Raw genomic sequence first — 57671 nt, 5'->3', positions numbered from 1 at the left:
CGACTCGGTGCGCCGGACCGCCGAGTTCATCGCCGACCGGCGCCAACGCCCGCACGCCCCCGCCCCCATCGCCGGGGACCGCTTCCTCACCGCCGAGCAGTCCCTCCTCCTCGGTCACCCCCTCCAGCCGGACCCGAAGAGCCGCGAAGGACTCTCCGAAGCCGAAGTCCGCAGCTATTCACCCGAACTCCACGGCTCCTTCCCCCTCCATTGGATCGCCGTCGCCGACACCGCCCTCGCCACCGACTCCGCCTGGACCGAACGCGGCCGCCTCGTCCCCGCCGCCCAGCTCCTCTCCCGCCTCGCCCCCGGACTCCAGCCGCCCGCCGGCACCACCGCCCTGCCCCTCCACCCCTGGCAGGCCCGCGACCTCCTCCAGCGCCCCGCCGTCGCCGCCCTCCGCGACGCCGGACTCCTGACCGACCTGGGCCCCCACGGAACCCCCTGGTACCCCACCTCCTCCGTCCGCACCGTCCACCGCCCCGGCGCACCCGCGATGCTCAAGCTCTCCCTCGGCGTGCGCATCACCAACTCCCGCCGCGAGAACCTCCGCAAGGAACTCCACCGGGGCGTCGAAGTGCACCGACTGCTCCGCACCGGCCTCGCCGAACGATGGCGGGCGGCCCACCCCGGCTTCGACATCGTCCGCGACCCCGCCTGGGTCGCCGTCGACGCCCCGGACGGCACCCCCGTCCCCGGACTCGACGCCCTGCTGCGCCACAACCCCTTCCGCTCCGGCGACGACGCCGTCTGCGTCGCCTCACTCACCTCGCCGCGCCCCTGGCCCGGCCGGACCACGATGAGCTCCCGCCTCGCCGAGGCCGTCGCAGGCCTCGCCGCCACCACCGGCCGCCCCGTCTCCGCGGTGGCCGCCGAGTGGTTCCTGCGCTACCTCGACCACGTCGTCCTGCCGGTCCTGGCCTTCGACGCCCTCGCCGGCATCGCCCTCGAAGCGCACCAGCAGAACACCCTGGTCCTCCTCGACGAGGCCGGATGGCCCGTCGGCGGCCGCTTCCGCGACAACCAGGGCTACTACTTCCGCGAGTCCCGGCGCACCGAACTGGAACAGCGCCTCCCCGGCATCGGCAGCGCCAGCGACACCTTCGTCTCCGACGCCGTCACCGACGAACGCTTCGCCTACTACCTCGGCATCAACAACGTCCTCGGCCTCATCGGAGCCTTCGGATCCCAGCGCCTCGCGGACGAACGCGTCCTCCTCGCCGCCTTCCGCCGCTTCCTCGGCAAGGCCGCGGGCCTCGGCCCCCTCCCGGCGCAGCTGCTCGACTCACCCACCCTGCGCTGCAAGGCGAACCTCCTCACCCGCCTGGGCGGCCTCGACGAACTCGTGGGACCCGTCGACACCCAGTCCGTCTACGTCACCATCACCAACCCCCTCCACGCCTGACGCGCCCCCGCACCGAGACACGGAGAAAGAGCCCCGATGGCCCCGATGCCCTCCACCGACACGACCGCCGGCCCCATCCGCCTCACCGCCTCCACCACCGGACCCGGCCTCTACCGGCCCACCGAACCCCGCCTCACCGCCGCCCTGCTGCCCCTGCTGGCCGAGGCGGACCTCCTCGACTCACCCGCCGACTGGGGCACCGCCGCCACCCCGGCCGGAGCCTTCCGCCTCGAACCCGTACGGCCGGGCCGGGACCTGGAGCTCCTCACCGGCTGGATGAACGACCCCGAGGTGGCCGCCTACTGGGAACTGGCCGGCCCCGCCGCCGTCACCGCCGCCCACCTGCGGGCCCAGCTCGACGCCGACGGCCGCAGCATCCCCTGCCTCGGCCTCCTCGACGGCACCCCGATGAGCTACTGGGAGATCTACCGGGCCGATCTCGACCCGCTCTCCCACCACTACCCGGCGCGCCCCCACGACACGGGTATCCACCTGCTCATCGGAGACCGCACCGACCGCGGCCGGGGACTGGGCACCACCCTGCTGCGCGCCGTGGCCGACCTCGTCTTCGACCACCGGCCCCGCTGCACACGCGTCATCGCCGAACCGGACATTCGCAACACCCCCTCCGTATCAGCCTTCCTGACCGCCGGTTTTCGCTACGCGGCGGAAATCGACCTCCCCGAGAAGCGCGCCGCCCTGATGATCCGGGAGCGGTCGCTGCGCAATCTCCTCTGATCGCCGCGCCCCGCCTGCCCGTCTCCCGCCCGGTCGTCCAACGCCTCTCCCTTCGAAAACTCTGCGTCACGCAGTACAGTTCCCGATCTCCGAGGAGTCCCGTGCCGAATTTCTCCGCCGCCCCCGACTCCGCCGAGCCCTCCGTGCCCCCCTCACCCCAGCACCCGTGCACGCCCCCCGAACTCAACCGCCCCACCTGGGATTTCGCGGCCCGACGGCTGCTGGCGAAGATGATCGGAGAGTTCGCGTACGAGGAGATCGTCAGCCCCGTCCCCGACCCGGTCCCCGTCCCGGCCGCCGCCGCCGGCGACGCCTGGACCCTGACCCTCGACGACGGCAGCAGCCTCGGCTTCCGGGCCCGCCGCCGCTCGTACGGCAGCTGGCAGGTCGCCCCCGACACCGTCACCCTCACCCCGCCGCCGCCCTCGGCCGCCATACCCACCGCCTTCGGGGACCCGTACGCCTTCCTCGTCGGCGCCCGCACCCTCCTCGGCCTCGACGGCCCGACCCTCGGCCACCTCGTCCACGAGCTCAGCACCACCCTCGCCGCCGACGCCCGCATCGACCACCACGCGCTCACCGCCGACGTCCTCGCCGACCTGGACTACGCCGAGCTCGAAGGGCACCAGACCGGCCACCCCTGGCTCGTCCTCAACAAGGGACGCATCGGATTCTCCGCCGCCGACACCGCCGCCTGGGCGCCCGAGGCCCGGATCCGCCAGCGGCTCCCCTGGCTCGCCGCCCACACCTCGCTCGCCGAATACCGCGGCACCGCCGGCCTGGAGGATCCCGCCCGCCTCTACTCCGCCGAGCTCGACTCCGCCACCCGCACCGTCTTCGACCAGGCACTGCGCGACCGGGGCCTGGACCCGCGGGGCTACTTCTACCTCCCGGTCCACCCGTGGCAGTGGGACGAGATAGTGCTGCCGCTCTTCGCCCCCGCCCTCGCCTCCGGCGCCCTGGTCCCGCTGCCCGCCGACCCGGACGTGCGCCTGCCCCAGCAGTCGGTCCGTACCTTCCTCAACATCACCCACCCCGACCGGCTCACCGTCAAACTGCCGCTCTTCGTCTTCAACACCACCGTCTGGCGCGGCCTCGCCGGTGATCACACCCTCGCCGCCCCCGCCGTCACCGCCTGGATCCACTCCCTGCGCGACGCCGACCCCTTCCTGCGCGACGAATGCCGGGTCGTCCTGCTCGGCGAGGTCGCCTCCCTCACCGTCCGCCACCCCGTGTACGAGCAGCTCCCCGAAGCCCCGTACCAGTACCGGGAGCTCCTCGGGGCGATCTGGCGCGAACCCCTGGCCGGGCACCTCGCCCCCGGTGAACGCGCCCGCACCCTGGCCTCCCTCCTCCACACCGATCCGCGCGGCCGCTCCTTCACCGCCGAACTGGTCGCCCGCTCCGGCCTGACCCCCACCGCCTGGCTCCAGCGGCTCTTCGCGGCCCTGCTGCCCCCGCTGCTGCACTTCCTCTACCGCTACGGCACCGTCTTCTCCCCGCACGGAGAGAACGCGATCGTGATCTTCGACGAGAGCGACGTCCCCGTCAGACTCGCGATCAAGGACTTCGTCAGCGAGGTCCACCTCAGCCGCGAGCCGCTGCCCGAACACGCCGCCGTCCCCGACGGCGTCCGCGCGGTCCTGCCGACCGAGCCGCCCGCCTTCCTGACCCAGTTCATCCATTCCGGGCTCTTCGTCGGTGTCTTCCGTTACCTCTGCGCGCTCTGCGAGGACCGGCTGGGCGTTCCGGAGGCCGAGTTCTGGTCCCTCGTACGGGCGGAGATCATCCGCCACCAGACGCGCTTCCCCGAGCTCAAGGAGCGATATCAGCTCTTCGACCTGCTCACCGAGCGCATCGACCGGCTCTGCCTGAACCGCAACCGGCTCCACCAGGACGGCTACCGTGACCGCCCGGACCGCCCGCGCGCCGTCGTCCTCGGCACCGTGCCCAACCCCCTGCACGAGTCGTGACCATGATCGGATGCGGCCCCAGTCAGTGGCGCCCCGTAGGGTTGGTCCTGCTATGACGAAGCCCTCCCTCCCCGACCTGCTGCATGCCGCCGTCTCCGCCGTCGGCGGCACGGAGCGGCCCGGCCAGGTGGCCATGGCCGAAGCCGTCGCCGAAGCCATCGACGACAACTCCCACCGGCTGATCCAGGCCGGCACCGGCACCGGCAAGTCCCTCGGCTACCTGGTGCCGGCCCTCGCCCACGGCGAGCGCGTGGTCGTGGCCACCGCGACGCTGGCCCTCCAGCGCCAGCTCGTCGAGCGCGACCTGCCGCGTACGGTCGAGGCGCTGCACCCGCAGCTGCGTCGCCGGCCGCAGTTCGCCATGCTCAAGGGCCGCTCGAACTATCTCTGCCTGCACCGCCTGCACGAGGGGGCGCCGCAGGACGAGGAGGAGGGCCTCTTCGACCAGTTCGAGGCGGCCGCTCCCACCAGCAAGCTCGGCAAGGACCTGCTGCGCCTGCGCGACTGGGCCGACGAGACCGAGACGGGCGACCGCGACGACCTCACCCCCGGCGTCTCCGACAAGGCGTGGTCGCAGATCTCCGTCTCCTCCCGGGAATGCCTGGGCGCCTCGAAGTGCGCGTACGGCGCCGAGTGCTTCGCGGAAGCGGCCCGCGAGCGGGCCAAGCTCGCCGATGTGGTCGTCACCAACCACGCCCTGCTCGCCATCGACGCCATCGAGGGCGCCCCGGTCCTGCCGCAGCACGAGGTGCTGATCGTGGACGAGGCGCACGAGCTGGTCTCCCGCGTCACCGGAGTGGCCACCGGCGAGCTCACCCCCGGCCAGGTCAACCGGGCCGTCAAGCGTGCGGCCAAGCTAGTCGACGAGAAGACGGCGGACTCCCTGCAGACCGCCTCGGAGTCCTTCGAGCGGGTGATGGAGCTCGCGCTCCCCGGCCGCCTGGAGCAGATCCCCGAGGACCTCGGCTACGCGCTGATGGCGCTGCGGGACGCCGCCCGCAACGTGATCTCCGCGATGGGCGCCACCCGCGACAAGTCCGTCCAGGACGAGGACGCCGTCCGCAAGCAGGCGCTGGCCGCGGTGGAGAGCGTCCATGGCGTGGCGGAGCGGATCATGCTCGGCTCCGAGTGGGACGTCGTCTGGTACGAGCGCCACGACCGTTTCGGCGCCACCCTCCGGGTCGCCCCGCTCTCGGTGTCCGGTCTGCTGCGCGAGAAGCTGTTCGAGGACCGCTCGGTGGTCCTCACCTCCGCCACGCTGAAGCTGGGCGGCGACTTCAACGGCGTCGCCGCCTCGCTGGGCCTCTCCCCGGAGGGCGTGGAGGGTGACGGGGTGCCGGTCTGGCGGGGACTCGATGTGGGTTCGCCCTTCGACTACCCCAAGCAGGGCATCCTCTACGTCGCCAAGCACCTCGCCACCCCCGGCCGTGAGGGCACCCGCGGCGACATGATGGACGAGCTGGCGGAGCTGATCGAGGCGGCCGGCGGCCGCACCCTCGGCCTCTTCTCCTCCATGCGCGGCGCGAAGGCGGCGGCCGAGGAGCTGCGCGGGCGGCTCGACCAACCCATCCTCCTCCAGGGCGAGGAGACGCTGGGCGAGCTGATCAAGGCCTTCGCGGCCGATCCGAAGACCTGCCTGTTCGGGACGCTGTCGCTCTGGCAGGGAGTGGACGTGCCCGGCCCCAGCTGCCAGCTGGTGATCATGGACCGCATCCCCTTCCCGCGCCCCGACGACCCGCTGATGAGCGCCCGGCAGAAGTCCGTCGAGGAGAGCGGTGGCAACGGCTTCATGGCGGTCGCGGCCACCCACGCCGCGCTGCTGATGGCGCAGGGCGCGGGCCGGCTCGTACGGGCGTCCGGTGACAAGGGCGTGGTCGCGGTCCTGGATCCCCGTCTGGCCACCGCCCGGTACGGCACCTTCCTGCGGGCCACCCTGCCGGACTTCTGGTACACCACGGACCGCAACCAGGTCCGCCGCTCACTGGCCGCGATCGACGCGACCGCCAAGGCCGACGACAAGTAGGAGCCGGCTCCGCACCGGGCCGCAGGGACCGGAAAGGCCCGGCGGGGTCCCGTGGCCCCCGGGCATGGAACAGCTCCGGGACCGGCGCAGTGGGTCCCGGAGCTGGCTGAGGGGCGGCGCGGTCGGACCTGAGGGTCAGACCCGACGCAGGACGGCGACGACCTTGCCGAGGATGGTCGCCTCGTCACCAGGGATCGGCTGGTACGCGGAGTTGTGGGGGAGCAGCCATACGTGACCGTCTTCCCGCCGGAAGCGCTTGACGGTGGCCTCGCCGTCCAGCATCGCGGCGACGATGTCGCCGTTCTCCGCCACCGGCTGGCGGCGGACGGTGACCCAGTCCCCGTCACAGATCGCGGCCTCGATCATCGAGTCGCCGACGACCTTGAGCACGAACAGCTCGCCGTCCCCGACCAGCTGCCGGGGCAGGGGGAAGACGTCCTCCACCGACTCCTCGGCGAGGATCGGGCCGCCGGCCGCGATCCGGCCCACGAGCGGTACGTAGGACGCGGCGGGCTTGCCGGTCGTGTCGGTGGGCTGCGAGCTCGGCTGGTCCGAGCCGCGCACCTCGTAGGCGCGGGGCCGGTGCGGGTCGCGGCGCAGGAAGCCCTTGCGCTCCAGAGCCATCAGCTGGTGCGCGACGGACGAGGTGCTGGAGAGGCCGACGGCCTGACCGATCTCCCGCATCGACGGCGGGTACCCCCGGCGCTGCACCGAATCGCGGATGACCTCGATGACCCTCCGCTGCCGGTCCGTGAGCCCCGAGCTGTCGGCACGGATACCTGGAGGTCGCCCTGGCAGCGAGCGTGCGGGGCGTACGGGCTCCGCCTCCGGGTTGAGACTTGCGTCGTTCATGGCATGCACCGGCTCAAGTCGGCTCTGGGAGCGGTTCTGGGCAGTGATGGTGGCACTGTCTGCGGTGGTGGTCACGTCGGCCCCTCTCGAAATGTTCTCCCTAGCTGGACAACGGTAGTAGCTTTCGAAAGGTTGCGCCAAACACACGTTCGAGTGAAAAAACCGGGATCGCCCACCTGGGCTAGAGCGGCGGGTGTATGGACGGCCGTTGGGGCCGCCGGGCGGAGTCGGGCCGCCGGGGGCGGCCTTCGGGGCGGGTGTGGGGGACGGGTGACGACCCCCGGCGCGAGGCCGACCGCGAGTGTGCCCGCAGGCCGGCGTCCCGAACGGAGGTTCGGCTCCGCGTCCCGTGCTTACGGTACCCTTCCCGGTTGGATCTCCACCTTCCGGGCCTGTGCCCAGTGTGGCGTCGGGACACCCCATAACCGGCCATCGTGCGGCACGACACGCGGAGCGGCGTAAATCCGCGCCAACCCAAGATCTAGTGGTTGGATGAGCGCGGCCGCCCAGAAGTTGTGGTCCCCCGGTCCGCCGAGGCTCCCGACATCGCCTATGCTGGTGGCTGCTTCGCGAGTCCCCGGCAGGGCCTGTTCCTGCCGCTCAGGGACCCTGTGGAGTGATTCAGTCGTGCCGGAAGAAGGGTGAGGGAACCATGCACTGCCCCTTCTGCAGGCACCCCGACAGTCGCGTCGTCGACAGCCGCACCACGGACGACGGCACGTCGATCCGCCGGCGCCGTCAGTGCCCCGACTGCTCCCGTCGCTTCACGACGGTGGAGACGGCCTCGCTGATGGTGATCAAGCGCAGCGGGGTGACCGAACCCTTCAGCCGCACCAAGGTCATCTCTGGCGTCCGCAAGGCGTGCCAGGGACGGCCGGTCACCGAGGACGCCCTCGCCAAGCTCGGCCAGCGGGTCGAGGAAGCGGTGCGCGCCACGGGCAGTGCCGAGCTGACCACCCACGACGTGGGTCTGGCCATACTCGGTCCGTTGCAGGAGCTCGACCTGGTCGCGTACCTGCGGTTCGCATCCGTCTACCGAGCGTTCGACACCCTTGAAGACTTCGAGGCGGCCATCGCGGAACTGCGCGATTCGCAGCCTCGCCCCCCTGAGCGCGAGCCCGGAGGGACCCCAGCGGTCGTCCCGGTGCCCGCCTCCGCCTCCGACTGACCGGACGGGCCGCACCCCGGCGCGGCCCGGCCGGCCCCGGCAGGGCGAAATGACGTCGTTACGTACATACGTCGTTACGTACATACGTCGTCACGTAGATACGTCGATACAAGACACACAGCACACACAGCACCGTGCCGTGCGGAATATCGCTGGCACTTTAGGGCGTTTTTGCCCAGGTATGGGAGGCGGCATGACAGAGACGGCGAGCGGCTCGGCGCGAGGTTCCCGCACCAAGGGGACCAAGGCCGCCAAGGGCGGCCTGCGGATCGAGCGCATCCACACCACCCCGGGCGTGCACCCGTATGACGAGGTGAGCTGGGAGCTCCGTGACGTCGTCATGACCAACTGGCGCGACGGCTCGGTCAACTTCGAGCAGCGAGGCGTCGAGTTCCCCGACTTCTGGTCGGTGAACGCGGTCAACATCGTCACCAGCAAGTACTTCCGCGGCGCGGTCGGCACGCCGCAGCGCGAGACCGGCCTGAAGCAGCTCATCGACCGGATCGTGAAGACGTACACGAAGGCCGGCGACGACTTCGGTTACTTCGCCTCCCCGGCCGACTCCGAGATCTTCGAGCACGAGCTCACGTACGCGCTGCTGCACCAGATCTTCAGCTTCAACTCGCCGGTGTGGTTCAACGTCGGCACGCCCCAGCCGCAGCAGGTCTCCGCCTGCTTCATCCTGTCCGTCGACGACTCCATGGAGTCGATCCTCGACTGGTACAAGGAAGAGGGCATGATCTTCAAGGGCGGTTCCGGCGCCGGCCTGAACCTCTCCCGTATCCGCTCCTCCAAGGAGCTCCTCTCCTCCGGCGGCAACGCCTCCGGCCCGGTCTCCTTCATGCGCGGCGCCGACGCGTCCGCGGGAACGATCAAGTCGGGCGGTGCCACCCGCCGCGCGGCCAAGATGGTCGTCCTGGACGTGGACCACCCGGACGTCGAGGACTTCATCGCCACCAAGGTGAAGGAAGAGGAGAAGATCCGCGCCCTGCGCGACGCGGGCTTCGACATGGACCTGGGCGGCGACGACATCACGTCCGTCCAGTACCAGAACGCCAACAACTCCGTCCGCGTGAACGACGAGTTCATGACGGCCGTCGAGAACGGCACCGAGTTCGGTCTGCGCGCCCGCATGACCGGCGAGGTCATCGAGAAGGTCGACGCCAAGGCGCTCTTCCGCAAGCTCGCCGAGGCCGCGTGGGCCTGCGCCGACCCGGGCATCCAGTACGACGGTGTGATCAACAACTGGCACACCTGCCCGGAGTCCGGCCGCATCACCGCGTCCAACCCGTGCAGCGAGTACATGCACCTGGACAACACGTCCTGCAACCTCGCCTCGCTCAACCTGATGAAGTTCCTCGACGACGACGGCAAGGGCAACCAGTCCTTCGACGCCGAGCGCTTCGCCAAGGTCGTCGAGCTGGTCATCACCGCGATGGACATCTCGATCTGTTTCGCGGACTTCCCGACGCAGAAGATCGGCGAGAACACCCGCGCCTTCCGCCAGCTCGGCATCGGCTACGCCAACCTCGGCGCCCTGCTGATGGCGACCGGCCACGCGTACGACTCGGACGGCGGCCGCACCCTCGCCGCCTCGATCACCTCGCTGATGACCGGCACCGCGTACAAGCGCTCCGCCGAGCTGGCCGCCATCGTCGGCCCGTACGACGGCTACGCCCGCAACGCCGACTCGCACAAGCGCGTGATGAAGCAGCACGCCGACGCCAACGCCGTCGCGCCGCGCACCGACGACCTCGACAACATCATCTGGGCCGCGGCCACCGAGGCCTGGCAGGACGTGCTGCGCCTCGGCGAGGCGAACGGCTTCCGCAACTCCCAGGCCTCCGTCCTCGCGCCGACCGGCACGATCGGTCTCGCGATGTCCTGTGACACCACCGGTGTCGAGCCGGACCTGGCCCTGGTCAAGTTCAAGAAGCTCGTCGGCGGCGGCTCGATGCAGATCGTCAACGGCACCGTTCCGCAGGCCCTGCGCCGCATGGGCTACCAGGAAGAGCAGATCGAGGCGATCGTCGCCCACATCGCCGAGCACGGCGTGGTCGTCGACGCTCCGGGCCTGAAGGCCGAGCACTACTCGGTGTTCGACTGCGCGATGGGCGAGCGTTCCATCTCCGCGATGGGCCACGTGCGCATGATGGCCGCGATCCAGCCCTGGATCTCCGGGGCGATCTCGAAGACGGTCAACATGCCGGAGACGGCGACCGTCGAGGAGATCGAGGAGATCTACTTCGAGGCGTGGAAGATGGGCGTCAAGGCGCTCGCGATCTACCGCGACAACTGCAAGGTCGGCCAGCCCCTCTCCGCCAAGAAGAAGGAGGAGGAGAAGGCCGAGATCACCGAGAAGGCCGAGGAGACCATCCGCACGGCGGTCGAGAAGGTCATCGAGTACCGCCCCGTCCGCAAGCGCCTCCCCAAGGGCCGCCCGGGCATCACCACCTCCTTCACGGTGGGTGGCGCCGAGGGCTACATGACCGCCAACTCCTACCCGGACGACGGTCTGGGCGAGGTCTTCCTGAAGATGTCCAAGCAGGGTTCGACCCTCGCGGGCATGATGGACGCCTTCTCCATCGCCGTCTCGGTCGGCCTGCAGTACGGCGTCCCGCTGGAGACGTACGTCTCGAAGTTCACGAACATGCGCTTCGAGCCGGCCGGTATGACGGACGACCCGGACGTGCGGATGGCGCAGTCGATCGTGGACTACATCTTCCGGCGTGTGGCGCTCGACTTCCTGCCCTTCGAGACCCGCTCGGCCCTCGGCATCCACTCCGCCGAGGAGCGCCAGCGTCACCTCGACACCGGCTCCTACGAGCCGCTGGAGGGCGAGGAGCTCGACACCGAGACGCTGGCCCAGTCGGCTCCGCTGGCGTCGGTCCCGGTCACCTCCGCCCCGAAGCCGGTCGCGGTCGTCCCGGTCCCGGCCCCCAAGACGGCGCACTCCAGCGCCGAACTGGTCGAGATGCAGCTCGGCGTCTCCGCCGACGCCCCGCTCTGCTTCTCCTGCGGTACGAAGATGCAGCGCGCCGGCTCCTGCTACATCTGCGAGGGCTGCGGCTCCACCAGCGGCTGCAGCTGACTGCCACCGCATAGCTGACGGAGCGGGGACCGGCACCACGCCGGTCCCCGCTCCGGCGTTCCGCCCTCCCGGCCGGAGCGGTGACGGCTGTCATGGCGATCATTGTGCGGGCGGGCGCTGAGTCCGTGTACGGACAAGGGGAGACGGGGAACCATGTGGCACGGTGACGAGCTGGACCTGGACGCGTACCTGGCGAGGATCGGACTGGGCGACGGGGCGGGGGAAGGAACCCGGGAACTCCGGCCGGACCTTGACACGTTGTACGCGGTGCACCGGGCCCACACCACCGCCATACCGTTCGAGAGCCTGGACGTCCTGCTCGGCCGCCCCGTCGAGCTGGAGGTCAAAGCCGTCGAGGACAAGCTCGTGCACGGCCGCCGGGGCGGCTACTGCTACGAGCAGAACTCGCTGCTGGCCGCCGCCCTGGAGCGGATCGGCTTCGAGGTCTCCGGGCGCGGCGCCCGCAACCGCACCCGGGGTGTCCGCCTGCCGCCGGTGACGCACGCGGTCCTCGTCGTCACCGTCGACGGGCAACCGTGGCTGTGCGACGCCGGGTTCGGTTACCTGGGCCCGCGCGAGCCCGTTCCGCTGGCGCGCCCGGGCGCCGTGGTGCGACAGGGGGCGTGGACGTACGCCGTCCGTGAGGAGGAGGACGGCATCCTCGCGCTCCGGACCAGGAACGGGGACGTCTGGCGGGACCTGTACGCCTTCTCCCCACAGCGCTACCACCCCGCCGACTACGTCCTGCTCAACCACTACAGCTCCTCGCACCCCCTCTCCTCCTTTGTAGGGCAGATCATCGTGCAGCACCCGGGCGAAGCCGTACGCCTGAGACTGGTGGGACGGGAGCTCACCCGCCTGTACCCCGACGGGCGGACCGAGCGGGAGGAGGTGCGTTCGGACGGGCTGGTCGCTCTGGTCGACCGGGAGTTCGGCATTCGGCTGTCCGGGCGGGATGGGGCGGAACTGGTACGGATCCACCGCTCCGGGGACTGACCCGGGCCGGGCCTGGCCCGTACGATGGCGCGGTGCTGGTCAAGTGGATTCGCTGCACGGTGACGGACCGACGCGGGTTCGAGCGCGGGCAGCGAAAATGGGCGGGTCTGCCGGGCGAACCGGGATTCCGGGGGCAGGGCGGCGGCTGGAGCCGGGGCCGGCAGGGGGTCGCGCACGTCTTCACGTTCTGGGAGAGCCGTTCCTTCTACGACTCCTTCATGGCCCGTTCCCACGACCGGCTCGCGGCGTCGCAGAACGGCACCTTCACCGATGCCCGCGTGACCCTCTTCGACCATCGCTTCGACGTGAAGACCGGCTTCCAACCGCGCTTCACCGACGCCGACGTGGTCCGGGTCGCGCACACCCGCGTCAGGGAGGGCCGGGACGAACACTTCGCCCTGATGCAGGAGAAGGTGTGGAATCCGGCCATGGCCGGGTCCCCCGGAATGATCCGCGGCCTCTTCGGGGAGGCGCCCGGCCGGGAGTTCCTGGTGCTGTCGATGTGGCTCGCCGCGGCCGAGCACGGCAAGTACCGCCAGGAACGCGTCGAGCGCCTCTCGCTGCGGGCCCAGATGGAAGCCGACGTCGAGGCGCTCACCGGCGACGTCGTCGACCTCGAACCCGCCTGGACGGTATGACCGTACGACGACCGGCTGCCCGACCGGCGTGCCCCGCGCGGTGCGCGCCCCCCTGGCCGAATAGGGTCGTGGAATGGTACGACCACGGCGCATCGTCCTTGTCCGGCACGGGGAATCGGAAGGCAACGTAGACGACACCGTCTACGAGCGGGAGCCCGATCACGCCCTGCGGCTGACCCGTACGGGCCGCGAGCAGGCCGCCGAGGTCGGGCACCGGCTGCGCGCGCTCTTCGGCGAGGAGCACATCAGCGCGTACGTCTCCCCGTACCGCCGCACCCTGCAGACCTTCCGCGAGCTGCGGCTCGACCCCTCCCGGGTGCGGATGCGGGAGGAGCCGCGGCTGCGCGAGCAGGACTGGGGGAACTGGCAGGACCGGGACGACGTACGGCTCCAGAAGGCGTACCGGGACGCCTACGGGCACTTCTTCTACCGCTTCGCCCAAGGGGAGTCGGGCGCGGACGTCTACGACCGCGTCGGCTCCTTCCTCGAAAGCCTCTACCGCAGCTTCGAGGCCGCCGACCATCCCGAGAACGTGCTGCTGGTGACGCACGGGCTGACGATGCGGCTCTTCTGCATGCGCTGGTTCCACTGGTCGGTGGCCGAGTTCGAGGCCCTCTCCAACCCGGGGAACGGCGAATTCCGGGTCCTGATGCTGGGCCCGGACGGCCGCTACCGGATGGACCGCCCGTTTGAGCGGTGGACCACACCCGAGCCTTATGACCTGGACGGCTAAAGTGACGCGCGATGACCGCTGACTCCACTCCCGAAGGGCGCTACGCGCGCGCCATCTCCAGCCTCAGGGGGCTGTCCCTGGGGGACGCCCTGGGCTCCCAGTACTTCGTCCCCGTGAACTACCCGCTGCTCAAGCGGCGCGAGCTGCCGGCCGGCGGCGAGCCGTGGCAGTGGACCGACGACACCGAGATGGCCTGCTCGGTGGTGGCCGTTCTTGCCACGCACGGACGCGTCGACCAGGACGCGCTGGCCTCCTCCTTCGCCGACCACCACGACTTCGACCGCGGCTACGGTCCCGCCGTCAACCGGATGCTGCGCCTGGTCCGGGAGGGCGCGGACTGGCGCACGCTCGCCGCCGAGCTGTTCAACGGCCAGGGCTCCTGGGGCAACGGCGCCGCCATGCGGATCGCGCCGCTGGGCGCCTGGTACGCGGACGACCCCGAGCAGGCCACCCACCAGGCGGAGATCTCCGCCTACACCACCCACCAGCACCGCGAGGCGGTGTGCGGGGCGATGGCCGTCGCGGCGGCGGCCGCGCTGGCGGCGTCGCCGGACGGCCCGCCGACCGCCGAGGCCCTGCTGGACGGGGTCATCGCGCTGGTGCCGCGCAGCGCCGTGGGCGCGGGCGTGCGCCGGGCGCGCGACATGCTGGACTACGGCGACGCGACGACCGTCGCCGCGGTACTGGGCTGCGGGCGCCGGACCAGCGCCCACGACACGGTGCCGTTCGCGCTGTGGTCGGCGGCGCGGTCGCTGGACGACTTCGAGCGGGCGTTCTGGACCACCGCGCAGGTGGGCGGCGACGTGGACACCACCTGCGCGATCGTCGGCGGGGTGCTGGGCGGGCGGGGGGACGCGGTACTGCCCGGGGCCTGGGTGGCGCGGACCGAGGCCCTGCCGTCGTGGCTGCCGGATTCGGCGGCCTGAGCGGAGGGATGCGTGCCCGTGCGCGGATCCGCTGGTGCGGATCCGCGCACGGGTTCTCGTACCGGTTCTCGTAGGGGGCCTCGTACGGGCCCCCTCGCGCCGGGCCGCGTACGGTCTGCGTACGGGTTCTGGTGCCGGTCCGCGTGCCGGTTCTTCTGGTCAGGCGGCCGGGCCGGCCTTGGCTGCGGCTCCGTTGAGGGCCTCCAGGTCGCTCTTGCGCACCCGGATGACGACCAGCGCGGTGACCAGGGCCAGGCCCGCCATGGCGACGGCCGCGGTGAAGGCGCTGGAGATGCCCTGGGCGAGGACCAGGTCGCCCCAGGGGTCCGGCAGCCGCCCGGTCTGCTTGAAGGCGGCGAGCTGCTCCGGATCGGCCTGTGCCATGAAGGCCGGGAACTGCTTCTCCGCCTCTTCGCGGCCGGCCGTGCCGAAGACGGTGACCAGGATGGACAGGCCCAGCGAACCGCCCACCTGCTGGCTCGCGTTGAGCAGCCCGGAGGCCGCGCCCGCCTCCCTCGGCGACACCCCGGAGACGGCGGTGAGGGTGAGGGTCACGAAGTTGAGGCCCATGCCGAAGCCGAAGAGCAGCATCGGGCCGAGCACGCCGGAGACGTACGAGCTGTCGGTCCCGATGAAGCTGAGCCAGGCCAGACCGGTGCCGGTCAGCGCGGACCCGGTGACCATGAACGGCTTCGGCCCGAAGCGCGGCAGGAAGCGCTGGGAGATCCCGGCGGCGGTGACGATGGCGGCGGTCACGGGCAGGAAGCCGAGTCCGGACTGGATTGGGGAGAAGCCCAGCACGTTCTGGACGAACTGGACGATGAAGAAGAACATGCCGAACATGGCGGCGGCCAGCCCGAGCATGATCAGGTAGGTGCCCGCGCGGTTGCGGTCCGCGAACATCCGCAGCGGGATGATCGGATCGGCCGCCCGCGACTCCACCAGCACGAAGGCGCCGAGCAGGACGACGGCGGTGACGAACGAGCCGATGGTCAGGGAGTCCCGCCAGCCGTCCTCGGACGCGCGGATGAATCCGTAGACGAGCGCGGTCATACCGCCGGTGGAGGTGAGCGCTCCGGCGACGTCGAAGCGGCCGGGGTGGCGTTCGGACTCGTTGATGAACAGCGGGGCGAGGACGGCGATCAGCACACCGATCGGCACGTTGACGAAGAGCACCCAGCGCCAGTCGAGCCACTCCGTGAGCATGCCGCCGGCCAGCAGGCCGATCGCGCCGCCGCCCGCGGAGACGGCCGCGAACACGCCGAAGGCACGGTTGCGTTCGGGGCCCTCGGCGAAGGTGGTGGTGATCAGGGCGAGCGCCGTCGGCGAGGCGATGGCGCCGCCGACGCCCTGGAGCGCGCGGGCGGCCAGCAACTGCCAGGGCTCCTGGGCGAAGCCGCCGAGCAGGGAGGCCAGGGCGAAGAGCAGGATGCCGGTCATGAACACGCGGCGGCGGCCCAGGATGTCGCCCGCGCGGCCGCCGAGCAGCAGCAGGCCGCCGAAGGCCAGGGTGTAGGCGCTGATCACCCAGGAGAGGTCGGTGGTGGAGAAGGAGAGGGCGGTCTGGATGTGCGGGAGCGCGATGTTCACGATCGTCGCGTCGAGGACGACCATGAGCTGGCAGGCCGCGATGACGGCGAGCGCCACTCCTGGACGCCCGGGCCGGCGGGCGGCCCCCGGTATCCGAGGAGTTTCGAGTCGGGCACTTGTCACTGTGGATCCCCCCGAAGTGAAATAGTGAACGTAATCGTTCACTGCGGGTCACACGGTAGGAGGCCCGCAGTAGGGAACGCAAGCGTTCACTGTGGCTGAAAATTCGTGCGAAGCGCGCGCCGGCCGGTCGGAGGTAGGGAGCATGGAGGATTTGGGCTGGTCGGCGGGGGCGGCTCCGGGGCGCAGACGGGGACCGGAGCTCGAACGGGCCATTCTGGACGCGACGCTGGAGCAGCTGGGCACCGTCGGCTGGGGCGCCGTCACCATGGAAGGCGTCGCGGCCGGCGCGCGCACGGGGAAGGCGGCCCTCTACCGGCGCTGGTCGTCGAAGGCGGACCTGGTCGCCGAGGCGCTGCGGGAGGGGCTGCCCGAGCTGGAAGGGGTCATGGACCACGGATCGGTACGCGAGGACCTCTACCGGCTGTGCGTGCGGATGCGGGACGTCATGCGTTCGCCGGCCGGCGAAGCCCTGCGAGCCGTGCTTCACGAATGCGACCACACCCATGCCGACCGGTTCCGCGAGGTGATCCGGAAGGGGCTGCACGAGCCGGCGCACCGGCTGACGCGGGAACTGGTGGGCCGCGGAATCGCGCGGGGGGACGTCCGGCCGGACGCGGCCGAACCGATGGTCGCCGACGTGATACCGGCGCTGTTCATGTACCGGACCAAGATGTGCGGGAGCGAATGGCCGGACTCGGAGATCACGGAGATGATCGACGGGGTGCTGATGCCCCTGCTCCGGGCCTGACCGAAGACGTTCCCGCCCCAGGCGGAGGGCGTGCGGGGCTTGAAGGGGCGTGCGGACGGGCTCGTGGGAGGGCCGTGCGCGACCGGGCGGACCCCCTTCGGCCCGGCTGGGAGTGGGCCGGGGTGTGCAGGCGGCCCGGGGCGGCGTAACCTTGCTGGCGCCATGCCGTACGAAGCACCCACCCACACCGTCGAGCGCTCCCTCCGTGCCACCACCGGCGCCAAGGTCATCGCCGGGGTCGACGAGGTCGGACGAGGGGCCTGGGCCGGTCCCGTCACCGTGTGCGCGGCGATCACCGGTCTGCGCCGCCCGCCGACGGGGCTCACCGACTCCAAGCTGCTCACCCCCAAGCGACGCGACGTGCTGCTCGACATCCTGGAGGACTGGGTCACGGCGCACGCCCTGGGGCACGCGTCCCCGGAGGAGATCGACGAGCTCGGGATGACCGCCGCCCTGCGGCTCGCGGCGGTCCGCGCGCTGGAGGCCCTCCCGGTGCGGCCCGACGCGGTGATCCTCGACGGCAAGCACGACTACCTCGGTTCGCCCTGGCGCGTCCGTACGGTGATCAAGGGCGATCAGTCCTGTGTCGCCGTCGCCGCGGCCTCGGTGATCGCCAAGGTCCGGCGCGACCGCATGATGGCCGGACTCGGCGAAGAGGGCGACGGAATCGCGGACTTCGCTTTCGCCGCCAACGCCGGCTACCCCTCGCCCGTGCACAAGGCGGCACTCGAAGAGCGGGGGCCCACCGCGTACCACCGGCTCTCGTGGTCGTACCTCGACGGGCTGCCCCGGTGGCGCCACTTGAAGAAGGTGCGCCGCAGCGAGGAATCGATGGAGCTGGAAAACGGAGGCCAACTCGGCTTCGATTTCTGATCGCGTCCACGTGCCACCCACCGGTACGTTTCGTACCGGTGTTTGATAGATATCAACTCATGCCTCTCACCCCCGCCATCGAGGAGCCTCAGATTCACGAGAGTGCCCAGGGTCCCCGCGTCACGCCGGCCGCGAGCCGCACCGCGCAGACCCCCCGCCCCGTACCTGGTCCGCGTCCCGCCGCCGTACCCCGGCCCGGACGCCCCGGTCCCGTCCGGCCGGCCCCGCCCGCGCAGCGCGCGGCGCAGGCCGCCACCGGAGCCGTTCCCGCAGCCCCCACCGCGCCGTCCGTCTCGGCGGCCGTGCCCCAGGTCCAGCTGATCCCGGCGTCCGCCGAGGGTGCGCTGGACGCGGCCGAGGAGGCCGTGGACCTGCTGCTCGACACCGGGCGCGCGCCCGGCGACATCCTGGTGATCACCACCGGCGACCCGCACCCGTGGGCCGCGCACGAACTGTCCTTCGGCGAGGCGTCCTACTGGGCCCAGCACGACGCCCGGGACGACGTCTTCTACGCGGACGCGGCGCACGTGGAGCGCGCCGCCGGCCGTCCCGTCGTGGTCTTCGCGGCCAACGGCGGACCCGAGGGGACCACCGTCACCGCACTGCCCGTCGCGCTCACGCGTGCCGGCGCCCTGCTGATCGTGTGCGGCGACGCACACCAGATCAACTCCGTGCTGGGTGCGGGCGTCTGACGTCCCGTAGCCAGCACGGTGTGAAGGGCGGGGCTTGGTGGCTCCGCCGAGGTCCGGGGCCCGATCAGCCGTACCCCCGTTTCTTTTCGGGAGTACGGCCGTGAGGGCTGCCCGGGCGGCGGGGAGCGTTGTGGGTGCCGGACGGGCTGAGCCGGTGTCGTCGTAGAGGCGTGAGTGGCCGGTCTGACACTGCGTCATGACGCTGTGCGTGTCAGGGTTCTCGTTCACGCTCTCGGGTCTCGGCTCCCGGTACGGGCCTCGCTGTGGGAGTGCCGGTTTTCGAGCCCCTCCCGCCGGTGCCCGACCGCTCAGCGGGCCGCGGTGCGGCGCAGCGGCTCGGCCGCGCCGCCGGCGGTGCTCAGGGTCATTGGCGCGAGCTCGGGGTGCACGGAACCGAGGCCCTCGGACCGGGACCGCGAGCCGGGGCTGCGGCCGCCGCGGCCTTCGCCCAGCACCTGCCAGCCCCCTCGGGTCAGCGTGATGTACGCGCCGCAGCGCAGCCCGTGCAGGGTGCAGGCGTCCCGCAGCCCCCACATCCAGGCCCCGTCCTCCTCGGTCCACCGCTCGTCGCCCTCACGGCAGTACATCAGTACCGCCGTCCGCACCGGGGTCCGCCGCCGCAGGTCGTGCGGGATGACCCTGCGCAGCCGGGAGAGCAGCGCGTTGCGGTACTCCCAGCCGTCCGCCGAACCCGACCGCTGCGTGAACGACGCGCTCGCCACGAGCTGTTCCTCGGGGCCGAGCACGGCGATCACCGCGGTGGACGGGACGGGGTTGTGTCGCGCGTGCAGGCCAACCACCACCTCGCGCGGGTCGCGCAGCAGGGGTATGCCCGCCGCCGTCCAGTCGGCGGGTTCGAGCAGCCGGCCGTGACGGCTGGTGCCGCCCGCGGCCGTGGTCAGGGACGTGGTCGAGGGCGGGGCGAATCCGAAGGTCACGGTCCTCCCTTCGGGTACACGCCCGCGAACGGGCACGGCTGGGATGTGGGCGCGCCACGGCGTGGCCCTGGAGTGCCGAGGAGCCGAGCGGGAGCACTCCGATTCTCGCGTGGCGCGTGACGGTGGGGCAATGAGCAGTTGAAGCCGCAGACCGGAATTCGCCGGTATGCCGTTCATATCCTTGCCCCCTTCGAGCCCCGTCACGCCGGAGATGACTCATTCGCCTACGGCTGGAGCGCGAGCACCAGCGGAAACACCCCCTTCGCGCCCGCCCGGCGCAGCAGCCGGGCCGCCACCGCGAGGGTCCAGCCGCTCTCCGCGCGGTCGTCGACGAGGAACACCGGACCCGGCGCCTCGGACAGGCTGGTCGCCAGGGCTGGCGGAACGGTCAACGCCTGGTGGAGTCCGCGCACCCGCTGGGCGCTGTTCGAGGACGGGAGCCCGAACTCAGGTGCCTGATCGGTGTATTCCAGGGCGCCGAGCAGCGGGATGCGCCCCACCTCCGCGATCCGCGCGGCCAAGGAGCCGACCAACTGGGGGCGGGTGCGCGAGGGCAGCGCGACCACGCCCACGGGCCGGGCCGGGGCGTCGTCGGCGCCGGAGGCCCAGCCGCCCGGCCCGCGCGCCCAGTCGGCGAGGACGGCCACCACGGCCTGCGCGACATCGTCCGGAACGGGCTGGTCGGGGGCCTGCGGGGCGAGCATGGGCCGCAGCCGGTTGCCCCAGCCGATGTCGGACAGCCTGCCGAGGCCCCGGCCCGTGGAGGCCTGTTCCCCGGCCGGGATCCGGCCCTTGAGGTCCACACCGACCGCCGCGAGACCGGTCGGCCACATCTTCCGGGGTTCCAGTTCCACGCCGGGGCGGCCCAGTTCGCCGCGGGCGGTGTCCAGGGCGGCGGTGGAGACGTCCGCGGTGAAGCGGGCCCCGGCGCAGTTGTCGCAGCGGCCGCAGGGCGCGGCCTCCTCGTCGTCGAGCTGGCGGCGCAGGAACTCCATCCGGCAGGCGGTCGACGCCGCGTAGTCCCGCATCGCCTGCTGTTCGGCGGCGCGCTGCCGGGCGACCCACGCGTAGCGCTCGGCGTCGTACGTCCAGGGTTCGCCGGTGGAGGTCCAGCCTCCCTTGACGCGGTGGACGGCCCCGTCCACGTCGAGGACCTTCAGCATCGTCTCCAGGCGGGTGCGGCGCAGGTCGACCAGCGGTTCCAGGGCGGGCAGCGAGAGGGGTCGGCCCGCCTGGGCCAGCACGTCCAGGGTGCGGCGCACCTGCTCCTCCGGCGGGAAGGCGACGGAGGCGAAGTACTGCCAGATCGCCTCGTCCTCGCGGCCGGGGAGCAGGAGGACCTCGGCGTGCTCGACGCCGCGGCCCGCGCGGCCGACCTGCTGGTAGTAGGCGATGGGGGAGGAGGGCGACCCCAGGTGCACCACGAAGCCCAGGTCGGGCTTGTCGAAGCCCATGCCCAGGGCGGAGGTGGCCACCAGGGCCTTGACCCGGTTGGCCTGGAGGTCGTTCTCCGCCTGTTCGCGGTCGGCGTTCTCGGTCTTGCCGGTGTACGAGGACACCGTGTGCCCGCGGTGGCGGAGGTAGGCGGTGACCTCCTCGGCGGCGGCGACCGTCAGGGTGTAGATGATTCCGGAGCCCGGCAGGTCGGTGAGGTGGTCGGCGAGCCAGGCCAGCCGGTGCGCGGCGTCGGGCAGGGTCAGTACGGCCAGGCTCAGGCTCTCGCGGTCCAGCGGGCCGCGCAGCACCAGGGCGTCGGTGCCCGCTCCGGTGCCGAGCTGTTCGGCGACGTCGGCCGTCACGCGGGCGTTGGCGGTGGCGGTCGTCGCCAGGACGGGGACGCCCGGGGGCAGATCGGCGAGCATGGTGCGCAGGCGGCGGTAGTCGGGGCGGAAGTCGTGTCCCCAGTCGGAGATGCAGTGCGCCTCGTCGACCACGAGCAGGCCGGTGGCGGCCGAGAGCTTGGGGAGTACCTGGTCGCGGAAGTCGGGATTGTTGAGCCGCTCCGGACTGACCAGCAGGACGTCGACCTCGCCCGCCGCGACCTCGGCCTGGATGCCCTCCCACTCCTCGGGGTTGGCGGAGTTGATGGTGCGGGCCCGGATGCCCGCCCGGGCGGCGGCCTCGACCTGGTTGCGCATCAGCGCGAGCAGCGGGGAGACGATGACGGTGGGGCCGGCGCCGCTCGCCCGCAGCAGGGACGTGGCCACGAAGTAGACCGCGGACTTGCCCCACCCCGTGCGCTGGACGACGAGGGCGCGCCGCTTGTGCGCGACGAGGGCCTCGATCGCCAGCCACTGGTCCTCGCGCAGCTTTGCGGTGCCCGTGGGGTCGCCCACGAGACGGGCGAGTACGGAATCGGCCGAGGACCTCAGGTCTGCGTTCATGCCCCCATGCAACCCGATGCCTCGGACATCGCGCCAATGGCGCTCTGAACCTGTGGATATTGAAGATTCAAAGAGTTATCCACAGGGGTTTCCGGATCGGACCGGGCACGGGACCTTCGAGGCATGACGACGAACCACGAATCCCGCAGCCCGTCCCGACGACCGTCCGCCGGCCCCTCCGGAGCCGCCGACCCCTCCCAGATCACCCTGCGCAGCCCGGCCGAACTGGCCGACGCCCTGCCCTACATGCTCGGCTTCCACCCCACCGACTCCCTCGTCATGGTCGCCGTGCACGGCGAGGCCGGACGCTTCGGCGGCCGGCTCCGGGTCGGCATCCCTCCCGCACACTCCGAGTGGGAGGACACCGCCCGGCAGGTCGCCGAGTGCCTCGTGCGGGGCAGTGAGCGGCGCGGCGAGAAGCCCGACGGCATCGTGGTGTTCCTCTGCCAGGACCCCCGGGGCGGGGAGAGCGGTCAGCGGGTCATGACCCGGCTGCGGCCGCTCGCCCAGCGGCTGCGGATCGCCTGCGGAGCGCTGGACGTGCCCGTCCTGGAGGCCCTGTGCCTCTCCGGCGGCCGCTACTGGTCCTACACCTGCGCCGATCCCGACTGCTGCCCGGCCGAAGGCAACCCGCTGGCCCCGCCGGGCACCTCGGTGATGGCCGCGGCGGCCACCTTCGCCGGGCTCCAGGTGAGGGGCTCGCTGAAGGAGATCGAGGGCCGGCTGACGCCCCTGCGCGGCTCCTGGGCCGCCGAGCAGGAGGAGGCCCTGGGGCAGGCCGCCGCCGCCCTGGACCCGAAGATCCTCGACGGCGCCACCCGGGAGCAGGTCGGCGCGGAGACCATCGCCCTGGCCAAGACCCTGATGCGCCGGATGACTCTCGCTCCGCCCGCCGAGGGAGGCCCGCGCGCCGACGACTGGGACGACGCCCTCCTCGGGCACGACGAGGCGGCCGCCTTGATCCTCGGGCTCCAGGACCGCGAGATCCGCGACATCGCCGCCGAGTGGATGGAGGCGGACGAGGCAGCCCCCGCCCTGCGGCTGTGGCGGGCCCTGGCCCGGCGCTGCGTCGGCGCCTACGGGGAGCACGCGGCCGCCCCGCTCACCCTCGCCGGCTGGGTCTCGTGGTCCAGCGGGGACGAGCCGACCGCCCGGATCGCGTTCGGGCTCGCGCTGCGGGCCGACGCCGAGTACCGCTTCGCCCAGCTCCTCCACCACGCGTGCAACGAGGGCATCGATCCGGAGGGGCTGCGGCAGTGCCTGCGGGAGGAGCGCGCCCGCCGCGAACCCCGCCGCAAGCGGACACCCGCCACCACCCGGCCACCCGGCCGCCGCGCCCCGCGCACCCGGCGCCCGGCCCGTCGCGCCGAAGGGAGCGGGCAGTGAGCCCGCGCCGGGCCCGCGGCGGGCCGTGCCCCGTCCACGGGCCGCGCGGGCGGAGTGTCGCGCGGGGGCTGCGGAGCGCTGTGGGCGCGGCCTTGCTCCGTCGGCCCGCCGCCCGGTGCGGGCAGCCGCCGGCGGAGCCCGTGACCCGGGCGGGGGTGGCGGCGTTCAGCTGGGGGGTGGTGGGCGCCCGGCCGCGCCGCCGCCCAGCAGAACCGGCCGGAGCGCAGACAAGGCGGCACATGGCTCCCCCCGCACCTGAAACCGACCCGTCCGGTGCCCTCCCGCCTCCCTTCCCGGAGCGCCGGGACGGCCCGGCCTCCGGGGCCGGGCCGGAAGTCGTGGCGTGCGACTCCACTGCCGGCCACTCCGGAGTGGACCGGGGGCCGGCCCCGGGGGACGCGGACCGGATGCCCGGGGGCTCCTCGGACCGGCCGGCAGGGCCCCAGCGGGGGCCGGGCCCGGAGTCCCGCCCGGCCGGTGCGGCACCCGGACGAGCCGTCGGCGCGGTGCCGGGCGCGCCGGTCGGCGGGGTGCCGGGGCAGCCCGCCGCGCCGGGGCGGTCCGTGGGTTCGGGCCCGGGCCCGGGGTCGTCTGTCGGTGCGGTGCCGGGCCGGCCGGGCGGTGCGGTGCCAGGGCAGCCTGAGGGTGCGGGGACGGGGCCGTCCCTCGGCGCGGGGACGGGGCAGCCCGGGGGTGCGGTCGCCGGGCAGCCGTTCGGGGCGGGGCATGCGCGGAGGGCCGAGTTGCCTCCCGTACACGGCGCCGTGATCTGCGTCGCCGCGCCCTGCCTGGTCATCTCGCCCGAACATGGCCAGCTCACCGGCCGGGGCATCGACGGGATCTACCGGGCCGGGCGGCGGCTGCTGTCCCGCTGCGTGCTGCGTGTGGCCGGCCGGGATCCGGTCGCCGTCCAGGCACGCAGCCTCGGCGCCGACCGGGCCTCCTTCAGCGCCACCGTCCGCACCGGCGTCGAGGCCGGCCCGGACCCCGACATCGGCGTCGAGCGGGTGCGCCACGCCGACGGCACCGAGCGGATCACCCTGCGCAGCTTCGCGACCCGTCCGTTACGCCTCCCCGTGGAGGTCTCCCTCGGCACCGACCTGGCCGAACTCGGCGCCGTCGCGGCGGGCCGCGCCGGGCCCGAGCTCGCCGCCGGGGTGCATGCCGGGGGACTGCGCTGGAGTACGGGGGAAGCCCTCGCCGTCACCACCGCCGAACCGGCCCCCGACGACGCCCTCGCCTCGGCCGGACTGCTGCGCTGGCAGCTCGAACTGGGCCCGGGCGAGTCCTTCAGCATCGAGCTGCGGACCACCCGCGACCGCTCCGCGCGGGCCCCCGCCGGGCAGGTCGCGAACCCGCTGGCGAACGCACGCGCCGAGGGGGACGACCCGAGGGCCGAGGCCTGGTTCCGGACCAGCCTCGACGACCTGCGCGCGCTGCTCCTACGGGACCCCGAGGCGCCCGGGGACGCCTTCGCGGCGGCCGGAGTGCCGTGGCGGCTCGGGCTGGCCCCGGCCGAGTCGCTGTGGGCCGCCCGGATGGCGCTGCCGCTCGGCGCCGGGCTGGCCGCCGCCACGCTGCGGACCCTGGCCCGGGGTCAGGCCGGGGGACGCGGCCCCGGGGCGGGCAAGATCCCGGGGCCGCTGCGTGCCGCCGGGCCGCAGCTGCCACCGGGGTGCACCGGGACCGAGGCCACCCTCGGCTTCCCGGCGGTGCTGGCCGAGGCCCGCAGGTGGGGGCTGCCCGAGGAGGAGGTGGCCCGGCTGCTGCCCGTCGCGGAACGCTGCCTGGACTGGCTGCGCGGGGCACTGGGGGAGGACGGCTTCGTGGCCGACCCCGATCCGGGGCCGCGCCGCTGCGAGACCCAGGCCCACGCGCACCGGGCCGCGCTGCTCGGCGCCGACCTGCTGGCCGACTGCGGGCGGCCCGGAGCGGCCGAATGGCGCGAGTGGGCCGGGGCGCTGCGCGAGAGGTTCCGGGCCCGGTTCTGGATCGACGGCCCGGACGGGGGCCGCCCCGCCGCGGCCCTGCATCCCGACGGCAGGCCGCTGCCCCGGCTGACGGGGGCCGCCGCCCACCTGCTCGACGCTGGGCTGCTGGGCGGCGGCCGGCTCGCGCCCGGCCTGCTGGACCCCGTCCGCACCGAGCACCTCGCCCGGCTCCTCGGCGCCCCGGCCATGGATTCCGGTTGGGGGCTGCGCAGCATGGCGGCCCGCGAACCGGGCCACAACCCCTTCGGCCACCGGTCGGGCGCGGTCCGGGCCCACGAGAGCGCCCTCGCCGTGGCGGGCCTCGCCCAGGCCGGCTTCGAGAAGGAGGCCGCCGGGCTGCTGAAGGGGCTGCTCGACGCGGCGGAGACCTTCGGATACCGGCTGCCGGAGATGTACGCGGCCGAGCAGCGCACCGCCGGCAGCGCACCGCTCCCGCATCCGGCGGCGTGCAGGCCCGCCGCAGTCGCCGCCGCGGCCGGAATCCACGCCCTCACCGCACTCGCCGGAATCCGTCCGGACGCCCCGGCCGGGACGGTCGCCGTGACCCCCAGGGCGGGCGCCCCCCTCGGCGCCCTGCGGCTCTCCGGCCTGAGGGTGGCGGGGGAGCCGTTCACCGTCCGGATCAGCCGTCTCGGCGTCGGAATGGTGGAGGAGGCCGCCGATGGACTGCAACTGCGGAGCTGAGCGTGCGCGACCGACCGTGTGGGTCGCGAAGATGCGGTCCGGGTTCCAGATCGCCGTCTCCGAGATCACCAAAGCTCTGTTTATCGTCAGGCAGACGACTATGATCGCGGCATGTCGCCCTACGACCCGTCGGCCTTCCCGCCCTTCGCCGTCACCGTCGACCTGGTCGTGCTCACCGTGCGGCGCCACGCGCTCTGCGCGCTGGTCGTACGACGGGGAGAGCAGCCGTTCCAGGGGAGCTGGGCACTGCCCGGCGGCTTCGTCCGCGGCGACGAGGACCTGGCGGCGGCCGCGGCCCGGGAACTCGCCGAGGAGACGGGCCTGTGCGCGCACGACGCCGCCGTGCCCGGCGCGGACAACGGAGCGCACCTGGAGCAGCTGGCCACGTACGGGGACCCGCAGCGCGATCCCCGGATGCGGGTCGTCAGCGTGGCCCACCTGGTCCTCGCCCCGGACCTGCCCGCGCCCCGGGCCGGCGGTGACGCCAACGGTGCCCGCTGGGCTCCCGTCGACGAGCTCCTGGAGGGTGCCGACCAGCCCTCCGCCGGACTGGCCTTCGACCATGCGCGGATCCTGGCGGACGGGGTCGAGCGGGCCCGGTCGAAGATCGAGTACTCCTCCCTGGCCACCGCCTTCTGCCCGCCGGAGTTCACGGTCGGAGAGCTGCGCCGGGTCTACGAGGCTGTGTGGGGCGTGTCGCTGGACCCCCGCAATTTCCACCGCAAGGTCACCGGCACCCCCGGCTTCCTGGTTCCGGCCGGAGGGACGACGACCCGTCAGGGTGGCAGGCCGGCCCAGCTGTTCCGGGCCGGCGGGGCGACCCTGCTCAACCCGCCGATGCTGCGTCCGGAGGTCTGACCCGCCGCCGGGCCCGCCGGCCGGGCGTTGGGCCGGCCGGGCGGCACTCTCGCGACCGACGCGAGCCGGTTGCGTGGAAAATCGGACATATCGCGTTATCTTGCTAGCGGTACTCACCCTGCCGCAGAGCGGTCTCACCCCCCGCGAGAGAAGCGATGCTCCAGGCCATCGGACTCACCAGCACACCCCGTCGAGAACTCCCGCCCCTCGTGAACGACCTCAGCTTCGAGGCCCGTCCGGGGTGCGTGACCGCCCTGCTCGGCGAGCCCGGCGCGGGCAAGACCACCGCCCTGCGGCTCATGCTCGAACTCGAACCGGGCCGCGGCGTCACCTACTTCCGCGGCCGCCCGCTGCACCGCGTCCCGCATCCCGGCCGCGAAGTCGGGGTCCTCCTCGGCGACGTCCCCGGACATCCGTCCAGGACGGTCCGCAACCAGCTGCGCATGCTCACCGCGGCCGTCGGCGTACCGGCCTCCCGGGCGGACCTGCTGATGGAGGTCGTCGGCATCAGCGGGCTGCGCGACCAGCGGCTCGGTTCGCTCTCGGCCGGCATGGAGCGCCGCGTCGCGCTCGCCGCGGCCCTGCTCGCCGACCCCTGCACGCTGCTCCTCGACGAGCCCGCCTCCGGGCTCGCCGCCCGTGAGCGGACCTGGCTCCACGACCTCCTGCGTGGGCACGCCTCCCTCGGCGGGACCGTGCTGTTCACCACGGACGACGCGAAGGAGGCCGCCCGTCACGCCGACCGGGTGGTGTCCATCGCCGCGGGCCGTCTCGTCGCCGACCAGGACGCCGCGGACTTCGCCCGCACCCGGCTGCGACCGCGGGTCGCCGTACGCACCCCGCACGCCGCCCGGCTCGCCGACGTACTGGGCCGCGAGGCCCGGTCCGCCCGGCGTGTGGTGGAGATCGTCGCGGAGAGCGGCAGCCGGCTGTCGGTGTACGGCAGCACCTGCGCCGAGATCGGCGAAGTGGCCTTCCGGCACGGTGTGCTCGTCCATCAGCTGGCCGACGAGACCGGTGACGCCGGGGCGCCCGTCCCGGCCGCTCCACCCGCTCCACCCGTGCCGCCGAACCCGCCCGTACCGCAGGCCCGTACCCGGGGCGCCACGACGGCGGCCCGGGCGGAGGTCCGGGTCGAAGCCGCGGTCCAGAGCCGCCCCGCCACGGGATCCGGTGCGGGCCTCCCGGCCGGGGCGCAGGCCCAGGATCACCCGGAGCCGCGCCCGGAGTTCCGTACGGCCCTCGTCACCGGGGCGGGACGCATCGGCAGCACGGGCGCGGAGGGGGACCGGGCGGGCGCGGGATGGGGCGCCGCCTCCGAGCCGGCCGGCCTCCCGGAACCCGCCGACGCGCCGGGCGGCTTCTCGCGGAAGGCCGCCGCCGGGCCGGCCCACGCGACTGCCGGGCGTCCCGGTTCCAGGGTGCGCCGCGTCGGCGGTCCGCTGTGGCCGCTGCGCTACGAGACGCGCCGCGTGTTCGGCACCGCCACTGCGCTCCTGACCGCCACCGCCGTCGTCACCGTCTCCGCGCTCATCACCCTGGTGCTCGCCCACGCCGGCCACACCCCCCAGAACCGGCTGCTCGCCGCCTGGCCGGAGCTGTTCCCGCTGCCGCCCGCCGCGCTCGGGGCCGGGCTGCTCGGCTCCCTGGCCTTCGGCGAGGAGTACCGCTACCCCGCCCTCGCCGCGGACCGGGGCACGGTCCCCCGCCGGATGGGGCTGCTCGTCGCCAAACTCGTGGTCTGCGCCGGCCTCGCCCTGGTCCTCGGCGTCCTCGCGGTCGCCGCCGACGTGGCGGCGCTGCGGCTCGTCTTCGGCGCCGGGCCGCTGAGCGCGCCCGCGGAGTGGATCTCCCCCGCCGCGAGCTGGGCGGGGCTGCTCATCGGCTGCGCCTGGGCCGGCGTGCTGGCCTCCGGCGTCTTCCGGGCCGCCTCGGCGGGCGTGGCCGCGGTGCTCGCCGTACCGGTGGTGGTGGTACCGCTGGTGCGCAAGGCGCTGGAGGGGCCGTCCGCGTACCCCGTGACCGGGATCACCGCCCGGCTGCGCGGCCTGATCTGGTCGCCGTGGCCGCCGGAGACGGACCGGATCGTGCTGGCGGCGCTTCGGGTGATGGTCCAACCCGTCGGCACGGCACTGCTGTTGTCCCTGATGGTCCTGTTGTGCGCCTATGCGTTCACAGGACTGCGCGGCCGCGTCCGTTGGTGACCGTTCCGAGGCCGGAGGCGACTCCGGCGGGACCGTAGAAGTCCACATCGGGCCGCATCGCGGGAAGTGGACCGCAACTCCCCGCAAAAAGCCCGGTTCTTTACGATAAGTCGTCAATTGCGTAGGTGGCACCGATCACCCTTTCGTGTGCTTTTCACCAAAGACCTCAAGGGTGAAGGAGGCACGGCCGACAAAGGATTCGTGAGTACCCTTGCGCACACCATGATGACCGCCGCCCGCCATGCCGACTCCGGCCTCGCCGGCCCGGGCGAACTCGACCGCTACCCCTACCCGGAGGCCCCCGGGTCCGACCGCGTCGGACCGCCGCACTGGGACGGCGGCGACGTCGAGCTGGGTCGCGTCGGTCGCCGCGCGTCGGGCAGCCGCGGGCGCGGCCTGCACGGCCAACTCGTCCAGCAGCTCGGCCAGATGATCGTCTCCGGCGACCTCGGAGCGGATCGCCCCCTGGTCCCCGAGGAGATCGGCCAGCGCTTCGAGGTCTCCCGCACGGTGGTCCGCGAATCCCTGCGGGTCCTGGAGGCCAAGGGCCTCGTCAGCGCCCGCCCCAACGTGGGCACCCGGGTCCGCCCGGTCGCCGACTGGAACCTGCTCGACCCCGACATCATCGAGTGGCGGGCGTTCGGCCCCCAGCGCGACGACCAGCGCCGCGAGCTGGGCGAGCTCCGCTGGACCATCGAGCCGCTGGCCGCCCGGCTCGCCGCCGGCCACGGCCGCCCGGAAGTCCAGCAGCGCCTCGCCGACATGGTCGAGATCATGGGCCACGCCCTCGGCCAGGGTGACGCGATCACCTTCGCGCGCGCCGACAACGAGTTCCACGCGCTATTGATCCAGGTCGCGGGCAACCGCATGCTGGAACACCTCTCCGGCATCGTCTCCGCCGCCCTCCAGGTGTCGGGCAGCCCCGTCACCGCCTGCGACCGCCCCAGCGAGACCTGCGTCGCGCACCACGCCCGGATGGTGGAGGCGCTCGCGGCCGGGGACGCCCTGGGAGCCGAGAACGCCATGCGCCAGTTGCTGACGGTGCACCCGGAGGTCGAGCGCGTGGTCCCCGCCCCGCGCGAGCACTGACGCCCCGACGCGCGGGGACGCGGGGGTGCACGACCGGTCGCCGGGCCCGTTTCGGGCCCGGCGACTCCGGTGTGCGGGGGACGTTCGCGTATCTTCCGCAGGGCGTTCGCGCGACTCCGGTGCGCGCACGCGCGGCCACGCGGCGGGGCCGTTCGGGGGCCGATGTGATTCGGGCCACGAAGATTCGGCGTAACGCTCCGCGACGTCGCGCGATGACGTAAGAGGTGATGGCCGACGGAGGGAAGACAGCAGCCCTTGGGGATGCTGTACAGCTCCCCGGCCCCTGCCCGCGCCCCCGGCCCATCCCCAGTCGGTGGTCGTCGGCTCCGGTCCAGCACCAGGCCGGGGTCGGAAGCCGTTCCCATCGTTCCGAGAGGTTGTTCGTGTCGGCCAGCACATCCCGTACGCTCCCGCCGGAGATCGCCGATTCCGAGTCCGTGATGGCGCTCATCGAGCGGGGCAAGGCCGAGGGGCAGATCGCCGGCGATGACGTGCGTCGGGCCTTCGAGGCTGACCAGATTCCTGCGACCCAGTGGAAGAATGTCCTGCGCAGCCTCAACCAGATCCTTGAGGAAGAGGGTGTGACGCTGATGGTCAGTGCCGCGGAGTCGCCCAAGCGCACCCCCCGCAAGAGCGTCGCGGCGAAGAGCCCCGCCAAGCGGACGGCGACCAAGACCGTCGCGGCGAAGACGGCCGCCGCCCCGGCGGTGGCCGACACCGATACGGACGCCGTCGCGGACGCCGGGGCGACGGATCCGGAGCTCGTGGTCGCCCCGGGCGAGGAGCCCGCGGCCGAGCCCGCCGCGAAGAAGACCGCCGCGCGCAAGACGGCGGCGAAGAAGGCCGCGCCGGCGAAGAAGACCGCCGCGAAGAAGACGGCCGCCAAGAAGACCGCAGCCAAGAAGGACGCCGACGAGGGCGACGAGGAGGGGGCGGACGAGACCCCCGACGTCGCGAAGGGCGAGGCCGAAGAGGAAGAAGAGGGCGGGGAGAACAAGGGCTTCGTCATCTCGGACGACGAGGACGACGCCCCGGCCCAGCAGGTCGTCGTGGCCGGCGCCACCGCCGACCCCGTCAAGGACTACCTCAAGCAGATCGGCAAGGTCCCGCTCCTCAACGCCGAGCAGGAGGTCGAGCTCGCCAAGCGCATCGAGGCGGGCCTGTTCGCCGAGGACAAGCTGGCGAACTCCGACAAGCTGGCCCCCAAGCTCAAGCGCGAGCTGGAGATCATCGCCGAGGACGGCCGCCGGGCCAAGAACCACCTCCTGGAGGCCAACCTCCGCCTCGTGGTCTCCCTCGCCAAGCGCTACACCGGCCGCGGCATGCTCTTCCTGGACCTGATCCAGGAGGGCAACCTGGGCCTGATCCGCGCGGTGGAGAAGTTCGACTACACCAAGGGGTACAAGTTCTCCACGTACGCGACGTGGTGGATCCGACAGGCGATCACGCGCGCCATGGCCGACCAGGCCCGCACCATCCGCATCCCGGTGCACATGGTCGAAGTGATCAACAAGCTCGCCCGCGTACAGCGCCAGATGCTCCAGGACCTGGGCCGCGAGCCCACCCCGGAGGAGCTGGCGAAGGAACTCGACATGACCCCCGAGAAGGTCATCGAGGTCCAGAAGTACGGGCGTGAGCCGATCTCCCTGCACACCCCGCTCGGCGAGGACGGCGACAGCGAGTTCGGTGACCTCATCGAGGACTCCGAGGCGGTCGTCCCGGCCGACGCCGTGAGTTTCACGCTGCTGCAGGAGCAGCTGCACTCGGTCCTGGACACCCTCAGCGAGCGCGAGGCGGGCGTGGTCTCGATGCGCTTCGGCCTGACCGACGGCCAGCCGAAGACCCTCGACGAGATCGGCAAGGTCTACGGGGTCACCCGTGAGCGCATCCGCCAGATCGAGTCGAAGACCATGTCGAAGCTGCGTCACCCGTCCCGGTCCCAGGTCCTGCGCGACTACCTGGACTGACGGACGGCTCCGGTCCGCGGCGGCGCGGACCGGAGCGCGGGTGGACGGGCTGTGGACGGACGCACGAGCGGGCCCCCGCCGGAGCGCGACCGGCGGGGCGCGCGGGGACGTACGCCGGGCGCGCGGCGACGTACGACGGGGCCGCGCGGGTGCGCCCGGACGGCGGGCGACCCACTCTGGGTGGAGTCATGCACACTCAGAGTCAGGAGGCCTCATGCGTCGTCCCTTCGCCCGTGCTCTGGCGGGCGCGCTGACCCTGGTGGCGGGAACGGCGGCGCTGCCGCTGGCCCAGGCCCCCGGGGTGGCCGCAGACAGCATCGTCATAGGCGGGAGCCCGGTGAACGTCGCCGACAGTCCGTGGGTCGTGGCCCTCGCCACCCGTGACCGGTTCGGGGGTACCCGGGACGGCCAGTTCTGCGGGGGCGTCGTCGTCGCCCCCACCACGGTGGTGACGGCGGCCCACTGCCTGGGCCGTCAGGTGCTGGGCGGCCCCGTGGAATCGGTCGCCGACTTCCGCGTGATCACCGGGCGTACGGAGCTCCACGCCGAGGAGGGCCGGGAGATCGCGGTGCGCGCGGCCCGGGTGAACCCGGCCTACGACGCCGGGAGCAACGCCGGGGACCTGGCCGTACTGGAGCTGGCCGAGCCGGTCGCGGCGCAGCACGTACTGCCGATGGCCGGGGCGGGTGATCCGGCGTACGAGGCGGGGACCGAGGCGGCCGTGTACGGCTGGGGCGACACGAGCGGCTTCGGCGACTACGCGTACGGGCTGCGGGCGGCGCGCCTCACGGTGCTGGCGGACGACGTCTGCCGGCGGGCCTACCCGGGTGATGCGGACGGGCAGTACCGGTCCGAGTCGATGGTGTGCGCGGGCGACCACGACGGCGGGAAGGACGCCTGCCAGGGGGACAGCGGGGGTCCGCTGGTGGCCCGGGGGCGGCTGATCGGGCTGGTGTCCTGGGGGCGTGGCTGCGGGCGCGCCGACAGCCCGGGGGTGTACACCCGGATCGCCCCGTTGATCGGCTTCGTGAGCGGCGCCCAGAGGGCCGCGCACACCGGCGGAGGGTAGGGACACCGCGCGGGGTGTCCGGAGGGCCTCCAGGCGCCCCGCACGGCCCGTCACGGGGGTGCGGGGCCGGGTGGCGGCGCCTGGAGCGGGAAGTGCCCCGGATATGAGGACGGGCGGCCTCCCTGGGTCTCAGAGATGCCGCCCGTCGACCGGCCTGGCCGGTCCTGGCTCGTCGGATGCGAGGTAAGGCCTTGTGTCAGCGGTCCTCGGTGTCGGCAGCGCTAGCGGCCGGAGCGGACGTAAGCCGCTCGGTCTCATCCTGTATTTCCGCGGCGATCTTCTTGAGTTCCGGCTCGAACTTACGCCCGTGGTGGGCGCAGAAGAGCAGTTCACCACCGCTCAGGAGAACGACGCGCAGATATGCCTGGGCGCCGCAACGGTCGCATCGGTCAGCGGCCGTCAGCGGGGTCGCGGGTGTCAGAACAGTAGTCACGTCGCCTCTTCTCTAGCTCGACGAGCTGTCGTACCAGGGTCAACATCCAACCAGGCCGAAAACGTTCCCGCTCGCGGCTTTTCCTCGAAACTTCCTTCCGAAGCTGGCCGGCTGCTGCCGGTTGGCGGCGAAGGAGCCGTATTGCAGTGCTTTACGGTTTCGCGTTGTCAGTCGTTCGCTTGTAGCAGTTCCCGTCCTCCCCGGCGTGAGTGCCGGTGTGCATGAGGACGTGCCCGAACCCTAAATGGTTCATGCGTCGAAGGGAACGTGATGTTTGCTTCACCCTGACGGGGGATCGAACACCCGTGCGGATCTGCACTAGGCTGAAGAAGCTACGAGGGTGGCGTTGCATCGGCTCTACCAGGCCTCGGTACCCTCGGACCGGCAACCGAGCCACCCCTGCGCCCGACCGGGCCAGAAAAGAAATTCAGCGAGGAGCGAACTGCGTGACCGCCGACACGTCCGTGCCTTCCAGCGCGCTGCTGTCCGGAGCAGACCGGGACGGTTCCAACTACACCGCGCGGCACCTGCTCGTCCTCGAAGGCCTTGAGGCCGTGCGCAAGCGCCCCGGCATGTATATCGGCTCCACCGACAGCCGGGGCCTCATGCACTGCCTCTGGGAGATCATCGACAATTCCGTCGACGAGGCCCTGGGCGGGTACTGCGACCACATCGAGGTGATCCTCCACGAGGACGCCTCCGTCGAGGTCCGGGACAACGGCCGCGGCATCCCCGTCGACGTCGAGCCCAAGACCGGCCTCTCCGGGGTCGAGGTCGTCATGACCAAGCTGCACGCCGGCGGAAAGTTCGGCGGTGGCTCCTACGCCGCCTCCGGCGGTCTGCACGGCGTCGGCGCCTCCGTGGTCAACGCCCTGTCGGCCCGCCTCGACGTCGAGGTCGACCGGGGCAGCTCCACCCACGGCATCAGCTTCCGCCGCGGCGTTCCCGGGATGTTCACCGAGCAGGGGGCCGACAGCCCGTTCGACCCCACGGGCGGCCTGCGCAAGATCAAGCGCATCGCCAAGGGCAAGACCGGCACCCGGATCCGCTACTGGGCCGACCGCCAGATCTTCCTCAAGGACGCCCGGCTCAACCTGGAGACCCTCTACCAGCGCGCCCGCCAGACCGCCTTCCTCGTCCCCGGCCTGACCCTGGTCGTCCGCGACGAGCGGGGCATCGACGGGGCCGGCAAGACCGAGGAGACCTTCCGTTTCGACGGGGGCATCAGCGAGTTCTGCGAGTACCTCGCCCAGGACAAGGCCGTCTGCGACGTGCTGCGCCTGACCGGCACCGGCACCTTCAAGGAGACCGTCCCGGTCCTCGACGACCGCGGCCACATGACCCCCACCGAGGTCACCCGCGAGCTCGGCGTGGACATCGCCCTGCGCTGGGGCACGGGGTACGAGACCAACGTCAAGTCCTTCGTGAACATCATCGCCACCCCCAAGGGCGGCACCCACGTCTCCGGCTTCGAGCGCTCGGTCGCCAAGACCGTGAACGAGGTCCTGCGCTCGGCGAAGCTGCTGCGCGTCGCCGAGGACGACGTGGTCAAGGACGACGCGATGGAGGGCATGACGGCCGTCGTCACCGTCCGTCTCGCCGAGCCGCAGTTCGAAGGCCAGACCAAGGAGGTGCTCGGCACCTCCGCGGCGACGCGCATCGTCGCGGCCGTCGTGGCCAAGGAGCTCAAGGCGTTCCTGACCTCCACCAAGCGCGACGACAAGCAGCAGGCCCGCGCGGTGATGGAGAAGATCGTCGCGGCCGCCCGGACCCGCATCGCGGCCCGCCAGCACAAGGAGGCGCAGCGGCGCAAGACCGCGCTTGAGTCCTCGTCGCTGCCGGCGAAGCTGGCCGACTGCCGCAGTGACGACGTGGACCGCAGCGAGCTCTTCATCGTGGAGGGCGACTCCGCTCTCGGTACGGCCAAGCTCGCGCGGAACTCCGAGTTCCAGGCGCTGCTGCCGATCCGGGGCAAGATCCTCAACGTCCAGAAGGCCTCGGTCTCGGACATGCTCAAGAACGCCGAATGCGGCGCGATCATCCAGGTCATAGGAGCCGGCTCGGGCCGGACCTTCGACATCGACGCCGCCCGCTACGGCAAGATCGTCCTGCTCGTCGACGCCGATGTCGACGGCGCGCACATCCGCATCCTGCTGCTCACGCTCTTCCAGCGGTACATGCGGCCGATGGTCGAGGCCGGCCGGGTCTTCGCGGCCGTGCCGCCGCTGCACCGGATCGAGCTGGTCCAGCCCAAGAAGGGGCAGGACAAGTACGTGTACACGTACTCGGACAACGAGCTGCGCCAGACGCTGCTGGAGTACCAGCGCAAGAACATCCGCTACAAGGACAGCATCCAGCGCTACAAGGGCCTCGGCGAGATGGACGCGGACCAGCTCGCGGAGACCACCATGGATCCCCGCTTCCGCACCCTGCGGCGGATCAACATCGGCGATCTGGACTCCGCCGAGCAGGTCTTCGACCTCCTCATGGGCAACGAGGTGGCTCCGCGCAAGGAGTTCATCACCAGCTCGGCGGCGACCCTGGACCGCTCGCGCATCGACGCCTGACCGCATGCGGGGCCGGGCCCCTTCTGGCCGGCCCCGCGCGGCGGCCCGTCGTCCGTCGCCGGCCCCGGCACACCGGAGCTCGCGCCTCCATCACCTGAAGGAGTGAAGAGCACCGGGACATCAGTCCGGAAAAGGACCATTGACCACATCCTTGTGGGCACGCGGCCAATGCGGCAGCGGACAAGGAGAGTTCGGTGGACAAGGACGAAGGCCGCGGCCGTGATGCCGCGACGGTCCGGCTCGACGACCCCTGGTACGACGCGCCGGCCGCCGGCTGGGGCGAGAGTGCGGAAACGGTACCGCCACGCCCGGTGACCGCGGGCCGGACCGCGCCCGCGGCGTCCGACATCTACCTGGAGGTGCAGCGCAGCGCCGCCTTCCAGGAGGTGCGCGGCCGCTACCGGAGGTTCGTCGTCCCCGCCACCGTCGGCTTCTTCCTCTGGTACGTCGCCTACGTGCTCGCGGCCACCGCGGCGCCCGGTCTGATGGCCCGGCCCGTCATCGGCGCGGTCAACGTGGCGCTGCTGGCCGGGCTGGGGCAGTTCCTCAGCACCTTCCTGCTGACCTGGGCGTACGCCCGGCACGCCCGGCTGCGGCGGGACCGGGCCGCGCTCGACCTGCGCTGGACCGTCTTCGAGCAGGAACGCGAACAGGAGCGGGAGCAGGAGCGCGAGCAGGGACGCGAGCAGGAGCGGGGCCTGGAACGCGAGCGGGACCGGGCGCGCGGGGAGGGCCGGTGACCACCGAACACCAGACCCTCGCGCTGATCCTCTGCAGCCTCTTCATCGCCGTCACCCTCGGCATCACCACCTGGGTCAGCCGCAACCGGCACGGCTCGGCGGAGGAGTTCTACGCCGGCGGCCGCCTCTTCTCGCCCCTGGAGAACGGTTTCGCCATCGCGGGTGACTACATGTCCGCCGCCTCCTTCCTGGGGATCTCCGGGCTGATCGCCCTGTTCGGGTACGACGGCCTGCTGTACTCCGTCGGCTTCCTCGTCGCCTGGCTGGTGGTCCTGTTCCTGGTCGCCGAACTGGTCCGCAACTGCGGGCGCTTCACCCTCGCCGACGTGGTCGCCGCCCGGATGAGCGAGAGGCCCGTACGGATCGCGGCCGGGACCTCCTCCGTCGTGGTCTCGGTGCTCTACCTGGTCGCGCAGATGGTCGGCGCGGGCAGTCTGGTGGGCCTGCTGCTGGGAAGTTCGGGCGACGGGGCCCGGACCCTCACCGTGATCGGCGTGGGCGCCCTGATGGTGGTCTACGTGTCCTTCGGGGGCATGCGGGCCACCACCTGGATCCAGATCGTCAAGGCCGTCCTGCTGATGGGCGGGGCCGTCACCCTGACCGTGCTGGTCCTGCTGCGCTTCCACGGGAACTTCGACCAGCTGCTCAGCACCGCCGCCGAGCGCAGCGGGCACGGCACCCGGTTCCTCGCCCCGGGCCTGAAGTACGGGGGCGACTGGACGGCCCGCTTCGACTTCATGAGCCTCGGCCTCGCGCTGGTCCTGGGCACCGCCGGACTGCCGCACATCCTGTCCCGCTTCTACACGGTGCCGACGGCGCGGGCGGCCCGCCGGTCGGTGGTGTGGGCCATCGCCCTGATCGGCGGCTTCTACCTGATGACCATCGTGCTCGGCTTCGGGGCGGCGGCGCTGCTCGGGCCGGCGGAGGTACGGGCCTCCAACGCCTCCGGGAACACGGCGGTTCCGCTGCTGGCGGCCTTCCTCGGCGGGGGCGCCGGCTCCACCGGGGGCGCGGTGCTGTTCGCCTTTGTGGCCGCCATCGCCTTCGCTACCATCCTCGCGGTGGTCGCCGGGATCACCCTCGCCTCGTCGGCTTCCGTCGCGCACGACCTGTACGCCTCGCTCAGGCGCCGGCACGCCCGGCAGCGCGGCGAGGTGGCCGTGGCACGGAGCGCCGCCGTCGGCATCGGGGCGGTGGCGATCGCCCTCGGGCTGCTCGCCCAGGACCTGAACGTGGCCTTCCTGGTGGGCCTCGCCTTCGCGGTGGCGGCCTCGGCGAACCTGCCGGTGCTGCTGTACTCGCTGTTCTGGCGGGGGTTCACCACGCGGGGCGCCGTCTGGTCGGTGTACGGGGGGCTGGTTCCCGCCGTGCTGCTGGTCGTCCTGTCGCCGGTGGTCTCGGGCAGTCCCGAATCGCTCTTCCCGGGCGTGGACTTCCAGTACTTCCCGCTCCAGAACCCGGGGATCATCTCCATTCCGCTCGGCTTCCTGGCGGGGTGGCTGGGTACGGTCACCTCCGCCGAGGAGGCCGACGAGCGTAAGCACGCCGAGACGGAGGTCCGCTCCCTGACCGGGGCCGGCGCGGTGTGATCCCTCGGGGCGCTCTCAGGGGCCGCCCGTCGACGGGACCCAGGCGTAGCGGTGTTCCGGGCGGCCGGTCTCGCCGTAGCGCAGGGCCAGGGTGACGCGGCCGGCGCGGTCGAGGAGTTTGAGGTAGCGCTGGGCGGTCTGGCGGCTGATCCCGGCGCGGTCGGCGATCTGCTGGGTGGACAGGGGGCCGTCGGCGGTGCGCAGGACCTGGCGGACCAGCTCCGCGGTGGTGGGGGAGTGGCCCTTGGGGAGCTCGTTCGCGCTGCCGGCGGCGGCGAGGGCGCCGAAGATCCGGTCCACCTCGGACTGTTCGGCCTCGCCGCCGCCGGCCAGGGAGCGGCGCAGGCCGGCGTAGGCCTCCAGCCTGGTGCGAAGTCCGGCGAAGGTGAACGGTTTGACCAGGTACTGGAGCGCGCCCAGGCGCATGGCGGCCTGGACCGTGGCCAGGTCCCGGGCGGCCGTGACCATGATCACGTCGGTGTGGTGGCCCAGCTGGCGCAGGCGGCGCACCAGGTCGAGGCCGTTCCCGTCCGGCAGGTAGTGGTCGAGGAGGACCAGGTCCACGGGATGGGCGGTGACGAACTCCAGGGCCTCGGCCGCCGAATGGGCCCGGCCGGCCACCCGGAATCCGGGAACCTGCGCCACGTACGCCGCGTTGATCCTTACGACACGCACGTCGTCGTCGACGACCAATACGTGGATGACCGGGGTCTCGTTCATCGCAGGGCCTCCGGGAGTACGACGGAGAACTCCGCCCCTCCGTCCGCTGCTTCCGCGGCCCGGGCGCTGCCGCCCTGCCGCTCCGCGAGGCGGCGTACGAGGGCGAGACCGAGCCCGCGCTCGCGGTGGGCCTCGGGCTGCTTGGTCGACCAGCCCTCGGTGAAGATCTCCTCGCGGCGCGCGGCGGGGATGCCCGGGCCGCTGTCGCGCACCCGCAGGACGGCGGTGCGGCCCTCGGCGCGGAGGTCGACCTCCACCAGGGGCGCGGGCGAGCCGGCCGCCGCGTCCAGGGCGTTGTCGACGAGGTTGCCGAGGATGGTGACCAGCCCGCCCGGTTCGACCAGGCGGTCGGGGAGGAACGCGGCCGGAGCCAGCCGCAGCGGGACGCCGCGCTCGGCGGCGACGGTGGCCTTGCCCACCAGCAGGGCGGCGAGCAGCGGGTCCCGCACCTTCTCGGTGATCTGCTCGGCGGTGGCGCGGTGCACGCCCGCGACCTCGTTCACGAAGTCGACGGCCTCCTCGTGCAGTCCGAGTTCGAGCAGGCCGAGGAGGGTGTGGAGGCGGTTGGCGTGCTCGTGGTCCTGGGCGCGCAGGGCGTCGATCAGGCCCTTGGTGGAGTCCAGCTCGCGGCTCAGGTGCTCCACCTCGGTGCGGTCGCGCAGGGTGGCGACGGCTCCGCCGTCCGCGGTGGGCATGCGGTTGGCGACCAGGACGCGGGGGCCCTGGACGGTGATCAGGTCCCGGCCGGTGACGCGGCCGGCCAGGACGTCGCTGGTGCGGCCGGGGCCGAGTACCTCGTCCAGCGGGCGGCCGGTGAGGGTGCGGGCGGCGTCGGGGGTGAGGCCGAGGAGGCGGGCGGCTTCGTCGTTGACGAGCCGGACGCGGTCGTCCTCGTCGAGGGCGATCACGCCCTCGCGGATGGAGTGCAGCATCGCCTCGCGTTCGGCGAGGAGTCCGGCGATGTCGGAGAAGGCCAGGTCCCGGGTCTGTCGCTGGATCCGGCGGGACAGCAGGTAGGCGGCGAGGGCGCCCACGGCCAGGGCGCCGCCCGCGTAGGCGAGCAGGCCGGGGATGGCGCCGAGCAGCCGCTCGCGCACGCTGTCGTAGGCGATGCCGACCGAGACGGCGCCGACGATCTCTCCGTCGGCTGCGAGCAGGGGGACTTTTCCGCGGGCGGAGCGGCCCAGGGTGCCTTCGTCGATCTCCATGACGTCGCGGCCGGCCAGGGCGTCGCCGGGGTCGGTGGAGACCGGGAGCCCGATGAGGGCGGGGCTGGGGTGCGAGCGGCGGATGCCGTGCAGGTCGAGGACGACCACGTACTCCGCGCCGGTCGCGCTGCGGATCCGTTCGGCTGCGGCCTGGACGGGGGAGTCCGCCGTCGGGCCGGAGCGCAGCAGGTCGGTGGCCAGGGACGGGTCCGCCGCCGTGCTCTGCGCGATGGCCAGGGCGCGTCGCATGGCCTGGTCGTCCAGCTGTGCGCTCAGCGGCGCGAGGAAGAGTCCGGTGGCCAGCACGAGGACCCCGGCGGCGATGGCCAGCTGGGTGAGCAGGATCTGCGAGACGGCCCGTCGGGGCAGCCCGAGGCGCCGGACACGGGTGGGGAGGAACCGCATGACTAGCAACCGTAGGTCGGCGGCGGCCTAAGCGGAATCTCTCCCGGCTACGCAAACCGCTTGCGTGAATTGCGTCCAGCTTGCGCAAGTGATGCGAGCCGATTGGTGCGGTCGGAGGTGTGGACGACTGAGCAAGGCTCTGCAATTGTCGCACCGCACCACGCAAATTCCTGTCTCATCTGGTTCGGAAAACTCATGTCGAGGGACGAGGACATATGAGAAGGCACACCTGGAGGTGGCGGGCCCTGGCCGCCGTCGTTAGTACGGCCCTGCTCCTGCTGGGCTGGCCGGCCCTCACCGCCACGGCCGCCGGCGGACCGAGCGCCGCCGCCGGCCGCCCGGCGGCCGCGAGCAGCAGCAACGGCGCGTACACCGCCGCCAACGCCACCGACGGCGACCAGTCCACGTACTGGGAGAGCGCCGGCACCACCTTCCCCCAGTGGGTGCAGGCCGATCTCGGCGCCGCGGCCCGCGTCGACCAGGTGGTGCTGAAACTCCCCGCCGCCGGGGAGAGCCGCACCCAGACCCTGTCCGTCCAGGGCAGCTCCGACGGGACCGGCTTCAGCACCCTGGTCGGCTCGGCCGCGTACACCTTCGCCCAGGGCGCCGGGAACACGGTGACCATCACCTTCCCGGCCACCCTGACGCGGTACGTGCGCATCGTCATCACCGCCAACACCGGCTGGCGGGCCGCACAGATCGCCGAGCTGGAAGCCCGCGCGGCCGGCGACTCCTCCGCCAACCTGGCCCTCGGCAAGGCCCTGACAGCGAGCAGCCAGACGCAGGTCTACGCCCCGGCCAACGCCAACGACGGCAACACCGCCAGTTACTGGGAGAGCGCGGGAGGCGCCCTGCCGCAGTGGCTCCAGGCCGACCTCGGCGCCGCCGTCCGCGTCGACCGCGTCGTCCTGCGGCTGCCCGAGAGCTGGGGCCCGCGGACCCAGACCCTGAAGATCCAGGGCAGCGCCAACGGCGCCGCCTTCACCGACCTCACCGCCGCCAAGGGCTACGAGTTCAACGCCGCGGGGGCGAACTCCGTGACCCTCGCCTTCGACGCGGCCACCACCCGCTACGTCCGCGTCCTGATCTCCGCCAACTCCGTGCAGGGCGCCGGCCAGCTCTCCGAGCTGGAGATATACGGACCGCCCGGCGGTGACACCCAGCCGCCCAGCGCCCCCACGGGCCTCGCCTACACCGAGCCCGCCACCGGGAAGATCACGCTCAGCTGGCAGGCCGCCACCGACAACACCGGCGTCACCGGCTACGACGTGTACGCCAACGACGTGCTGCGGACGTCGGTCGCGGGCGGCGTCACCACCTACACCGACACCCAGCCCGCCGACGCGACGGTGACCTACTACGTACGGGCCAAGGACGCGGCCGGGAACCAGTCGCCGAACAGCAACTCCGTCACCCGGGCCGGCGCGACCGGCGACACCCAGGCCCCGACCGCCCCCGGGTCCCTCACCCTCACCGAGCCGGCGGCCGGCCAGATCAAACTCGGCTGGCAGGCGTCGACCGACAACGTGGGGGTCACCGGTTACGAGGTGTACGCGAACAACGTGCTGCGCGCGACAGTCGCGGGCAGCGCCACCGGCTACACCGACGCCCAGCCGGCCGACGCGACGGTGACCTACTACGTACGGGCCAAGGACGCGGCGGGCAACCGCTCGGGCGACAGCAACGCCGTGACCCGCAACGGCAGCGGCGGGGGCGGCTCCAACCTGGCCGTCGACAAGCCCGTCACGGGCAGTTCGGTGGTTCACACGTTCGTCGCGGAGAACGCCAACGACAACGACACCGCCACTTACTGGGAGGGCGCGGCCGGAGCCTATCCGAGCACGCTGACGGTCGCGCTCGGGGCCAACGCCGACATCAGCCGGCTGGTCCTGAAGCTGAACCCGGACAGCGCCTGGGGCCGGCGCACCCAGACCTTCGAGGTCCTCGGCCGGGAGCAGGGGGCCCAGGGCGTGACCAGCCTGATCGCCGCCCGGGACTACGTCTTCGACCCGGCGTCCGGCAACACCGTGACCGTGCCGCTGACCGCGCGCGTCGCGGACGTCCAGCTCCGCTTCACCGCCAACACCGGTTCCTCCAACGGCCAGGTCGCCGAGTTCCAGATCATCGGCGTCCCGGCGCCCAACCCGGACCTGGTGGTCACCGCGCTGAGCGCGGCTCCGTCGGCCCCGGTCGAGTCGGATCCCGTCACCTTGTCGGCCACCGTCAAGAACAGCGGCACCGCCCCGGCCGGGGCCAGCGCCGTCACCTTCCGGCTCGGCGGCACGAAGGTGGGCACCGCCGCGGTGCCGGCGCTCGCGGCGGGGGCGAGCGCGACCGTCACCGCCGGGATCGGCGTGCGGGAAGCAGGAACGTATCCGCTCGACGCGGTCGTCGACGAGGCGAACGCGGTCGTCGAGCAGAACGACAGCAACAACACCCTCACCGGCGCGCCGCTGGTCATCCGGCCCGTCGACAGCTCCGACCTGGTGGCCTCGGCGGTGAGCTGGTCACCGAGCGCCCCGGCCGCGGGTCAGGCGGTGAACTTCACCGTCACCGTCAAGAACCAGGGCACGGTGGCCGCCGCCGCGGGCCCGCACCCGGTCACCCTCACCCTCCAGGACGCGGGCGGCGCGACCGTCCGTACCCTGACCGGTTCCTTCACGGGCGGCCTCGCGGCCGGAGCCTCCAGCGCCCCGGTCGCGCTCGGCAGCTGGCCCGCGGCCAACGGCCGGTACACCGTCAAGCTGGTGCTGGCGGACGACGCCAACGAGCTGCCCGTCAAGCGGGCCAACAACACCTCCACCCGGCCCTTCTTCGTCGGACGCGGGGCGAACATGCCCTTCGACATGTACGAGGCGGAGGACGCGGCGGTCGGCGGCGGCGCCCAGGTCCTCGGCCCCAACCGCACCATCGGCGACATCGCGGGCGAGGCCTCCGGCCGCAGGGCCGTCCACCTCGACGCGACCGGCGAGTACGTGGAGTTCACCACCAGGGCCGCCACCAACACCCTGGTCACCCGCTTCTCCGTCCCGGACGCCCCGGGCGGCGGGGGGATCGACGCGACCCTCGACGTCTACGTCAACGGCACCCTGAAGAAGGCCATGCCGCTGACCTCCAAGTACGCCTGGCTGTACGGCGCGGAGGCCTCGCCGGGCAACGCGCCGAGCGCGGGAGCTCCCCGGCACATCTACGACGAGGCGAACCTCCTGCTCGGCGAGACCGTCCCGGCGGGCAGCAGGATCCGGCTCCAGAAGGACGCGGCCAACACCAGCACCTACGCCATCGACTTCGTGAGCCTGGAGCGGGCCACGGAGATCCCCAACCCCGACCCGGCCACCTACACCGTGCCCGCCGGCTTCAGCCACCAGGACGTGCAGAACGCCCTGGACAAGGTCCGCATGGACACCACGGGCAAGCTCGTCGGCGTCTACCTGCCGGCCGGCTCGTACGAGACCGCCAGCAAGTTCCAGGTCTACGGGAAGGCGGTGCAGGTGGCCGGCGCGGGGCCGTGGTTCACCCGCTTCCACGCGCCCGCGTCCCAGGACAACACCGACATCGGCTGGCGCGCCGAGGGCACCGCGAAGGGCTCGTCCTTCTCCGGGTTCTCCTACTTCGGCAACTACACCTCGCGGATCGACGGCCCTGGCAAGGTCTTCGACTTCGCGAACGTCACCGACATCACCATCGACAACGTCTGGAACGAGCACATGGTCTGCCTCTACTGGGGCGCCAACACGGACCGGATCACCATCAAGAACTCCCGTATCCGTGACCTGTTCGCCGACGGCATCAACATGACCAACGGCAGCACCGACAACCTCGTGACCAACAACGAGGCGCGGGCCACGGGTGACGACAGCTTCGCGTTGTTCTCCGCGATCGACGCGGGCGGCGCGGACATGAAGAACAACGTCTACGAGAACCTCACCACGATCCTGACCTGGCGTGCGGCCGGCGTCGCCGTCTACGGCGGCTACAACAACACCTTCCGCAACATCCACATCGCCGACACCCTCGTCTACTCCGGCATCACCATCAGCTCGCTGGACTTCGGGTACCCGATGAACGGCTTCGGGACGGATCCGACGACCTTCGAGAACATCTCGGTCGTCCGCTCCGGCGGCCATTTCTGGGGCGCGCAGACCTTCCCGGGGATCTGGCTCTTCTCGGCCTCGAAGGTGTTCCAGGGCATCCGGATCAACAACGTCGACATCGTCGATCCGACGTACAGCGGGATCATGTTCCAGACGCAGTACATCGGAGGTCAGCCCGTCAATCCCATCAAGGACACGGTCCTCAAGGACATCACCATCACCGGGGCGAAGAAGAGGGGTGACGCCTTCGACGCCAAGTCGGGCTTCGGCCTGTGGGCGAACGAGATGCCCGAGGCGGGGCAGGGTCCGGCAGTCGGCGAGGTCACCATCCAGAACCTGAGGACGAGTGACAACGCCGTCGACGTACGCAACACGACGTCGACCTTCCGGATCAACCAGCTGCCGTAGCGCGGTGGGGGCGCCCCGGGGCGGACTGCCCCGGGGCGCCCCCCGCCCGTAGTCCCCAGGCCCGTTGTCCACAGGACGCAAGCCGCTTGCAATTCTTGCGCTAGTCTTGCGCGCATGACGCGACGACTTGCTCAAGTGGCGAAGAAGGTGGGTGTCAGCGAGGCCACGGTCAGCCGGGTACTCAACGGCAAGCCGGGTGTCTCGGCGGCGACCCGGCAGTCCGTGCTGACCGCGCTCGACGTCCTCGGTTACGAGCGCCCCACCCAGCTCCGCGGGGAGCGGGCCCGGCTGGTCGGTCTGGTCCTGCCCGAGCTCCAGAACCCCATCTTCCCGGCCTTCGCCGAGGTCATCGGCGGAGCCCTGGCCCAGCAGGGTCTTACCCCGGTGCTGTGCACCCAGACCACCGGCGGGGTCTCCGAGGCCGACTACGTCGAACTCCTCCTCCAGCAGCAGGTCTCCGGGGTGGTCTTCGCCGGGGGCCTCTTCGCCCAGGCCGACGCCCCGCACGAGCACTACCGGCTGCTTTCGGAGCGCAAGGTCCCGGTCGTGCTCATCAACGCCTCCATCGAGGACCTCGGCTTCCCCTGCGTGGCCTGCGACGACGCCGTCGCGGTCGAGCAGGCCTGGCGCCACCTCGCCTCCCTGGGGCACGAGCGGATCGGCCTCGTGCTCGGGCCCGCCGACCACATCCCCTCGCTGCGCAAGCTGGTGGCCGCCCAGTGCGTCGCCGCCGCGGCCGGCGCCGAGCTGCCCGCCGCGCACGTGGAACGGACCCTGTTCTCGCTGGAGGGCGGACACGCCGCCGCCTCCCGGCTGCTGGACCGCGGGGTCACCGGCATCATCTGCGCGAGCGACCCGCTCGCCCTGGGAGCCGTACGCGCCGCCCGCCGCCGCGGGCTCGACGTCCCCGGCGAGGTCTCCGTGGTCGGCTACGACGACTCGGCGTTCATGAACTGCACCGAGCCCCCGCTGACCACCGTCCGCCAGCCCATCGAGGCCATGGGGCGGGCCGCCGTCGAGTTGCTCACCGCGCAGATCCAGGGCGCCGCCGTACAGCCCGGTGAACTCCTCTTCGAGCCGGAGCTGGTCGTGCGCGGCTCCACCGCGCAAGCGCCCCGCGCCGCCTCCTAGGCGTCGCGCCGGACGCGCGCGCGGACCCGCGCGGACATCGCCTCTCTTCTCCCGGTTTTCAGGCTCCGGACGCCCCGCAGGGTGTCCGGAGCTTTTTGCGTCCTGGATGTGATGAGGAAGGCTCGGACTGTCGATTGCTTGCAAATTCTGCGCGGGATATTGCGTTCATCTGTGGGCGGTGGTTGAGTGTGCCGCGCTCGCCCCCACGCCTCCTGCCCGAAGCTCGAAGGGGTCCACCGATGAGAACGCAAGCCCGCCGCAACGTCGCGGCCGCCCTGGTCTCCGCGCTCGCCGTCACCGCCCTCGCGGCCTGCGGAACCAGCAGCAGCGGTGACGACCCGAAGGCGCGGCAGTCGGGTGGCGGCGGTGGCGCCGACGCCTCCGCGCCGCTCGACCCGAAGACCAAGGTCACCCTCTCCATCGACTGCATGCCGCCCGCGGCCAAGGCGGCGGAGCTCAAGGAGTGGAAGGAGGACGTGGCGGAGTTCAACAAGACGTACCCCCACGTCACCATCGAGGGCCGTTCCACCCCCGGCCAGTGCCTGGAGCCGCCGCGCTTCACCGCGATGCTCAAGGCCAAGTCCCAGCCGGACGTCTTCTACGCCTACTTCACCGACCTCCAGCAAGTGCTGGACAACGACGGCGCCGAGGACATATCGGCGTACGTGACGCCCCGCTCGGTCCCCGCCCTCGGCGACATCGACCCGGGCGTCCTGAACGTCCTCAAGCAGGACGGCAAGCTCTACGGCCTCCCCACCAGCAACTACACGATGGGTCTGCTGGTCAACCGGAAGCTCTTCAAGGACGCCGGCCTCGACCCCGACACCCCACCGCGCACCTGGGGGGAGGTCCGGGCCGCCGCGAAGAAGATCGCCGCACTGGGGGGCGGCACCGCCGGCTTCGGCGAGTACAGCGTGGAGAACACGGGCGGCTGGCACTACACCGCCACCCTGTACGGCCTCGGCGGGGACGTCGTGGGCGCCGACGGCAAGGCGGCCTTCAACAACGCGACCGGCCGCGAGATCGTCGACAACCTCCACGCCATGCGCTGGGAGGACGACAGCATGGGCAAGACCCAGCTGCTCAAGTGGGGGGATCTGCAGAAGCAGATGGCCTCGGACAAGCTCGGCATGTTCCTCGCCGCGCCCGACGACATCACGTACATGGTCCAGCAACTGGGCGCGAAGTACGAGAACTTCGGGATGGGGCCGATGCCCGGCGGCGCGTCCACCCTGGCCGGCGGCAACGGGTACCTGATCAAGAAGGGCAGCTCGCCCGACAAGATCAAGGCGGCCGTGGCCTGGCTGAACTTCAAGACCCTGGCGGTCGGCAAGGGGCAGTTCCAATACGACCGGAGCAAGGCCGACGGCCTGCCGGTCGGCCTTCCGCAGCCGGCCTTCTTCACCGGCGCCAGCAAGGCCAAGGACGACGGACTGAAGGCCGCGAGCGCCACGATGCCGGTCGCCAACTTCAAGAGCTTCCTGGACAACCCGGTGCCCGGAAAGGCCGAGCCGCCGAAGGCCCAGGAGGTCTACAAGGTGCTCGACAAGGTGATGTCGGGGGTTCTCACCAGCAAGGACGCCGACGCGGCGCGGCTGCTCGCCGAGGCGGAGAAGGCGGTCAACCAGGTGCTGGCCGACCGCTAGGGGGAGGGCCGCCCGGGCCCCTCCCGCCCGCGGCAGTGCCCGCGTGGGCGACCGTACGTACCACCGACGGCGACGACGACCCAGCAAGGAGAGAGCGGCGATGCCGGCCACCCCCCTGCGAGCCCCCCTTCCCGCCGGCCCCCCGAAGGCGCCCCGGCCAGCCCCCACGCCCCGCCGCCCGCCCGCGCCCGCCCGGCGCGCGGCGTTCCTGCGGGCGCTGAAGCGCAACCTCACCGCCCACGGCTTCCTGATCGGCGCCGTGCTCTGCTTCTGCTTCTTCTCCTGGTACCCGATGGTCCGGGAGTTCCTGCTGGCCTTCCAGAAGACCGAGGGCCGCGCCACCCGCTGGGTCGGCTGGGACAACTTCTCGTACGTCTTCCACGACCCCGGCTTCTGGCAGGCGTGGCGCAACACCCTGCTCTTCACCGGTCTCGCGCTGGTCCTCGGCTTCGCGGTGCCCTTCGTGGCGGCCCTCGTCCTCGGCGAACTGCGCCACGCCCGCGGCTACCTGCGGTTGCTGGTCTACCTGCCGGTGATGATGCCGCCGGTGGCCTCGGTCCTGCTGTTCAAGTACCTGTACGACCCCGGGTACGGGCTCTTCAACCGGATCCTGGAGTTCCTGCACCTGCCCGCCCAGGACTGGCTGCAGTCCACCGACACCGCCATGCTGTCGGTCGTCCTCGCCTCGACCTGGATGAACATGGGCAGCGCCACCCTGATCTACCTGGCCGCCCTCCAGGGCATCCCCGGCGAGCTGTACGAGGCCGCCGAGCTGGACGGGGCCGGGCTGCTGCGCAAGATCTGGCACGTCACCATTCCGCAGACCCGGCTGGTCCTCTCGCTGATGCTGCTGATGCAGGTGATCGCGACCATGCAAATCTTCGCCGAACCGTTCCTGCTGACCGGCGGCGCCGGCCCCGAAGGAGCCACCACCACGGTGGTCGTCCTCATCTACCAGTACGCCTTCAGCTTCAACCAGTACGGCGCCGCGGCGGCCCTCGGGCTGTGCCTGCTGGTCGTCCTCGGCGGCTTCTCCGCCGCGTACGCCCGCCTCAGCCGCGACGACCAGAGCTGACGACGACCAGAGACCAGGAGCCCCGCATGGCCGAGCGCACCCTCATCTCCCCGGTCCGGTGGAGCCGCCCCCGGGGCCGGATCCTCTACTGGAGCGTCCTCGCCCTGGTCGTCGCCGGGTTCACCCTCGTCTTCCTCGGCCCGCTCTACTGGATGGCCGCGGGCGGCCTCAAGAGCACCGAGGAGTTCGCCCGGGTCCCGCCCACCCTGGTGCCGCACTCCGTACGCACCGCCAACTACTCGGCGGCCTGGCAGGTCATGGACCTCGCCCGGCTGCTCGCGAACACCCTGTACTACGCCGTGGGCGCGCTGCTCTTCCAGCTCGTGCTCGACGTCGCAGCCGCCTACTCGCTGTCGAAGCTGCGCCCCGTCCTCGGCAAGGCCGTCCTCGGGATGATGCTGGCGACCCTGATGGTCCCGGCCGCCGTGCTCGTCGTCCCGCAGTACCTGACCGTCCTGGACGTGCCGATCGTCGAGCGCAACCTGCTGGACTCGCCCTGGGTGATCTGGCTGCCGTCCGTCACCAACGCGTTCAGCATCTTTCTGCTGAAGCGGTTCTTCGACTCCATCCCCCGCGAGGTCCTCGACGCCGCCGCCATCGACGGGGCGGGCGCCCTGCGGACGCTGCGCTCGGTGGTCCTGCCGATGTCCCGGCCCGTCCTCGGCGTCGTGTCGATCTTCGCGGTGGTCGGCGTCTGGAAGGACTTCCTCTGGCCGATGCTCACCCTCCCCGACCCGGCCCTGCAGACCCTCAACGTCGGCATCTACTCCCTCTCCCGGGGCGTCCCGGAGAACCACCTCACCGCCGCCCTCGTGATCGCCTCCGCACCCACCCTCATCCTCTTCCTGATCTTCCAGCGCAACATCATGGGCGGCCTGACGGCCGGTTCCCTCAAGGGCTGAAAGGATCGACGTGCCGGCTTCCGACTGGTGGCGCTCGGCCGCCATCTACCAGGTGTACGTACGAAGCTTCGCCGATGGGGACGGGGACGGCACCGGCGACCTCGCGGGCGTCCGGGCCCGGCTGCCCTACCTCGCCGCGCTCGGTGTGGACGCCCTGTGGTTCACCCCCTGGTACCTCTCCCCGCTCGCCGACGGCGGCTACGACGTCGCCGACTACCGCACCATCGACCCCGCCTTCGGCACCCTCGCCGAGGCGGAGAAACTGATCGCCGAGGCCCTCGGCCTGGGCCTGCGCACCATCGTCGACATCGTCCCGAACCACGTATCCGACCGGCACCCCTGGTTCCGAGCCGCCCTCGCCGCCGGTCCCGGCAGCCCCGAGCGGCGGCTCTTCCACTTCCGCCCCGGCCGGGGCGAGCACGGCGAACTGCCGCCCGGGGACTGGCCCTCGCAGTTCAACGGCGCCGACACCTGGACGCGTACGCCCGACGGCGAGTGGTACCTGCACCTGTTCACTCCGCAGCAGCCCGACCTCAACTGGGACCACCCCGAGGTCCGCCGGGAGCACGAGGAGGTGCTGCGCTTCTGGTTCGAGCGGGGCGTCGCGGGCGTACGGATCGACTCGGCCGCGCTGCTCTGCAAGGACCCGGCCCTGCCCGACCTGGCCGGCCGGCCGCCGGGGCCGTGGCCGGGCCCCGGGGCGGGGGCCGGGGCGGGGGCGGCGGCGCCCGGCGCGGGCGCGCGACCCGGCGCGGGCGCGGAACCGGCCGCGGGGGAGTCACACCCCTACATCGACCGGGACGAACTCCACGCCGTCTACCGCTCCTGGCGGGCCGTCGCCGACGCCTATGACGCCGTGTTCGTCGGCGAGGTCTGGCTGCCCGACTCCGAGCGCTTCGCCCGCTACCTGCGCCCCGACGAACTGCACACCGCCTTCAACTTCGGCTTCCTCAGCTGCCCCTGGGACGCGGAGCGGCTGCGCGCCTCCATCGCGGAGACCCTCGCCGAGCACGCGCCCGTCGGGGCCCCCGCCACCTGGGTGCTGTGCAACCACGACGTGACCCGGACCGTGACCCGCTACGGGCGCGCGGAGACCGGCTTCGACTTCGCCGCCAAGGCCTTCGGCATCCCGACCGACCTGGCGCTCGGCACCCGGCGGGCGCGTGCCGCCGCGCTGCTGACGCTCGCCCTGCCCGGCTCCGTATACCTCTACCAGGGCGAGGAACTGGGGCTGCCCGAGGCGGAGATCCCGGTCGGCCGCATCCAGGACCCGATGCACTTCCGTTCCGGCGGCACCGACCCCGGGCGCGACGGCTGCCGGGTGCCGCTGCCGTGGACCGCCGAGCCGTGGAACGACCCCTGGCTGCCCCAGCCCGCGGACTGGGCCTCGTACGCGGCCGACCGTCAGGAGGGGAACCCGGACTCCATGCTGACCCTCTACCGGACCGCCCTGCGGCTGCGCCGGGAGGCCGGCGCCTTCGGCGGGGGCTCGCTGGAGTGGCGGGAGGCGCCGCCCGGGGTGCTGGCCTTCGCCCGGCCCGACGGGCTGCTGTGCGTGGTCAACCTCTCCGCCGCGCCGGTCCCGCTGCCGGGGCACACGGACGTCCTGCTCGGCAGTGCCCCGCTGGACGGGGCGGGGCTGCTCGGGCCGGACACGGCGGTCTGGCTGCGGACCTGACGCCGCGGCCGGACCGCCACCCCCGCCCTTACGGCACCGGCCGGGGCGGGCGGGGGCCGTCGTAATGGCCGCTCGGCCGCATGCGCAGGGGCCGCTCCCCGTACTCCTCCAGCGCGTGCGCGATCCACCCGGCCGTCCGCGCCACCGCGAACACCGTCTCCCCGGCCTCCGCCGGCATCCCGCAGGAGACGGTGAGCACCGCCAGGGCGAGGTCCACGTTGGCGTGCAGGCCGGGCTGCCGGCTCGCCGTGGTGGCCACCACCTCGCGGGCCGCGGCCAGCGCGGGCGCCGCGTGGGGCATGGTCTCCAGCCGGGCGAACAGGGCCGTGGCCCGGGGGTCCTCGCCCGTGTAGAGGCGGTGCCCGAGCCCCGGGATCCGCCGCCCCGCCCGCAGGTGGTCGGCGACCACGGGGGCCGCGCCGCCCCGCTCCAGCGCCTCGGTCAGCGTGCGGTGCGCGAGCCGTCCCGCGACCCCGTGCAGGGGACCTTCGAGCGCGCCGAGTCCGGCGGAGACGGCCGCGTACGGATGGGCGCGGGCGGAGGCGGCCACGCGTACGGCCAGGGTGGAGGCGGCCAGGTCGTGGTCGATGAGCAGGGCCAGCGCCAGGTCGAGGGCGTCCAGGGAGGCCTCGTCGGGCTCCCGCGCGGTCAGCCGCCGCCACAGCCGCCAGGCGACCGGGCCGCTCCGGCGGTGGCCGGTCCCGGCGGTCGGCAGGGCGCCGACCAGCGTCGGGATCAGGCAGCGCGCGGAGCCCTGGACCGCCTCGGGGGACAGGTCGAAGCGCAGCGGGTCGGCGACGGCCGCCGCGGCGGTGGCCACCCGCAGCATGTCGATGGGCCCGCTGTGCTCAGGCAGGGCGGCGACCACCCGCCGGGCGGCGGCCAGCGGTTCGGGCGGCGCGGTGAACCGGGCCCCGGGCACCAGCGTGCCGGTCCAGAGGAACTCGGCGACCTCCTCGTAGCGGTACCGGGAGGCCAGCTCGACGGCGTCGACGCCCCGGAAGTAGTAGCGGTCCGGCTCGATGAGCGTGAGCGAGGTGCGCACCGACGGTTCCCCGGCCGGGGAGCGTCCGGCGGCCTCGCGGCGGCTGCGCCGGGCCAGTTCCTCGACCTCCCGCGCGTCGAAGGTGCTGCCGCGCCCGACCGCGTCCCGGCGGCTCGTGAGCTGGCCGCGGCTCACGTACGCGTACACGGTGGCCGGTTTCACGCCGAGCAGCTCGGCGGCCTCCCGGGTGCCGATCCGCCGTCCGACCTCCGACTCGTCCTTCATGATGCCACCCTACATATATTGATTGAATCAATGTTGACAAGGATTCCATCCATCATGGATGGTCAATGCATGAACGCAACCGTCGATGTACCCCGCGGCCTCGCGGGAGTCGTGGTCACCGAGACCGCACTGGGTGATGTCCGTGGCCGCGAGGGCTTCTACCACTACCGCCAGTACTCGGCCGTCGAGCTCGCCGCGAGCCGCACCTTCGAGGACGTCTGGCACCTGATGTTCCGCGGCGCCCTGCCGGCCGGCCGCGCCGAACGGGACGCCTTCGCCGCCGAGACCGCCGCGCAGCGGCACCTGCCCGCCCCGGTCCGCGACGCGCTGCCCGCCCTCGCCCGCGCCACCGCCCTCTCCGGACCGCTCGCCGGACTGCGCACCGCGCTCTCGCTGCTCGGCGCCACCGCGGGCTTCCGCCCCGTCTACGACCTCGACCCCGAACGCCGCGCCGCCGACGCGCTCGCCGCCTGCGCCGCCGTACCGACGCTGCTCACCGCGCTGTACCGGCTCGGGCAGGGCCTGGAGCCGGTGGACCCGCGCGACGACCTCCCGTACGCCGCCAACTACCTGTACATGCTGACCGGGCGGGAGCCGGACCCGGTGCGGGCCCGCGCCATCGAGCGCTACCTCGTCTCCACCGTCGACCACGGCTTCAACGCCTCCACGTTCACCGCCCGCGTGATCGCCTCCACCGGCGCCGACGTCGCCGCCTGCCTGACCGGGGCCGTCGGGGCGCTCTCCGGACCGCTGCACGGGGGCGCGCCCAGCCGGGCCCTGGACACCCTGGACGCGATCGGCACCCCGGACCGGATCGGGCCGTGGATCCGCGAACGCGTCCTCGCCGGCGAGCGGATCATGGGCTTCGGCCACCCCGTCTACCGCACCGAGGACCCGCGCTCGCGGATGCTGCGGGAGATCGCGCTGGAGTTCGGCGGGCCGCTCGTGGACTTCGCCGTGGAGGTCGAGCGGCAGGTGGAGGAGATCCTCGCCGAGCTCAAGCCGGGCCGCGAGCTGCACACCAACGTGGAGTTCTACGCGGGCGTGGTCATGGAGCTGTGCGGGCTGCCCCGCACGATGTTCACCCCGACCTTCTGTGCGGCCCGCGTGGTGGGCTGGAGCGCCAACGTGCTGGAGCAGGCCGCCGACTCGAAGATCATCCGGCCGGCCGCCCGCTACGCCGGCCCCACCCCGCCCGAGCCGGTCCCCGCCGCGGGCTGACTACGATCGTCCGGGTGAACAGCAGGCAGCCCGCTCCCTCCTCCGCCCGGACCGCCCCGACGCCCGCCCGGACCGTCCCGGTCGTCGTCCTCTCCGGATTCCTCGGCTCCGGCAAGACCACCCTCCTCAACCACCTGCTCGCGCACCGGGCGGGGACCCGTATCGGGGTCGTCGTCAACGACTTCGGCTCGATCGAGATCGACGCGATGTCCGTGGCCGGACAGGTCGGCGACTCGATGGTCTCCCTCGGCGGCGGCTGCCTGTGCTGCGCCGTCGACGGCAGCGAGCTGGACGCGTACCTGGAGAAGCTCGCCGCGCCCGAGCACCGCATCGACGTGATCGTCGTCGAGGCCAGCGGGCTCGCCGAGCCGCAGGAGATGGTCCGGATGCTCATCGCCAACGAGAACCCGGCCGTCCGCTACGGCGGCCTGGTCCAGGTCGTCGACGCGGCGGAGTTCGACGCGACCCGGGCCGCGCATCCGGAGACCGACCGGCATCTGGGCGTCGCGGACCTGGTGGTGCTCAACAAGACCGACCGGGTGGACGCCGCCGAACGGGCCCGGATCGAGGGCGTGCTCGACGGGCTCCGCGCCCCGGGCATCCCCGTGATCGGCGCCGACCACGGCCGGATCGACCCGGAGCTGCTCTTCGACCGGCGGCCCTGGGAGCGGACCCGGGGGCAGCTCTCCTTCGAGGACCTGCTCGCGGAGGAGCGCGACCACGAGCACGGCGAGCACGGCGACGGTGACGGCGACGACGCGCACGGACACGCGGGGCACCTGCACGCCGCCTACGAGTCCGTCGAGTTCACCTCGGACGCGGCGCTCTCCCCGCGCCGCCTGATCGCCTTCCTCGACCGCCGCCCGGCCGGCCTCTACCGGATCAAGGGCTTCGTCTGGTTCGGGGTGCCCGGCCACCAGGAGCGTTACGAGGTCCACGCGGTCGGCCGCTTCCTGAGGTTCGCCCCCGGCCCCTGGGGGCGGGGGGAGCCGCCCCGCACGCAGCTCGTCCTGATCGGCTCCGCCCTCGACGTCCCGGCCCTGCTGCGCGAACTGGAGGCCTGCCGGGAGGAGGCGCCGCAGGACGCGCCGCCGGAGAGCATGTGGGGCGTCCTGCGGTACGTGGACGGGAACGAGGACGGCCCCGAGGAGTGAGGCGCGGCCACGCCCGGACCCCCGTACGCGGATCCGGGCCGGCCGTCGGCCGGCGGGAGGGCGAGCGTCAGGCCACCTCGATGCCGTATTCGCCGAGCAGGGCCTCCAGGCCGCCGCGGTAGCCCTTGCCGCCGATCACGAACTTCCAGTCGCCGTTCGGGCGCCGCCGGAAGGAGCCGAGGACCAGGGCGGTTTCGCCCGCCCGGCCGTCGGAGACCTCCAGCCGGTCGAGCTCCGCCCCCGCCGCGTCCAGCAGCCGGATCCGGGCGTCCGTGAAGCCCGCAAGGTCGGCGTCCGGATTGACCTCCGGGTCGATCGCGGCGACCAGCACCAGCCGGTCGGCGCGCCGCGGCAGCTCGTCGAAGCCGACCTCGACGGCCGCCTTGTCGGGTGCGGTGTGGGGGCGGGAGCGCACCGCGCCGTCCGGGGTGCGCGGATTGTTGAAGAAGACGAAGTGGTCCTCGCTCAGCACCCGGCCGCCCTCGCAGACCAGCGCGCACACGTCGAGCGCGACCCGCCCCGACCAGGACATGCCCAGCACGTTGCGGCCGGCCGCCACCGGCGGCGCGGCGCCCGGTGTGGTGTCCGGCGCGGTGTGCGCCAGGGCGTCGGGCAGGGTGTCCGGCCCGGTGTCCGGCCCGCCCGCCGCGACTGCGCCCGCCGCGACCCCGGCCGCCCGCTGCGCCGGTACCGCCCGGCCCTGCGGGCCGCCGCCGAGCCGCCCGCGCAGCCCGTACCGGTGCAGCAGCTCCACCAGCTCCGCCCCGGGAACCAACTCCAGCGGCTTGCCGTTGGCGAAGGTGTACGACCCCGGCCCGAAGGACGAGGTGGTCACCAGCACCCCCTTGTTCGCCCCCGCGTCCTGGACCGCGCCGTACAGGTCCCGCACCGCCGTCGGCGGGACGGTGTTGCGGTAGCGCTTGACCTGCACCACGATCCGCCCGCCCCGGATCGGGGCCGGGTCCAGCGCCTCCACGTCCACGCCGCCGTCGCCGGAGCGCTGCGTGGTCACCGCCTCCATGCCCATCGCCCGGAACAGCTCGGCGACCAGGTTCTCGAAGGCGATCGGGTCCATGAGGAACAGGTCCGGCTCGTCCCCGCTCTCCTCCCCGTGCCCGCCGTGGCTGACCACGCCGCCGCTGCCGCCGACCTCGCCCGGCCGACGGCCCGGCCGTACGGCGGCCGGCTGGTCCGGCCGGGCCGACAGCTGCCCGCGCAGCCCGTCGGTCAGGCAGTCCACCGCGCTCACCTGCTCCAGCCGGAGCTCCGAGAAGGCCGCCCGCGGGGCCTGCACGGTGGCCAGGACGATCTGCGCCTCCCGGCCCGTCACCGGATCGGGGGCGTCCACGAATCCGTTGACGACCACCGAGTCCAGCGCACCGAACTCGTCGGCCGCGTACACCTCGCGCAGCGCCAGCAGCACGCACTGGGCCAGCAGGTCCCGGTACAGCGCCCGGCGCTGCGTGGCGGGCCGGGCCGTCTCCCGGTCCTGGTCCGAGGCGGCCACGTACCGTACGGACTTCGTCTCCGGTACGGCCTCGTAGCGGGGCAGCTCCCAGTCGAGCACCAGCTGCCGCGCCGCCGGATCGTAGGCCGCGGACACCTGGCGGGGCAGCTCCTCGGGCCAGGCCGTGGAGGCGTACAGGGCCGCCGAGAAGTACTCCACCGCCGCCTCGGGATCGCCCGCGCGCAGGGCGTCGGCCAGTTCGGCGAGGCCGCTGTTGTGGCGGCGGATCCCGGCGAGCTGCTCGGCGGCCCAGCGGTCGTACTGCTGCCGGTACGAGGCCAGTTGCCGCAGCCGCTCCTGCTCGGCGGCGTGCGCGGCCTGCCAGGCGTGCGTGTACCGGTCGTGCGCCTCGCGCTCGGCCTGCGCGCGGCGGCCCGGGCCGAGGGGGCGGCCGCCGCCGTGCTGCTGGAACTGGTGGAGCTGCGGCATCGGCACCGGGTGGGCGAGGGCGCCGGGGTCGAAGGGCGCGAGCCGCTCCTCGCGCACCAGGGCGGACATCCGGAACGCCGGCGCCCGGCAGCCCGCCGCCAGCAGCCCCTGGAGGGCGGCCACTTCGGCCTCGATCCGTTCGGTGCGCCGCCGCGCCTCGGCCTCGCGGTGCTGCTTGTAGGCGGCCTGCTGCTCGCGCCGGTCCCGGGCCGCGTCCCGCTCGTAGGTCCGCCGCCGTTGCTCGGCCTCGCGCTGCTGGATCACCTGCGTCCGCTGCTGCTGCCGCTGGGCCTCGGCCCAGACCCCGATCAGACCGCTCGCCCGACGACTCATCAGTGCTGCTCTCCCCCCACCC

40 protein-coding genes (1 of these 40 only partly in view) are annotated in these 57671 nt (G+C 72.6%); 31 read left to right on the top strand and 9 right to left on the bottom strand.

Going from position 1 to position 57671, the window contains the following annotated elements:
* The 4 genes from ACZ6ZT_RS13410 to ACZ6ZT_RS13395 all read left to right on the top strand — a co-directional run.
* A protein-coding gene (locus ACZ6ZT_RS13410) for an IucA/IucC family protein (protein WP_469718955.1) crosses the window boundary here: on the top strand, window positions 1–1405 show its 3' portion. It extends 377 nt beyond the left edge of the window; the window shows 1405 of its 1782 coding nt (coding positions 378–1782); the start codon falls outside the window, past its left edge; its stop codon occupies window positions 1403–1405.
* Between the two features lie 36 nt (window positions 1406–1441).
* Window positions 1442–2143 carry a GNAT family N-acetyltransferase gene (locus ACZ6ZT_RS13405; protein WP_469718953.1) on the top strand — a complete coding sequence of 234 codons (702 nt, stop codon included), beginning with the start codon at window positions 1442–1444 and terminating at the stop codon, window positions 2141–2143.
* Window positions 2144–2244: 101 nt separating this feature from the next.
* A complete protein-coding gene (locus ACZ6ZT_RS13400; protein WP_469718951.1) occupies window positions 2245–4116 on the top strand; it encodes an IucA/IucC family protein in 1872 nt (623 codons plus the stop codon).
* Between the two features lie 52 nt (window positions 4117–4168).
* Window positions 4169–6139 (top strand): ATP-dependent DNA helicase, encoded by a 1971-nt coding sequence (locus ACZ6ZT_RS13395; protein WP_469718948.1) that lies wholly within the window; start codon window positions 4169–4171, stop codon window positions 6137–6139.
* Window positions 6140–6274: 135 nt separating this feature from the next.
* On the opposite strand, the gene lexA is transcribed toward ACZ6ZT_RS13395, so the two are convergent.
* Window positions 6275–7066: a transcriptional repressor LexA gene (gene lexA, locus ACZ6ZT_RS13390; protein WP_469718946.1), complete on the bottom strand. Its 792-nt coding sequence runs from the start codon at window positions 7064–7066 to the stop codon at window positions 6275–6277.
* Window positions 7067–7643: 577 nt separating this feature from the next.
* Between lexA and nrdR the strand changes: the two genes are divergently transcribed.
* The 6 genes from nrdR (at window position 7644) to ACZ6ZT_RS13360 (ending at window position 14543) form a co-directional block, all read left to right on the top strand.
* A complete protein-coding gene (gene nrdR / locus ACZ6ZT_RS13385) occupies window positions 7644–8159 on the top strand; it encodes a transcriptional regulator NrdR (protein ID WP_469718944.1) in 516 nt (171 codons plus the stop codon).
* Window positions 8160–8352: 193 nt separating this feature from the next.
* Entirely contained in the window at window positions 8353–11250 is a 2898-nt protein-coding gene (locus ACZ6ZT_RS13380) for a vitamin B12-dependent ribonucleotide reductase (RefSeq protein ID WP_469718942.1), read from the top strand.
* Window positions 11251–11403: 153 nt separating this feature from the next.
* Window positions 11404–12246, top strand: a complete 843-nt coding sequence (locus tag ACZ6ZT_RS13375) for an arylamine N-acetyltransferase family protein (protein ID WP_469718939.1) — start codon at window positions 11404–11406, stop codon at window positions 12244–12246.
* A gap of 32 nt (window positions 12247–12278) precedes the next feature.
* Window positions 12279–12884 carry a YdbC family protein gene (locus ACZ6ZT_RS13370; RefSeq protein ID WP_469718937.1) on the top strand — a complete coding sequence of 202 codons (606 nt, stop codon included), beginning with the start codon at window positions 12279–12281 and terminating at the stop codon, window positions 12882–12884.
* A 73-nt stretch (window positions 12885–12957) separates the two neighbouring features.
* Entirely contained in the window at window positions 12958–13617 is a 660-nt protein-coding gene (locus ACZ6ZT_RS13365; RefSeq protein ID WP_469718935.1) for a histidine phosphatase family protein, read from the top strand.
* Between the two features lie 11 nt (window positions 13618–13628).
* Window positions 13629–14543, top strand: coding sequence for an ADP-ribosylglycohydrolase family protein (locus ACZ6ZT_RS13360; RefSeq protein WP_469718933.1), 915 nt, complete (start codon window positions 13629–13631; stop codon window positions 14541–14543).
* A 159-nt stretch (window positions 14544–14702) separates the two neighbouring features.
* Here the strand turns inward: ACZ6ZT_RS13360 and ACZ6ZT_RS13355 are convergent, their stop codons facing one another.
* Window positions 14703–16256, bottom strand: a complete 1554-nt coding sequence (locus tag ACZ6ZT_RS13355) for an MFS transporter (protein ID WP_469718931.1) — start codon at window positions 16254–16256, stop codon at window positions 14703–14705.
* Between the two features lie 142 nt (window positions 16257–16398).
* On the opposite strand from ACZ6ZT_RS13355, the gene ACZ6ZT_RS13350 reads away from it, so the two are divergent.
* The 3 genes from ACZ6ZT_RS13350 to ACZ6ZT_RS13340 all read left to right on the top strand — a co-directional run bounded on the left by ACZ6ZT_RS13350 (window position 16399) and on the right by ACZ6ZT_RS13340 (window position 18569).
* On the top strand, window positions 16399–17004 hold the full coding sequence (locus ACZ6ZT_RS13350) for a TetR/AcrR family transcriptional regulator (RefSeq protein WP_469718929.1): 606 nt from the start codon (window positions 16399–16401) through the stop codon (window positions 17002–17004).
* A 162-nt stretch (window positions 17005–17166) separates the two neighbouring features.
* Complete coding sequence (locus tag ACZ6ZT_RS13345; RefSeq protein WP_469718927.1) at window positions 17167–17877, top strand: ribonuclease HII; 711 nt, start codon at window positions 17167–17169, stop codon at window positions 17875–17877.
* Window positions 17878–17936: 59 nt separating this feature from the next.
* On the top strand, window positions 17937–18569 hold the full coding sequence (locus ACZ6ZT_RS13340) for a hypothetical protein (protein WP_469718925.1): 633 nt from the start codon (window positions 17937–17939) through the stop codon (window positions 18567–18569).
* 308 nt (window positions 18570–18877) lie between these two features.
* On the opposite strand, the gene ACZ6ZT_RS13335 is transcribed toward ACZ6ZT_RS13340, so the two are convergent.
* The gene (locus ACZ6ZT_RS13335; RefSeq protein WP_469718923.1) at window positions 18878–19507 is read right to left on the bottom strand and encodes a hypothetical protein; all 630 of its coding nucleotides are present in this window, start codon (window positions 19505–19507) and stop codon (window positions 18878–18880) included.
* A 224-nt stretch (window positions 19508–19731) separates the two neighbouring features.
* Entirely contained in the window at window positions 19732–21891 is a 2160-nt protein-coding gene (locus ACZ6ZT_RS13330; protein WP_469718921.1) for a RecQ family ATP-dependent DNA helicase, read from the bottom strand.
* 123 nt (window positions 21892–22014) lie between these two features.
* Here ACZ6ZT_RS13330 and ACZ6ZT_RS13325 point away from each other — a divergent pair, with 123 nt between their 5' ends.
* From ACZ6ZT_RS13325 to ACZ6ZT_RS13295, 7 genes are all read left to right on the top strand, one after another.
* A complete protein-coding gene (locus ACZ6ZT_RS13325; protein WP_469718919.1) occupies window positions 22015–23277 on the top strand; it encodes a DUF4192 domain-containing protein in 1263 nt (420 codons plus the stop codon).
* Between the two features lie 407 nt (window positions 23278–23684).
* Window positions 23685–25952, top strand: coding sequence for a glycogen debranching N-terminal domain-containing protein (locus ACZ6ZT_RS13320; RefSeq protein ID WP_469718917.1), 2268 nt, complete (start codon window positions 23685–23687; stop codon window positions 25950–25952).
* A gap of 111 nt (window positions 25953–26063) precedes the next feature.
* Window positions 26064–26810, top strand: a complete 747-nt coding sequence (locus ACZ6ZT_RS13315) for an NUDIX hydrolase (RefSeq protein ID WP_469718915.1) — start codon at window positions 26064–26066, stop codon at window positions 26808–26810.
* A 155-nt stretch (window positions 26811–26965) separates the two neighbouring features.
* Complete coding sequence (locus ACZ6ZT_RS13310; RefSeq protein ID WP_469718913.1) at window positions 26966–29014, top strand: ATP-binding cassette domain-containing protein; 2049 nt, start codon at window positions 26966–26968, stop codon at window positions 29012–29014.
* A 147-nt stretch (window positions 29015–29161) separates the two neighbouring features.
* Window positions 29162–30103 (top strand): FadR/GntR family transcriptional regulator, encoded by a 942-nt coding sequence (locus ACZ6ZT_RS13305; protein ID WP_469718909.1) that lies wholly within the window; start codon window positions 29162–29164, stop codon window positions 30101–30103.
* A gap of 383 nt (window positions 30104–30486) precedes the next feature.
* Window positions 30487–32070: an RNA polymerase sigma factor gene (locus ACZ6ZT_RS13300; protein WP_469718905.1), complete on the top strand. Its 1584-nt coding sequence runs from the start codon at window positions 30487–30489 to the stop codon at window positions 32068–32070.
* Between the two features lie 214 nt (window positions 32071–32284).
* Window positions 32285–33139, top strand: a complete 855-nt coding sequence (locus ACZ6ZT_RS13295) for a S1 family peptidase (RefSeq protein WP_469718902.1) — start codon at window positions 32285–32287, stop codon at window positions 33137–33139.
* Window positions 33140–33335: 196 nt separating this feature from the next.
* On the opposite strand, the gene ACZ6ZT_RS13290 is transcribed toward ACZ6ZT_RS13295, so the two are convergent.
* Window positions 33336–33572, bottom strand: a complete 237-nt coding sequence (locus ACZ6ZT_RS13290; protein WP_267032258.1) for a DUF7455 domain-containing protein — start codon at window positions 33570–33572, stop codon at window positions 33336–33338.
* A 446-nt stretch (window positions 33573–34018) separates the two neighbouring features.
* Here ACZ6ZT_RS13290 and ACZ6ZT_RS13285 point away from each other — a divergent pair, with 446 nt between their 5' ends.
* The 3 genes from ACZ6ZT_RS13285 (at window position 34019) to ACZ6ZT_RS13275 (ending at window position 38468) form a co-directional block, all read left to right on the top strand.
* On the top strand, window positions 34019–36139 hold the full coding sequence (locus tag ACZ6ZT_RS13285) for a DNA gyrase/topoisomerase IV subunit B (RefSeq protein ID WP_469718899.1): 2121 nt from the start codon (window positions 34019–34021) through the stop codon (window positions 36137–36139).
* 194 nt (window positions 36140–36333) lie between these two features.
* Window positions 36334–36879 (top strand): DUF485 domain-containing protein, encoded by a 546-nt coding sequence (locus ACZ6ZT_RS13280; RefSeq protein ID WP_469718897.1) that lies wholly within the window; start codon window positions 36334–36336, stop codon window positions 36877–36879.
* A complete protein-coding gene (locus ACZ6ZT_RS13275) occupies window positions 36876–38468 on the top strand; it encodes a solute symporter family protein (protein WP_469718895.1) in 1593 nt (530 codons plus the stop codon). The genes ACZ6ZT_RS13280 and ACZ6ZT_RS13275 overlap by 4 nt, the downstream gene beginning before the upstream one ends.
* A gap of 15 nt (window positions 38469–38483) precedes the next feature.
* Here the strand turns inward: ACZ6ZT_RS13275 and ACZ6ZT_RS13270 are convergent, their stop codons facing one another.
* Together ACZ6ZT_RS13270 and ACZ6ZT_RS13265 are read right to left on the bottom strand one after the other, a co-directional pair.
* A complete protein-coding gene (locus tag ACZ6ZT_RS13270) occupies window positions 38484–39188 on the bottom strand; it encodes a DUF7342 family protein (protein WP_469718893.1) in 705 nt (234 codons plus the stop codon).
* Complete coding sequence (locus tag ACZ6ZT_RS13265) at window positions 39185–40801, bottom strand: ATP-binding protein (RefSeq protein WP_469718890.1); 1617 nt, start codon at window positions 40799–40801, stop codon at window positions 39185–39187. The genes ACZ6ZT_RS13270 and ACZ6ZT_RS13265 overlap by 4 nt, the downstream gene beginning before the upstream one ends.
* A 215-nt stretch (window positions 40802–41016) precedes the next feature.
* Between ACZ6ZT_RS13265 and ACZ6ZT_RS13260 the strand changes: the two genes are divergently transcribed.
* From ACZ6ZT_RS13260 to ACZ6ZT_RS13235, 6 genes are all read left to right on the top strand, one after another.
* Complete coding sequence (locus tag ACZ6ZT_RS13260) at window positions 41017–45303, top strand: discoidin domain-containing protein (protein WP_469718888.1); 4287 nt, start codon at window positions 41017–41019, stop codon at window positions 45301–45303.
* Window positions 45304–45417: 114 nt separating this feature from the next.
* Window positions 45418–46434, top strand: a complete 1017-nt coding sequence (locus ACZ6ZT_RS13255) for a LacI family DNA-binding transcriptional regulator (RefSeq protein WP_469718886.1) — start codon at window positions 45418–45420, stop codon at window positions 46432–46434.
* Between the two features lie 239 nt (window positions 46435–46673).
* Window positions 46674–48080 (top strand): ABC transporter substrate-binding protein, encoded by a 1407-nt coding sequence (locus ACZ6ZT_RS13250; RefSeq protein ID WP_469718883.1) that lies wholly within the window; start codon window positions 46674–46676, stop codon window positions 48078–48080.
* A gap of 100 nt (window positions 48081–48180) precedes the next feature.
* Window positions 48181–49155, top strand: coding sequence for a carbohydrate ABC transporter permease (locus tag ACZ6ZT_RS13245; protein WP_469718881.1), 975 nt, complete (start codon window positions 48181–48183; stop codon window positions 49153–49155).
* 26 nt (window positions 49156–49181) lie between these two features.
* A complete protein-coding gene (locus ACZ6ZT_RS13240) occupies window positions 49182–50057 on the top strand; it encodes a carbohydrate ABC transporter permease (protein ID WP_469718877.1) in 876 nt (291 codons plus the stop codon).
* 10 nt (window positions 50058–50067) lie between these two features.
* Window positions 50068–51735, top strand: a complete 1668-nt coding sequence (locus ACZ6ZT_RS13235; protein WP_469718874.1) for a glycoside hydrolase family 13 protein — start codon at window positions 50068–50070, stop codon at window positions 51733–51735.
* Window positions 51736–51763: 28 nt separating this feature from the next.
* Here the strand turns inward: ACZ6ZT_RS13235 and ACZ6ZT_RS13230 are convergent, their stop codons facing one another.
* A complete protein-coding gene (locus ACZ6ZT_RS13230; protein ID WP_469718872.1) occupies window positions 51764–53005 on the bottom strand; it encodes a citrate synthase in 1242 nt (413 codons plus the stop codon).
* 69 nt (window positions 53006–53074) lie between these two features.
* Here ACZ6ZT_RS13230 and ACZ6ZT_RS13225 point away from each other — a divergent pair, with 69 nt between their 5' ends.
* Window positions 53075–54226: a citrate synthase gene (locus tag ACZ6ZT_RS13225; protein ID WP_469718870.1), complete on the top strand. Its 1152-nt coding sequence runs from the start codon at window positions 53075–53077 to the stop codon at window positions 54224–54226.
* Window positions 54227–54240: 14 nt separating this feature from the next.
* Window positions 54241–55380 (top strand): CobW family GTP-binding protein, encoded by a 1140-nt coding sequence (locus tag ACZ6ZT_RS13220; RefSeq protein ID WP_469718868.1) that lies wholly within the window; start codon window positions 54241–54243, stop codon window positions 55378–55380.
* A gap of 67 nt (window positions 55381–55447) precedes the next feature.
* Here ACZ6ZT_RS13220 and ACZ6ZT_RS13215 read toward each other — a convergent pair whose 3' ends face one another.
* The gene (locus tag ACZ6ZT_RS13215) at window positions 55448–57649 is read right to left on the bottom strand and encodes a restriction endonuclease (protein ID WP_469718866.1); all 2202 of its coding nucleotides are present in this window, start codon (window positions 57647–57649) and stop codon (window positions 55448–55450) included.
* Between the last annotated feature and the right edge of the window lie 22 nt (window positions 57650–57671).

The sequence above is a fragment of the Streptomyces sp. NPDC102258 genome (assembly GCF_055584685.1).
This window is presented reverse-complemented; position numbering and strand designations above follow the sequence as displayed.

Coding starts and splice junctions, on each gene's coding strand:
- ACZ6ZT_RS13405 (WP_469718953.1), top strand. CDS start 1,442: ATGGCCCCGATGCCCTCCACCGACACGACCGCCGGCCCCATCCGCCTC.
- ACZ6ZT_RS13395 (WP_469718948.1), top strand. CDS start 4,169: ATGACGAAGCCCTCCCTCCCCGACCTGCTGCATGCCGCCGTCTCCGCC.
- nrdR (WP_469718944.1), top strand. CDS start 7,644: ATGCACTGCCCCTTCTGCAGGCACCCCGACAGTCGCGTCGTCGACAGC.
- ACZ6ZT_RS13380 (WP_469718942.1), top strand. CDS start 8,353: ATGACAGAGACGGCGAGCGGCTCGGCGCGAGGTTCCCGCACCAAGGGG.
- ACZ6ZT_RS13375 (WP_469718939.1), top strand. CDS start 11,404: ATGTGGCACGGTGACGAGCTGGACCTGGACGCGTACCTGGCGAGGATC.
- ACZ6ZT_RS13365 (WP_469718935.1), top strand. CDS start 12,958: ATGGTACGACCACGGCGCATCGTCCTTGTCCGGCACGGGGAATCGGAA.
- ACZ6ZT_RS13360 (WP_469718933.1), top strand. CDS start 13,629: ATGACCGCTGACTCCACTCCCGAAGGGCGCTACGCGCGCGCCATCTCC.
- ACZ6ZT_RS13350 (WP_469718929.1), top strand. CDS start 16,399: ATGGAGGATTTGGGCTGGTCGGCGGGGGCGGCTCCGGGGCGCAGACGG.
- ACZ6ZT_RS13345 (WP_469718927.1), top strand. CDS start 17,167: ATGCCGTACGAAGCACCCACCCACACCGTCGAGCGCTCCCTCCGTGCC.
- ACZ6ZT_RS13340 (WP_469718925.1), top strand. CDS start 17,937: ATGCCTCTCACCCCCGCCATCGAGGAGCCTCAGATTCACGAGAGTGCC.
- ACZ6ZT_RS13330 (WP_469718921.1), bottom strand. CDS start 21,891: ATGAACGCAGACCTGAGGTCCTCGGCCGATTCCGTACTCGCCCGTCTC.
- ACZ6ZT_RS13325 (WP_469718919.1), top strand. CDS start 22,015: ATGACGACGAACCACGAATCCCGCAGCCCGTCCCGACGACCGTCCGCC.
- ACZ6ZT_RS13320 (WP_469718917.1), top strand. CDS start 23,685: ATGCCCGGGGGCTCCTCGGACCGGCCGGCAGGGCCCCAGCGGGGGCCG.
- ACZ6ZT_RS13315 (WP_469718915.1), top strand. CDS start 26,064: ATGTCGCCCTACGACCCGTCGGCCTTCCCGCCCTTCGCCGTCACCGTC.
- ACZ6ZT_RS13310 (WP_469718913.1), top strand. CDS start 26,966: ATGCTCCAGGCCATCGGACTCACCAGCACACCCCGTCGAGAACTCCCG.
- ACZ6ZT_RS13295 (WP_469718902.1), top strand. CDS start 32,285: ATGCGTCGTCCCTTCGCCCGTGCTCTGGCGGGCGCGCTGACCCTGGTG.
- ACZ6ZT_RS13270 (WP_469718893.1), bottom strand. CDS start 39,188: ATGAACGAGACCCCGGTCATCCACGTATTGGTCGTCGACGACGACGTG.
- ACZ6ZT_RS13265 (WP_469718890.1), bottom strand. CDS start 40,801: ATGCGGTTCCTCCCCACCCGTGTCCGGCGCCTCGGGCTGCCCCGACGG.
- ACZ6ZT_RS13260 (WP_469718888.1), top strand. CDS start 41,017: ATGAGAAGGCACACCTGGAGGTGGCGGGCCCTGGCCGCCGTCGTTAGT.
- ACZ6ZT_RS13255 (WP_469718886.1), top strand. CDS start 45,418: ATGACGCGACGACTTGCTCAAGTGGCGAAGAAGGTGGGTGTCAGCGAG.
- ACZ6ZT_RS13250 (WP_469718883.1), top strand. CDS start 46,674: ATGAGAACGCAAGCCCGCCGCAACGTCGCGGCCGCCCTGGTCTCCGCG.
- ACZ6ZT_RS13245 (WP_469718881.1), top strand. CDS start 48,181: ATGCCGGCCACCCCCCTGCGAGCCCCCCTTCCCGCCGGCCCCCCGAAG.
- ACZ6ZT_RS13240 (WP_469718877.1), top strand. CDS start 49,182: ATGGCCGAGCGCACCCTCATCTCCCCGGTCCGGTGGAGCCGCCCCCGG.
- ACZ6ZT_RS13230 (WP_469718872.1), bottom strand. CDS start 53,005: ATGAAGGACGAGTCGGAGGTCGGACGGCGGATCGGCACCCGGGAGGCC.
- ACZ6ZT_RS13225 (WP_469718870.1), top strand. CDS start 53,075: ATGAACGCAACCGTCGATGTACCCCGCGGCCTCGCGGGAGTCGTGGTC.
- ACZ6ZT_RS13215 (WP_469718866.1), bottom strand. CDS start 57,649: ATGAGTCGTCGGGCGAGCGGTCTGATCGGGGTCTGGGCCGAGGCCCAG.